Source organism: Polynucleobacter sp. MG-6-Vaara-E2, assembly GCF_018687695.1.
In the GTDB taxonomy this organism is placed as follows: domain Bacteria; phylum Pseudomonadota; class Gammaproteobacteria; order Burkholderiales; family Burkholderiaceae; genus Polynucleobacter.
In genome coordinates this window covers 1,834,025-1,887,530 of sequence record NZ_CP061303.1, presented here as the reverse complement: position 1 = coordinate 1,887,530, position 53,506 = coordinate 1,834,025, and the positions used below count along the sequence as shown (strand labels likewise).

68 protein-coding genes and 1 tRNA gene (2 of these 69 cut by a window edge) are annotated in these 53,506 nt (G+C 45.2%); 40 read left to right on the top strand and 29 right to left on the bottom strand.

The window, feature by feature from the left end; genetic code table 11:
- The 3 genes in view from ICV38_RS09770 to ICV38_RS09760 are tightly spaced (each overlapping or abutting the next) and all read right to left on the bottom strand, a layout consistent with a single transcriptional unit that may run on beyond the window.
- A protein-coding gene (locus ICV38_RS09770; RefSeq protein ID WP_215381039.1) for a DUF1365 domain-containing protein crosses the window boundary here: on the bottom strand, positions 1–196 show its 5' end (the start). Its footprint begins 590 nt before the window's first position; the window shows 196 of its 786 coding nt (coding positions 1–196); its start codon is at positions 194–196; the stop codon falls past the left edge of the window.
- Positions 197–1,585: an NAD(P)/FAD-dependent oxidoreductase gene (locus ICV38_RS09765; RefSeq protein WP_215381036.1), complete on the bottom strand. Its 1,389-nt coding sequence runs from the start codon at positions 1,583–1,585 to the stop codon at positions 197–199.
- Positions 1,582–2,163 carry a glutathione peroxidase gene (locus ICV38_RS09760; protein WP_251368148.1) on the bottom strand — a complete coding sequence of 194 codons (582 nt, stop codon included), beginning with the start codon at positions 2,161–2,163 and terminating at the stop codon, positions 1,582–1,584. The genes ICV38_RS09765 and ICV38_RS09760 overlap by 4 nt, the downstream gene beginning before the upstream one ends.
- 93 nt (positions 2,164–2,256) lie before the next feature.
- On the opposite strand from ICV38_RS09760, the gene rfaE2 reads away from it, so the two are divergent.
- A complete protein-coding gene (gene rfaE2 / locus ICV38_RS09755; protein WP_215381012.1) occupies positions 2,257–2,745 on the top strand; it encodes a D-glycero-beta-D-manno-heptose 1-phosphate adenylyltransferase in 489 nt (162 codons plus the stop codon).
- A 26-nt stretch (positions 2,746–2,771) separates the two neighbouring features.
- On the opposite strand, the gene ICV38_RS09750 is transcribed toward rfaE2, so the two are convergent.
- Both ICV38_RS09750 and ICV38_RS09745 read right to left on the bottom strand, forming a co-directional pair.
- On the bottom strand, positions 2,772–3,584 hold the full coding sequence (locus ICV38_RS09750; protein WP_215381009.1) for a type III pantothenate kinase: 813 nt from the start codon (positions 3,582–3,584) through the stop codon (positions 2,772–2,774).
- Positions 3,581–4,378, bottom strand: a complete 798-nt coding sequence (locus ICV38_RS09745) for a biotin--[acetyl-CoA-carboxylase] ligase (protein WP_215381006.1) — start codon at positions 4,376–4,378, stop codon at positions 3,581–3,583. The genes ICV38_RS09750 and ICV38_RS09745 overlap by 4 nt, the downstream gene beginning before the upstream one ends.
- Before the next feature lie 37 nt (positions 4,379–4,415).
- Between ICV38_RS09745 and ICV38_RS09740 the strand changes: the two genes are divergently transcribed.
- From ICV38_RS09740 to ICV38_RS09710, 7 genes are read left to right on the top strand one after another with little or no spacing between them, the layout of a single operon-like run.
- The gene (locus ICV38_RS09740) at positions 4,416–5,510 is read left to right on the top strand and encodes a VanZ family protein (RefSeq protein ID WP_215381003.1); all 1,095 of its coding nucleotides are present in this window, start codon (positions 4,416–4,418) and stop codon (positions 5,508–5,510) included.
- Between the two features lie 16 nt (positions 5,511–5,526).
- On the top strand, positions 5,527–5,835 hold the full coding sequence (locus ICV38_RS09735; RefSeq protein WP_215381001.1) for a ferredoxin: 309 nt from the start codon (positions 5,527–5,529) through the stop codon (positions 5,833–5,835).
- Between the two features lie 33 nt (positions 5,836–5,868).
- Positions 5,869–6,594: an alpha/beta hydrolase gene (locus ICV38_RS09730; protein WP_215380998.1), complete on the top strand. Its 726-nt coding sequence runs from the start codon at positions 5,869–5,871 to the stop codon at positions 6,592–6,594.
- Positions 6,595–6,614: 20 nt separating this feature from the next.
- Positions 6,615–6,881, top strand: coding sequence for a YbeD family protein (locus ICV38_RS09725; protein WP_215380984.1), 267 nt, complete (start codon positions 6,615–6,617; stop codon positions 6,879–6,881).
- A gap of 9 nt (positions 6,882–6,890) precedes the next feature.
- Positions 6,891–7,535 carry a lipoyl(octanoyl) transferase LipB gene (gene lipB, locus ICV38_RS09720; protein WP_215380981.1) on the top strand — a complete coding sequence of 215 codons (645 nt, stop codon included), beginning with the start codon at positions 6,891–6,893 and terminating at the stop codon, positions 7,533–7,535.
- A complete protein-coding gene (lipA, locus tag ICV38_RS09715; protein ID WP_215380978.1) occupies positions 7,532–8,542 on the top strand; it encodes a lipoyl synthase in 1,011 nt (336 codons plus the stop codon). Before lipB ends, lipA begins: the two co-directional genes overlap by 4 nt.
- Positions 8,535–9,119 (top strand): hypothetical protein, encoded by a 585-nt coding sequence (locus tag ICV38_RS09710; protein ID WP_215380976.1) that lies wholly within the window; start codon positions 8,535–8,537, stop codon positions 9,117–9,119. The genes lipA and ICV38_RS09710 overlap by 8 nt, the downstream gene beginning before the upstream one ends.
- A gap of 24 nt (positions 9,120–9,143) precedes the next feature.
- Here the strand turns inward: ICV38_RS09710 and ICV38_RS09705 are convergent, their stop codons facing one another.
- Positions 9,144–9,401, bottom strand: a complete 258-nt coding sequence (locus ICV38_RS09705) for an accessory factor UbiK family protein (protein WP_215380973.1) — start codon at positions 9,399–9,401, stop codon at positions 9,144–9,146.
- A 262-nt stretch (positions 9,402–9,663) separates the two neighbouring features.
- Here ICV38_RS09705 and ICV38_RS09700 point away from each other — a divergent pair, with 262 nt between their 5' ends.
- The 8 genes from ICV38_RS09700 to ptsP all read left to right on the top strand — a co-directional run bounded on the left by ICV38_RS09700 (position 9,664) and on the right by ptsP (position 17,279).
- On the top strand, positions 9,664–10,581 hold the full coding sequence (locus ICV38_RS09700) for a TorF family putative porin (RefSeq protein WP_215380970.1): 918 nt from the start codon (positions 9,664–9,666) through the stop codon (positions 10,579–10,581).
- Between the two features lie 24 nt (positions 10,582–10,605).
- Positions 10,606–10,944, top strand: a complete 339-nt coding sequence (locus tag ICV38_RS09695; RefSeq protein ID WP_011903792.1) for a P-II family nitrogen regulator — start codon at positions 10,606–10,608, stop codon at positions 10,942–10,944.
- A gap of 13 nt (positions 10,945–10,957) precedes the next feature.
- On the top strand, positions 10,958–12,442 hold the full coding sequence (locus tag ICV38_RS09690; protein WP_215380953.1) for an ammonium transporter: 1,485 nt from the start codon (positions 10,958–10,960) through the stop codon (positions 12,440–12,442).
- 103 nt (positions 12,443–12,545) lie between these two features.
- On the top strand, positions 12,546–13,844 hold the full coding sequence (gene gshA, locus ICV38_RS09685; protein ID WP_215380950.1) for a glutamate--cysteine ligase: 1,299 nt from the start codon (positions 12,546–12,548) through the stop codon (positions 13,842–13,844).
- Positions 13,845–13,872: 28 nt separating this feature from the next.
- The gene (gene gshB, locus ICV38_RS09680; RefSeq protein WP_215380947.1) at positions 13,873–14,814 is read left to right on the top strand and encodes a glutathione synthase; all 942 of its coding nucleotides are present in this window, start codon (positions 13,873–13,875) and stop codon (positions 14,812–14,814) included.
- A 1-nt stretch (position 14,815) separates the two neighbouring features.
- Positions 14,816–15,238 carry a PTS sugar transporter subunit IIA gene (locus tag ICV38_RS09675; protein ID WP_215380944.1) on the top strand — a complete coding sequence of 141 codons (423 nt, stop codon included), beginning with the start codon at positions 14,816–14,818 and terminating at the stop codon, positions 15,236–15,238.
- A 17-nt stretch (positions 15,239–15,255) separates the two neighbouring features.
- Complete coding sequence (locus ICV38_RS09670; protein WP_215380942.1) at positions 15,256–15,525, top strand: HPr family phosphocarrier protein; 270 nt, start codon at positions 15,256–15,258, stop codon at positions 15,523–15,525.
- A 2-nt stretch (positions 15,526–15,527) separates the two neighbouring features.
- Positions 15,528–17,279 carry a phosphoenolpyruvate--protein phosphotransferase gene (gene ptsP / locus ICV38_RS09665; protein WP_215380939.1) on the top strand — a complete coding sequence of 584 codons (1,752 nt, stop codon included), beginning with the start codon at positions 15,528–15,530 and terminating at the stop codon, positions 17,277–17,279.
- 11 nt (positions 17,280–17,290) lie between these two features.
- Here ptsP and ICV38_RS09660 read toward each other — a convergent pair whose 3' ends face one another.
- From ICV38_RS09660 to gpmA, 3 genes are read right to left on the bottom strand one after another with little or no spacing between them, the layout of a single operon-like run.
- The gene (locus ICV38_RS09660; protein ID WP_215380936.1) at positions 17,291–18,043 is read right to left on the bottom strand and encodes a HesA/MoeB/ThiF family protein; all 753 of its coding nucleotides are present in this window, start codon (positions 18,041–18,043) and stop codon (positions 17,291–17,293) included.
- Between the two features lie 17 nt (positions 18,044–18,060).
- Entirely contained in the window at positions 18,061–19,494 is a 1,434-nt protein-coding gene (locus ICV38_RS09655) for a S41 family peptidase (RefSeq protein WP_215380933.1), read from the bottom strand.
- Between the two features lie 10 nt (positions 19,495–19,504).
- The gene (gene gpmA, locus ICV38_RS09650) at positions 19,505–20,194 is read right to left on the bottom strand and encodes a 2,3-diphosphoglycerate-dependent phosphoglycerate mutase (RefSeq protein WP_215380931.1); all 690 of its coding nucleotides are present in this window, start codon (positions 20,192–20,194) and stop codon (positions 19,505–19,507) included.
- 22 nt (positions 20,195–20,216) lie between these two features.
- Between gpmA and ICV38_RS09645 the strand changes: the two genes are divergently transcribed.
- Genes ICV38_RS09645 through ICV38_RS09630 form a run of 4 tightly spaced genes read left to right on the top strand, consistent with a single transcriptional unit; the run spans position 20,217 to position 22,489 of the window.
- On the top strand, positions 20,217–20,630 hold the full coding sequence (locus ICV38_RS09645; protein WP_215380918.1) for a rhodanese-like domain-containing protein: 414 nt from the start codon (positions 20,217–20,219) through the stop codon (positions 20,628–20,630).
- Between the two features lie 4 nt (positions 20,631–20,634).
- Entirely contained in the window at positions 20,635–20,889 is a 255-nt protein-coding gene (gene grxC / locus ICV38_RS09640) for a glutaredoxin 3 (protein WP_215380916.1), read from the top strand.
- Positions 20,890–20,917: 28 nt separating this feature from the next.
- Positions 20,918–21,442: a protein-export chaperone SecB gene (gene secB, locus ICV38_RS09635; RefSeq protein WP_215380905.1), complete on the top strand. Its 525-nt coding sequence runs from the start codon at positions 20,918–20,920 to the stop codon at positions 21,440–21,442.
- Positions 21,443–21,466: 24 nt separating this feature from the next.
- A complete protein-coding gene (locus ICV38_RS09630; RefSeq protein WP_215380889.1) occupies positions 21,467–22,489 on the top strand; it encodes an NAD(P)H-dependent glycerol-3-phosphate dehydrogenase in 1,023 nt (340 codons plus the stop codon).
- 21 nt (positions 22,490–22,510) lie between these two features.
- Here the strand turns inward: ICV38_RS09630 and trmL are convergent, their stop codons facing one another.
- Positions 22,511–22,981, bottom strand: coding sequence for a tRNA (uridine(34)/cytosine(34)/5-carboxymethylaminomethyluridine(34)-2'-O)-methyltransferase TrmL (trmL, locus tag ICV38_RS09625; protein WP_215380886.1), 471 nt, complete (start codon positions 22,979–22,981; stop codon positions 22,511–22,513).
- Positions 22,982–23,008: 27 nt separating this feature from the next.
- A complete protein-coding gene (locus ICV38_RS09620; protein WP_215380872.1) occupies positions 23,009–23,752 on the bottom strand; it encodes a ComF family protein in 744 nt (247 codons plus the stop codon).
- A gap of 23 nt (positions 23,753–23,775) precedes the next feature.
- On the opposite strand from ICV38_RS09620, the gene ICV38_RS09615 reads away from it, so the two are divergent.
- The 7 genes from ICV38_RS09615 to ICV38_RS09585 all read left to right on the top strand — a co-directional run bounded on the left by ICV38_RS09615 (position 23,776) and on the right by ICV38_RS09585 (position 29,363).
- Positions 23,776–24,564: a methyltransferase domain-containing protein gene (locus tag ICV38_RS09615; RefSeq protein ID WP_251368147.1), complete on the top strand. Its 789-nt coding sequence runs from the start codon at positions 23,776–23,778 to the stop codon at positions 24,562–24,564.
- 192 nt (positions 24,565–24,756) lie between these two features.
- Positions 24,757–25,911 (top strand): cytochrome c oxidase subunit II, encoded by a 1,155-nt coding sequence (gene coxB / locus ICV38_RS09610; protein ID WP_215380859.1) that lies wholly within the window; start codon positions 24,757–24,759, stop codon positions 25,909–25,911.
- A gap of 42 nt (positions 25,912–25,953) precedes the next feature.
- A complete protein-coding gene (ctaD, locus tag ICV38_RS09605; RefSeq protein ID WP_215380856.1) occupies positions 25,954–27,573 on the top strand; it encodes a cytochrome c oxidase subunit I in 1,620 nt (539 codons plus the stop codon).
- Positions 27,473–27,688 carry a cytochrome oxidase small assembly protein gene (locus tag ICV38_RS10335; RefSeq protein WP_215380853.1) on the top strand — a complete coding sequence of 72 codons (216 nt, stop codon included), beginning with the start codon at positions 27,473–27,475 and terminating at the stop codon, positions 27,686–27,688. Before ctaD ends, ICV38_RS10335 begins: the two co-directional genes overlap by 101 nt.
- 15 nt (positions 27,689–27,703) lie before the next feature.
- On the top strand, positions 27,704–28,288 hold the full coding sequence (locus ICV38_RS09595) for a cytochrome c oxidase assembly protein (RefSeq protein ID WP_215380850.1): 585 nt from the start codon (positions 27,704–27,706) through the stop codon (positions 28,286–28,288).
- Between the two features lie 17 nt (positions 28,289–28,305).
- Positions 28,306–28,479 carry a DUF2970 domain-containing protein gene (locus ICV38_RS09590; RefSeq protein ID WP_215382870.1) on the top strand — a complete coding sequence of 58 codons (174 nt, stop codon included), beginning with the start codon at positions 28,306–28,308 and terminating at the stop codon, positions 28,477–28,479.
- A gap of 29 nt (positions 28,480–28,508) precedes the next feature.
- Positions 28,509–29,363, top strand: a complete 855-nt coding sequence (locus ICV38_RS09585; RefSeq protein WP_215380847.1) for a cytochrome c oxidase subunit 3 — start codon at positions 28,509–28,511, stop codon at positions 29,361–29,363.
- A gap of 64 nt (positions 29,364–29,427) precedes the next feature.
- On the opposite strand, the gene ICV38_RS09580 is transcribed toward ICV38_RS09585, so the two are convergent.
- Positions 29,428–29,640, bottom strand: a complete 213-nt coding sequence (locus tag ICV38_RS09580) for a twin transmembrane helix small protein (RefSeq protein WP_215380845.1) — start codon at positions 29,638–29,640, stop codon at positions 29,428–29,430.
- A 48-nt stretch (positions 29,641–29,688) separates the two neighbouring features.
- On the opposite strand from ICV38_RS09580, the gene ICV38_RS09575 reads away from it, so the two are divergent.
- The 5 genes from ICV38_RS09575 to ICV38_RS09555 are packed head-to-tail and all read left to right on the top strand — an operon-like array spanning position 29,689 to position 33,691.
- Positions 29,689–30,447 carry an SURF1 family protein gene (locus tag ICV38_RS09575; protein WP_251368146.1) on the top strand — a complete coding sequence of 253 codons (759 nt, stop codon included), beginning with the start codon at positions 29,689–29,691 and terminating at the stop codon, positions 30,445–30,447.
- A gap of 2 nt (positions 30,448–30,449) precedes the next feature.
- On the top strand, positions 30,450–31,106 hold the full coding sequence (locus ICV38_RS09570) for a hypothetical protein (protein ID WP_215380843.1): 657 nt from the start codon (positions 30,450–30,452) through the stop codon (positions 31,104–31,106).
- Positions 31,106–32,209 carry a heme A synthase gene (locus ICV38_RS09565; protein WP_215380840.1) on the top strand — a complete coding sequence of 368 codons (1,104 nt, stop codon included), beginning with the start codon at positions 31,106–31,108 and terminating at the stop codon, positions 32,207–32,209. Before ICV38_RS09570 ends, ICV38_RS09565 begins: the two co-directional genes overlap by 1 nt.
- Entirely contained in the window at positions 32,206–33,099 is an 894-nt protein-coding gene (cyoE, locus tag ICV38_RS09560) for a heme o synthase (RefSeq protein ID WP_215380837.1), read from the top strand. The genes ICV38_RS09565 and cyoE overlap by 4 nt, the downstream gene beginning before the upstream one ends.
- 1 nt (position 33,100) lies before the next feature.
- Positions 33,101–33,691: an SCO family protein gene (locus ICV38_RS09555; protein ID WP_215380834.1), complete on the top strand. Its 591-nt coding sequence runs from the start codon at positions 33,101–33,103 to the stop codon at positions 33,689–33,691.
- Positions 33,692–33,721: 30 nt separating this feature from the next.
- On the opposite strand, the gene rpoH is transcribed toward ICV38_RS09555, so the two are convergent.
- Both rpoH and ftsY read right to left on the bottom strand, forming a co-directional pair.
- A complete protein-coding gene (rpoH, locus tag ICV38_RS09550; RefSeq protein ID WP_215380821.1) occupies positions 33,722–34,651 on the bottom strand; it encodes an RNA polymerase sigma factor RpoH in 930 nt (309 codons plus the stop codon).
- A gap of 90 nt (positions 34,652–34,741) precedes the next feature.
- The gene (gene ftsY / locus ICV38_RS09545) at positions 34,742–35,632 is read right to left on the bottom strand and encodes a signal recognition particle-docking protein FtsY (protein WP_215380818.1); all 891 of its coding nucleotides are present in this window, start codon (positions 35,630–35,632) and stop codon (positions 34,742–34,744) included.
- A gap of 63 nt (positions 35,633–35,695) precedes the next feature.
- Here ftsY and ICV38_RS09540 point away from each other — a divergent pair, with 63 nt between their 5' ends.
- From ICV38_RS09540 to ICV38_RS09520, 5 genes are read left to right on the top strand one after another with little or no spacing between them, the layout of a single operon-like run.
- A complete protein-coding gene (locus tag ICV38_RS09540) occupies positions 35,696–37,063 on the top strand; it encodes a pitrilysin family protein (RefSeq protein ID WP_215380815.1) in 1,368 nt (455 codons plus the stop codon).
- On the top strand, positions 37,060–38,397 hold the full coding sequence (locus tag ICV38_RS09535) for a pitrilysin family protein (RefSeq protein WP_215380801.1): 1,338 nt from the start codon (positions 37,060–37,062) through the stop codon (positions 38,395–38,397). Before ICV38_RS09540 ends, ICV38_RS09535 begins: the two co-directional genes overlap by 4 nt.
- A 7-nt stretch (positions 38,398–38,404) precedes the next feature.
- Positions 38,405–39,004: a 16S rRNA (guanine(966)-N(2))-methyltransferase RsmD gene (gene rsmD, locus ICV38_RS09530; RefSeq protein ID WP_215380799.1), complete on the top strand. Its 600-nt coding sequence runs from the start codon at positions 38,405–38,407 to the stop codon at positions 39,002–39,004.
- 36 nt (positions 39,005–39,040) lie between these two features.
- Entirely contained in the window at positions 39,041–39,532 is a 492-nt protein-coding gene (gene coaD / locus ICV38_RS09525; RefSeq protein ID WP_215380796.1) for a pantetheine-phosphate adenylyltransferase, read from the top strand.
- A gap of 16 nt (positions 39,533–39,548) precedes the next feature.
- Complete coding sequence (locus ICV38_RS09520; protein WP_215380793.1) at positions 39,549–39,815, top strand: YfhL family 4Fe-4S dicluster ferredoxin; 267 nt, start codon at positions 39,549–39,551, stop codon at positions 39,813–39,815.
- A gap of 9 nt (positions 39,816–39,824) precedes the next feature.
- Here ICV38_RS09520 and pth read toward each other — a convergent pair whose 3' ends face one another.
- The 6 genes from pth to ICV38_RS09490 all read right to left on the bottom strand — a co-directional run bounded on the left by pth (position 39,825) and on the right by ICV38_RS09490 (position 44,761).
- Positions 39,825–40,415, bottom strand: coding sequence for an aminoacyl-tRNA hydrolase (pth, locus tag ICV38_RS09515; protein ID WP_215380771.1), 591 nt, complete (start codon positions 40,413–40,415; stop codon positions 39,825–39,827).
- 96 nt (positions 40,416–40,511) lie between these two features.
- The gene (locus ICV38_RS09510; protein WP_215380755.1) at positions 40,512–41,159 is read right to left on the bottom strand and encodes a 50S ribosomal protein L25/general stress protein Ctc; all 648 of its coding nucleotides are present in this window, start codon (positions 41,157–41,159) and stop codon (positions 40,512–40,514) included.
- Between the two features lie 135 nt (positions 41,160–41,294).
- Entirely contained in the window at positions 41,295–42,260 is a 966-nt protein-coding gene (locus ICV38_RS09505; RefSeq protein WP_215380752.1) for a ribose-phosphate pyrophosphokinase, read from the bottom strand.
- A 54-nt stretch (positions 42,261–42,314) separates the two neighbouring features.
- Positions 42,315–42,391: transfer RNA gene (locus ICV38_RS09500), tRNA-Gln, on the bottom strand.
- A 5-nt stretch (positions 42,392–42,396) separates the two neighbouring features.
- A complete protein-coding gene (ispE, locus tag ICV38_RS09495) occupies positions 42,397–43,281 on the bottom strand; it encodes a 4-(cytidine 5'-diphospho)-2-C-methyl-D-erythritol kinase (RefSeq protein ID WP_215380750.1) in 885 nt (294 codons plus the stop codon).
- Positions 43,274–44,761 carry a lipoprotein insertase outer membrane protein LolB gene (locus ICV38_RS09490; RefSeq protein WP_215380747.1) on the bottom strand — a complete coding sequence of 496 codons (1,488 nt, stop codon included), beginning with the start codon at positions 44,759–44,761 and terminating at the stop codon, positions 43,274–43,276. The genes ispE and ICV38_RS09490 overlap by 8 nt, the downstream gene beginning before the upstream one ends.
- Positions 44,762–44,796: 35 nt before the next feature.
- Here ICV38_RS09490 and mutM point away from each other — a divergent pair, with 35 nt between their 5' ends.
- Positions 44,797–45,633, top strand: coding sequence for a bifunctional DNA-formamidopyrimidine glycosylase/DNA-(apurinic or apyrimidinic site) lyase (gene mutM / locus ICV38_RS09485; protein ID WP_215380744.1), 837 nt, complete (start codon positions 44,797–44,799; stop codon positions 45,631–45,633).
- Positions 45,618–46,760, top strand: a complete 1,143-nt coding sequence (gene mutY / locus ICV38_RS09480; protein WP_215380730.1) for an A/G-specific adenine glycosylase — start codon at positions 45,618–45,620, stop codon at positions 46,758–46,760. The genes mutM and mutY overlap by 16 nt, the downstream gene beginning before the upstream one ends.
- Here mutY and rapZ read toward each other — a convergent pair.
- The 9 genes from rapZ to ICV38_RS09435 all read right to left on the bottom strand — a co-directional run bounded on the left by rapZ (position 46,705) and on the right by ICV38_RS09435 (position 53,140).
- Positions 46,705–47,595, bottom strand: a complete 891-nt coding sequence (gene rapZ / locus ICV38_RS09475) for an RNase adapter RapZ (RefSeq protein ID WP_215380727.1) — start codon at positions 47,593–47,595, stop codon at positions 46,705–46,707. The genes mutY and rapZ overlap by 56 nt on opposite strands.
- Before the next feature lie 2 nt (positions 47,596–47,597).
- Entirely contained in the window at positions 47,598–48,584 is a 987-nt protein-coding gene (hprK, locus tag ICV38_RS09470) for an HPr(Ser) kinase/phosphatase (protein ID WP_215380723.1), read from the bottom strand.
- Positions 48,581–49,042 (bottom strand): PTS sugar transporter subunit IIA, encoded by a 462-nt coding sequence (locus ICV38_RS09465; protein ID WP_215380720.1) that lies wholly within the window; start codon positions 49,040–49,042, stop codon positions 48,581–48,583. The genes hprK and ICV38_RS09465 overlap by 4 nt, the downstream gene beginning before the upstream one ends.
- A 33-nt stretch (positions 49,043–49,075) precedes the next feature.
- On the bottom strand, positions 49,076–49,399 hold the full coding sequence (gene hpf, locus ICV38_RS09460) for a ribosome hibernation-promoting factor, HPF/YfiA family (RefSeq protein ID WP_215380707.1): 324 nt from the start codon (positions 49,397–49,399) through the stop codon (positions 49,076–49,078).
- A gap of 183 nt (positions 49,400–49,582) precedes the next feature.
- Positions 49,583–50,350 carry an LPS export ABC transporter ATP-binding protein gene (lptB, locus tag ICV38_RS09455; RefSeq protein WP_215380704.1) on the bottom strand — a complete coding sequence of 256 codons (768 nt, stop codon included), beginning with the start codon at positions 50,348–50,350 and terminating at the stop codon, positions 49,583–49,585.
- On the bottom strand, positions 50,347–50,898 hold the full coding sequence (locus ICV38_RS09450; RefSeq protein WP_251368145.1) for an LptA/OstA family protein: 552 nt from the start codon (positions 50,896–50,898) through the stop codon (positions 50,347–50,349). Before ICV38_RS09450 ends, lptB begins: the two co-directional genes overlap by 4 nt.
- A gap of 10 nt (positions 50,899–50,908) precedes the next feature.
- A complete protein-coding gene (gene lptC, locus ICV38_RS09445; RefSeq protein ID WP_215380701.1) occupies positions 50,909–51,550 on the bottom strand; it encodes an LPS export ABC transporter periplasmic protein LptC in 642 nt (213 codons plus the stop codon).
- 3 nt (positions 51,551–51,553) lie between these two features.
- Positions 51,554–52,126, bottom strand: a complete 573-nt coding sequence (locus tag ICV38_RS09440) for an HAD family hydrolase (RefSeq protein WP_215380698.1) — start codon at positions 52,124–52,126, stop codon at positions 51,554–51,556.
- Between the two features lie 21 nt (positions 52,127–52,147).
- Positions 52,148–53,140 carry an SIS domain-containing protein gene (locus ICV38_RS09435; protein ID WP_215380684.1) on the bottom strand — a complete coding sequence of 331 codons (993 nt, stop codon included), beginning with the start codon at positions 53,138–53,140 and terminating at the stop codon, positions 52,148–52,150.
- A gap of 11 nt (positions 53,141–53,151) precedes the next feature.
- Between ICV38_RS09435 and ICV38_RS09430 the strand changes: the two genes are divergently transcribed.
- Positions 53,152–53,506 carry the start of a monovalent cation:proton antiporter family protein gene (locus ICV38_RS09430; protein WP_215380681.1) on the top strand. 1,628 nt of this gene lie beyond the right edge of the window, so the window shows 355 of its 1,983 coding nt (coding positions 1–355); the start codon lies at positions 53,152–53,154; the stop codon falls past the right edge of the window.

The following is a 53,506-nucleotide window of genomic DNA, read 5'->3' as shown; positions in this document are numbered from 1 at the left end:
GACCATGATCTTTATCGTAAAAAGAACAAATCCCAGAGCGATTGTCATTTACACCACAACTACTTAGTAGTTCGCTACGATGTCTTCTTGATCGCATGGGTATAGATAGGGTGAAAACACCGTAGCCAAATACATTTTGAGCAGGCCGAAGACGACGATGCTTTACTACTCCAAAGTTAATCTTTGGTTGGTTCATTTAGCGAGCATCTTGCTTTGGGATTTGGCTAAGTGGCGATCGAATATTTTCAATTAAAGCCTCAGCCACTAATTCGCCTGAGCGTAGCCCATCCTCATGAAAGCCAAACCCAGTCCAAGCGCCGCAATACCAGATTGAGGAAGAGCCCTGAATTAATGGCAATTCTTTTTGGGCCTGAATGGCGCCCATGTCAAATACTGGATGTGAATAGTGAATTTCTTGATGCACAAGTTTAGGATCAGGCTCAGTCGACGGATTGAGGCTCACAATAATTTGAGTGTTCTGTAATTTTTCTGGCAATGGTTGTAAGCGATTAATCAAATAGTTCACGCTGACATGTTGCTTGGATGATGGCTTTGCACCAGATTTGGCAGTGTAATTCCAAGCGGCCCAACAACGTTTTTCTTCTGGCAAAAAATGCGTGTCCGTATGCAAAATGGCGCGATTCTTTTGATAGGGAATGGCTGCCAAAATATCTCTGGCTTGCTGATTGATACCATGAACTAGATCTAGTGTTTGGTCGCTATGACAGGCCATTACTACTTCATCGAACATGGATGCGCCGGATGGCGTGATAACTTCCACTTGATTTGAGTCGTTTCGGTTTGTATTTACGCGAATGGCAGCCTCGCGCTCAATCCTGATACCGGATTGCTCAAGGGCGCTCACTATGCGTTTGACATATTCTCGTGAGCCGCCTTTGATGGTCAGCCACTGAGGACGATTCTGGATTTGTAGGAGCCCGTGGTTATGACAGAAGCGCACCATTGTTTGAATCGGGAACTCCAGCATTTGTTCAACAGAGCAAGACCAGATTGCACCAATCATTGGGAGAAAATAATTTTCTCTAAAGCTTTGACTAAAGCGATTTCGATCTAAAAAATGAGAGATCGTTTCATCGGGTTCGGCATAGTGATGGCCACTAGCGATCTGTTCCTGAGCTAGCTTGGTCGCCAAGCGATTAAAGCGAAGGATGTCATAAGCCATTCTCCAAAAAGAAGGCGATAACAAGTTAGAGCGTTGCCCAAAAAAAGAATTAATGTCGTTGCCTGCCCATTCAATCTTTGGATGCGCTGGATTCTTTTCAGACACATCAATCGAAACTGAAAAGGACATTTCGGAGGGAGCAACTGGAGCTTGAATTTCTTCAAATAATCTAACGAGTCTTGGGTAGGTCTTGCGGTTAAAGACCAGAAAGCCCGTATCTACTCCGTGCGTTAAGCGCTCACCATCAAGCTCATATGTGAAATCCACAGTATTGCTATGACCACCAATATGATCCCCACCCTCGTAGACAGTGAGCTCAATTTCAGAGTTTTGTCTTAATGCATAGGCGCAGCCTAATCCAGAAATCCCGGCGCCAATGATGGCAATTCTTTTTTTGCTCACTGAGCTTTTTCCTCTAGAAGTTTTTCAATTTCACTGGTGATACTACTGCTTGTCGGTTTAGTGACGCTCCCAAAGGAATCAACCACATTACCATTTCGATCGATTAAGTACTTATAAAAATTCCATTTAGGAGTTGTACCTGTTTTGGTAATTAACATCTTAAACAGCGGATTGGGATTGCTACCTGATACAACGCTTTTAGCAAACATTGGGAATTTGACGTCATAGGTATTTTTACAAAACTCCGCAATTTCTTTATTGCTACCAGGCTCTTGCTGACCAAAGTCATTGGAGGGGAAGCCCAAAACAACAAAGCCCCGATCTTTATATTTGGCATAAATTTTTTCTAAGCCTTCATATTGACTTGTAAACCCACAATAGCTTGCTGTATTGACCACTAGGATGACCTTGCCCTGATACTGACAAAGATTCTGGGGTGCCTCGTCTTGCAGGCGTAAAAAGGTGTGGGAGAGCAATGGACTGCAGGTTGGGGCGGCATTGACTACCCCAGTTCCCAATAAGAGGGGGAGTAGGGTAAAAAGCTGGCCAAGCACTTTATGGTATGTCTTGCGGGTCATGTTGCCTCTTTATTTATCTGCTGATGAGAGCCCAAGTCTAAGACATTCTGGGTAATATCGCAGGGCGATCCACAATACTATTAATATTGCGTTATGAGCTCTCTGCCGCCACCTTCTTTTGAATCTAAAGTCTGCCCTTCTGAGCAACTAGAGGCTCGAATTTCTCAGTTGCCTAGACCGCTGGTGTTTACCAACGGCGTATTCGATATTTTGCATCGTGGACATGCAACTTATTTAGCGCAAGCTCGCGCTTTAGGTGCCAGTCTTGTCGTTGGGGTAAATTCAGATGCTTCAGTCAGGATGCTAGGGAAAGGTGATGATAGGCCCATCAACTCGGAGGCCGATCGTCAGGCTTTATTGTCTGCGCTAGAAAGTGTTGATATGACGGTTTTATTTACTGAACAAACCCCAGTTAATCTGATTGAGAAAATTCGTCCAGATATTTACGTTAAGGGCGGTGATTATGAAATCGATGCCTTGGCTGAAACACATCTAGTGAAAAGCTGGGGAGGAAAAGCAATTGCGATTCCATTTTTGTATGAGCGTTCTACAACCAGCTTGCTAGGCAAAATTCGTTCCTAAAAGAGACTGCAGAAAAAATTCTTTTCTTATAGATTTTTTAAGAGCCAAGCCCATAAGCCTCGTAGCACCAAGCCTTCACTCACTTCAATTTTGAGCTTATTGAGTTTGCTGATCTGACTGATTTCCCCTGCCAAGATTTTGGCATTGCCGCCATCAATCCAAATTCTTTCGACGGCTTGATTCATTTCTTTTGCAACATCGATTGCATATTGAATGGCTCCAATTTGCGCGGCATCGCAGCCTCCAATAATTGCGTCATTTGTCGAAGTTCCAAAACCTTGATGAGCATCACCTCGAGTTGCAAGTGGTAACTGCGCAGTATTCATGGCCAAGCTCTTTTGCATTAACTCAAGGCCTGGAAGAATCCAGCCGCCATAGTGCACACCATTTGAGCCAAGTAAGTCAATGGTTGTGGCAGTACCAGCATTAATAATTAAAGAGTTTGTTAAGGATAATGTTCGCGCTGCAATGACTGCAGCCCAGCGATCTGCTCCTAATTTGGCTGACTCTTGATACAGCGTACGGATGCCTGCAAAAGAGCTGTCTCCGCTTAACTGCTTCCATTCCACATCTGCCCATTTTGGAAAAATTGACTTTAGATTATTGATGGCTTCAGGTCCAGCAACACAGCTAAATCCAATGATGCTGGGTTTAGGTAGAGTCTTTGCAATGTAATCAGCAAGTTCTGCACGGTGTTCTGCGGATTGCAAAGACTTACTGCTAATTGATCCCGAATAAGCCCATAATTTTTTCTGTTGATCTGAGGGATGTTGAGTGGACTCAACAGCAGCCCATTTCAGCCGAGTATTTCCGACATCGAATAATAGATATAAACTCATGATTGAACTCTGAGAGAGACATCACCAGCATAAATAGTCAACGTTTTATCTTGCTGTTGTAGAAGTAGTGCACCGTTTATATCAACACCTACATCAAAGCCATACAAAGGCTCTTGACTACCGCCTGATACACATACCTTTTGGTTCATAAAGGCGTCCCATTTCAGCCATTCATCTTGATAGACAGAAAATCCTTGTTGATCAAATTTTTGAAAATGCCGCTCGAATGATTGTATTAATGCAAGCCATAGAAATTCTGCATCAGGCATTCTCATATTGACTGGAAGTAATTGCTCTAAAGAGCTGACCTTAAGTTCGTTCTGACCAAGATTTTTTTCAATTTTGCTAGCGTTGCGTAAATTGATGCCCACCCCAACAATCATCCAGGTTGGATCACCAGTTTTTGCTTGGCCTCCTTCAATCAGAATACCGGCCAGCTTTGCATTATTTAGTAGTAAATCATTGGGCCATTTCAGACGGAGACCAGCTTGATAAAGCTCTGATTGATCAACATTACATGCTTGTGCGATACCTTCAATGACAGCAAAACCAACTAATAGGCTAAGACCAGTTAATTGTGCAGGGCTTCTCTTGAATGGAAAGGCCATCGAGAAACAGATGGAGTCATTAGGATTTGCCAGCCAAGCTCGTCCTGCCCTACCTTTGCCTGCGGTTTGCTTAAAGGCAATACGAGCCACAGGATCAATAAGTGTTCCAGCACGCCAACGCTCCAATAAATCATCATTTGTTGATCTGGTCTCGATAACGCGTTCAAGGATGCAATTGGCAGTCATTTCGCCATTGTAGAAAGGTCTGACCTAGAATTGTGAAATGTCGACAAAAGATCACCGACCCCACAAGCTGGCATGGCCATTACAGGCTATGCCTCTCGCGCGCGCAATGAGTCTTGCTTATGCCTTGCTGATCCTTTATGTGAGTCTCAATCCATTTGATTTTGATTTTCAGAATGGAATTGCTGCTTGGGCCTGGATTGATGCCCCTTTGCCCCGATTTATTACCTTATTTGATGTTTCGGTAAATATCTTGGCGTATGTTCCATATGGATTTTTGTTGGTTTTTGCTTGCTACCCGCGTTGGCGCAATTACGTCGCCTTAGGTATTGCAATTACTTTAAGCGCTGCCTTAGCTTTTAGTGTGGAAACTTTGCAGACCTGGGTTCCATCACGCATTCCCAGTTTGATGGACTGGTGGGCGAATGTGTTTGGTGGCTTGCTTGGTGCTTTGTTGGCTACTCCACTGGGGCCTGAGTGGCTATCTGGAACAGCTATACGCCGCAGATTTGATCAATGGTTTGGTTTGAATTGGACTATCTGCGCTCTTTTTCTTCTATTTCCATGGTCACAAATTTATCCCCAAAGCTCATGGCTTGGAGTTGGGGTTTGGGGTCATGTCATTTTTGGGTCGATTGATTGGGGGACAACAGTTATTAATCAAGTGATTCAAGAAACGCTGATTACTGGTTTTTGTTGGTTAGGTGTTGCGCTTTTGCTTTCGCTTGGGATGCGTACAAAGGCGCCGCAATGGCAGATTCTCAATGGCTTACTTGGTATCACTGTGCTGTTGAAGATTTTATTTACAGCACTTCAATTTGGCTGGGAGTTTAGTTTTATTTGGCTTACGGCAGGTGCTTTTTGGGGAATGCTCTTGGCCACGATTGTATTGCGATGGACTTTACGATTACAGGCGCAGACCAAACAGTTCTTGGCGGTATCTTGTTTAATTGGAGCCACTATCGCAATTAATGTAATGCCCGATAATCCTTATTTCATACTCACCCTTAGGCATTGGCATCAAGGACGTCTATTGCATTTCAATGATTTGATGCAGTGGGTTTCAGTTATTTGGTTGCCACTAGCTACCATTTGGATGATCCGCAACATAACAGGCCTGAAATCTGGCCATTGATGAATATAATTTTCTTATGAGCTTCTCACACCATTTATTTTTCTGTCTGAATCAACGCAGCAATGGCGAAGATTGTTGCGATCGTCACAACGCTTTCGCTCTATTTGAGTATGCCAAGAATCGTGTGAAAGAGCTTGGTTTGGCGGGGCCTGGAAAAATTCGGGTGAACAAAGCGGGATGCTTAGATCATTGCGCTGATGGACCGGTGATGGTGGTCTATCCCGCAGGAGTTTGGTATACCCTGGTGGATCAAGAGGATGTTGAAGAAATCATTCAATCTCACTTGATCAATGGTCGTCCCGTTGCACGTTTGCAATTAATGTAGTTTTCTTATTCGTTATTGTTGAAAGTTTGATTCATGAATAGCCGCACAAAAGTCATTCAGATTGATGGCATTGTTGGATCAATGGAAATGTCCATTGATCTTCCTGACGAATTAAAAAATGACCCTCATTTTCCTGTGCGTGGTTTAGCTCTAGTGGCTCATCCCCACCCATTAATGGGTGGTACGATGGATAACAAGGTTGCGCAAACAATGGCAAGGGCATTTAATCAATTAGGCTATGTGAGTGTTCGGCCAAACTTTCGTGGGGTAGGTGGTACAGCCGGAGTTCATGATGATGGTGTTGGTGAGCTAGAAGATTTGTTACATGTCACTGAATGGATGCAAACCCCTTCAAGCTGGAGTCAGTTCGAAGCTACTGCACATCAGCCATGGGTGAGCTCCGTAAATACTCTGTCTCTCGTTGTTTCAGGTTTTTCATTTGGCAGTTTTGTGGGCAGTCATTTAGTGCAAAGATTGGCTGAGCTTGGTCGTCCTGCGCAGCGTCTAGTGATGGTGGGCAGCGCTGCTGGTAAATGGACATTGGCACCAGTCCCTGCAGATACCATCTTGATTCATGGAGAGTTGGATGAGACTATTCCATTGATTGATGTCTTGGATTGGGCGCGCCCACAGGAGTTAACCGTTCAAGTAGTTCCAGGTGCCGACCATTTTTTCCATCGCCGATTACATTGCATACGTAACATCATTGCTGGCGCTTGGTTAGGCATGCCTGATCATCGAAAGAATGAATCAAACTAGGAAATCGAGTTTCTAAAATTATGGCTGAAGAAAAATCATTAATTGAGTACCCCTCTCTTTTCCCGATCAAGGTGATGGGGAAAAATAATCCCGAGTATTTGCCTGCCATCATTCATATTGCAAAACAGTTTGATCCAACTCTTGATGAAAGTAAGGTAGAGCAAAGGCCATCCAAGGACGGGAACTATCTTGGTATTACTTTGCCTATTACGGCAACGAGTCGTGAACAACTCGACGAGCTTTATCGCACCCTCTCGACCCACCCATTAGTGAGCATTGTTCTCTAACGAGACTTCATGATGGCTTTAGTAAAACATCTGGGTTTTGCAGATTATGCTGTCACCTATGAAGCCATGCGTGCGTTCACAAAAGAACGTAATAGCGATACTCCAGATGAGATATGGGTCTTGGAGCATCCACCGGTTTTTACTTTGGGCCTGGCTGGGGATGCTGGTAATTTACATTCCCCAACCAATCAAATTCCAATGGTACAGGTTGATCGCGGTGGTGAAATCACCTATCACGGACCAGGGCAGATCGTTGTTTACTTATTGCTGGATTTAAAGCGCCTTGGAATCTTTGTAAAGGAGTTGGTATCGCGCATTGAGCAAGCTTTAATTGATACCTTGGCAGATTTTGGAATACGCGCCGAAAGAAAGCCTGGGGCCCCAGGAATTTATATTTCCAAGCAGGCTGGTATCCCAGCCGAATGGATTGGGGCAAAGGTGGCTGCCCTTGGTTTAAAAGTCTCTAAAAGCTGCTCCTATCATGGTTTGGCGCTGAATGTGGCAACCGACTTAGACGCTTTTGGACGCATCCACCCCTGTGGTTATGAGGGCTTAAAGACAGTGGATATGCAAACCCTTGGGATCAAGGACAATATAGGTTTAATTAGCCAAAAGCTTTTGGGGCACTTACAAAAGCAACTATCACTATCATGACCGTAAACAAGACCGATACCAAGCAGTCCGTTGAAGAGCGTCAAGATCTTCAATATGACGCAACTCGCAAGCAAAAATCGAGCGAGAAGACTGCGCGTATTCCAATCAAAATTGTGCCCCTTGAAGAGGTGCTAAAAAAACCAGATTGGATTCGAGTAAAGGCCGCTTCAGGTAATTCACGTTTTGCTGAAATCAAAAAGATTCTGCGTGAAAACGAACTAGTCACTGTTTGCGAAGAAGCAAGCTGCCCCAATATTGGAGAATGTTTTGGTAAGGGCACTGCAACTTTTATGATTATGGGCGATAAATGTACTCGTCGTTGCCCTTTCTGTGATGTGGGTCACGGTAGACCAGATCCTTTGGATGTAAAAGAGCCCGCTAACTTAGCTCGTACGATTGCAGCCCTCAAATTAAATTATGTTGTGATTACTAGTGTTGATCGTGACGATTTGCGTGATGGCGGCGCAATGCATTATGTGGATTGCATTTCTCTATCACGCGAGCAGTCGCCAAATACTCGCATTGAGGTGTTGGTGCCAGATTTTCGGGGGCGCCTTGATAAGGCGCTTGATATCTTTGCAGAGCATGCGCCTCAAGGTTTACCAGATGTGATGAACCACAATCTTGAAACTGTGCCCCGTTTATATAAACAAGCACGGCCAGGTGCAGATTATCTGCATTCTCTGAAGTTATTAAAAGACTTTAAAGAGCGCTTTCCTCACATTCCAACCAAGAGTGGTTTGATGGTTGGACTTGGTGAGACCGATGAAGAGATTCTTGAGGTCATGAAAGACATGCGTGAGCACAATATTGACATGCTGACTATTGGTCAGTATCTTGCGCCGTCTGGGCATCACTTGCCGGTTCGGCGTTATGTTCATCCCGATGTGTTCAAAATGTTTGAAGAGCGTGCTTATGAAATGGGCTTCTCGCATGCAGCAGTAGGGGCGATGGTCCGCTCAAGTTATCACGCAGACCAACAGGCGCACGGAGCAGGCGTTGTTTAAAAGTGCTTTAAAAGTTTGTGTATTTCTAGCAGTATTTAGCTTCCTAGTTGCATGCAGCCCCAAGCTGAACTGGCGCACAGTTCAATCTCCCGAACAGCGATATAGCGCACTTTTTCCAGGTAAGCCCGATAAGTTAGATCGACTGATTCCATATCAAGCTCAAGAGCTAAAACAAACACTCGAAGCTGTAAAGATTGATGACGATATTTACTCTATTAGCTCAATTCAATTACCAGTCAATCAATCTGGTATGACTAAAAAAATGATTGAGCAATTGCAAGGTAATTTATTGGATCGAGCAAAAGTATCTGGCGGCAATGTTCTTATTGAAGAGGGCGCCTATCAAGCTAGTGACTCTCGCCGTATACCAGTCAAAGACTATTTCATTACATTAAGCTCAAATGGAAAGACTAAGCAGTCTATGCGAGTTCGATGGATTGTGCGTCTAGATAAAGATGGTGGTAACTGGATTTATCAAGTTTCTATCTTGCATGTAAATGCAGAAACTGGCGATGCAAAAACACTCTTATCTAAAGAAGAGTTTGCGAACTTTTTTAATGAGTTTCGGCCGGAGTAGAGGCGAAACACTCCAGTGAAAAAATCACTGAGATTTTTCTAGGGCAACTACTTTTGCTTCAAGTAGCTCAAGTTTTTCTCTAGTTTTGGCAAGCACTTTGCTCTGCAACTCAAATTCTTCACGAGTAACAAGATCCATTTTCTGAAAACCTTGGTTCATCATGGCGCGCACATTTTTTTCAATCTCTTGCGCTGGTGAATTGCGGATCGCATCACCAACTTTGTTTTGCATATCGTTAGCGATACGTTGGATTTGTTCGAGGATTTCGCCAGGTTTTTGCATGATGGAGATTCGCAGTTCTATTTAAAGTTGCATAAAAGATACACATGGCTATTTTAAGTTCAGCCGCTAAAAGCCATCAAAATAGCCCCAAAAGGGTAAAAGCGGTCTTTTTTCCCGAAACTGGTGCAATATTAAGCACCAAATAAGTGCATTGGCATTAATTCGGGGAATGCGCCCCAATCGCATTTCGGTGCCGCCCTCAATATCACTCCATGCAATAAGCATTCAACCCATTTTTTATTACAACCGTAAGGAGTTAAGTATGAAAACTTTACATAAGACAGCGATCTCTGCAGCAGCAGTTGCATTGTTGACCGGCTTATCTACAGTAGCGTTTGCGGCTGATGAGCCAGCAGCAGAAGTAGAAGTTAGCCCAATTACAGCAAACGTAACCGTTGTAAATGACTACCGCTATCGTGGTATCAGCCAATCTAACTTCAAGCCAGCAATTCAAGGTGGCTTTGACTATGCTCATGAGAGCGGTTTCTATATTGGTAACTGGAACAGCTCAATTAGCTGGATTAGTGATGCGTATGGCCCAGCTGGTGGTGTTGGTGGAAAAACTAGCGCTGGCTCTAAGGTCTCTGCACCTATTGAAATGGATTTCTATGCAGGTTTTAAGAAAGAGTTTATTGGAGAAGGTTTTGCAACTGATCTAGGTGTATTGCAGTACTACTACCCTAGCTCTGGAATTCCTAATTCTGGCGGTGCATTTGCAAATCCAAATACAACCGAAATCTACGCTGCACAAAACTTTACTTTCGGCCCCTTGTCAGGTTTTGCAAAAGTTTCATACGCTGTCTCTACTTTATTTGGTACTGTAAATTCAACTGGATCATACTATCCGGATCTTACAGTGAACTACGATACTGGCGTTTGGGGGTTGGCGCTAAACGGACACATAGGGTATCAATATGTAGCAGGCAATCAACCAGGGGCTTCTGTCGCTCCAACAAACTATGTTGGTCAATCAATCGCCAATGTTAGCAATAGCACTCTTTCCTCTTACACCGATTGGAAGTTGGGCGTAACGAAAGACTTTGGAGGCGGCTTGTCTGGCGCAATTGCCTATGTAGGAACAAATGCCGCAACATACAAGGGCGCTTATTCATATGTTAGTCCAAGTGGGAACAATCTGGGTAAGTCCACAGGCTTGATTTCCTTAACAAAGACTTTCTAATTTCCACTCTGAACGGAGAAACACATGAAATTAATTACCGCAATCATCAAGCCCTTCAAGCTTGACGAAGTGCGTGAAGCTCTCTCGGAAGTGGGAGTTTCGGGCATCACTGTCACTGAAGTTAAAGGCTTTGGTCGTCAAAAGGGTCACACCGAGTTGTATCGCGGTGCTGAGTATGTTGTCGACTTTTTACCTAAGGTAAAAATTGAAGCTGCTGTTGAAGATGGCATCTTGGAGCGTGCGATTGAAGCAATTGAAAAATCCGCACGTACAGGCAAAATTGGTGATGGCAAGATTTTTGTCTCCCCAGTTGAGCACGTCATTCGTATTCGTACCGGTGAAACCGGCGCGTCAGCACTTTAAAGAGAGGTTCAAAATGTTAACTTGGATGAAACGACTCGTTGCTGGTGGTGCGATGGCTTTGGCTATTGGTGCTACTGGTGTAATAGTTACTTCGCCAGCACATGCTGATGAAGTAAAAAAACCAGCAGTGACTGCTCCGGCTGCAACCCCAGCCGCTGCAGAGCCTGCACCCGTTCTTTGTTCCGAAAAGTGCAACAAAGCTGATACCGCTTGGATGATGGTTTGTACAGCACTGGTGCTGTTGATGACTCTTCCTGGTTTGGCATTGTTCTACGGTGGTTTAACACGTAGCAAGAACATCTTGTCTATTTGTATGCAATGTTTCATGGTGTTTTCTTTGATTACAGTGCTTTGGTCAATTTATGGCTACAGCCTTGCATTCACAGAAGGTGGAGCATTTGTGGGTGGCCTTGATCGCCTCTTCTTGGGTGGAATGAATCCAGACTCTGTCGCAGCAACCTTTAGTAAGGGTGTTGTAATTCCTGAGTATGTATTTATGGCCTTCCAAGCAGTATTTGCAACGATTACTTGCTGCTTGATCATCGGCTCTTTTGCTGAGCGCGCTAAGTTCTCTGCAATTTTGGTGTTCATGGTTATTTGGTTCACATTGAGCTACTTGCCAATCGCACACATGGTTTGGTTCTGGCCTGGTCCTGATGACATCAAAGATGCTGCATCACTTGAGGCGATTACTGCACGTGCTGGTTGGTTATGGCAAAAGGGTGTTCTTGACTTTGCTGGTGGTACGGTTGTTCACATCAACGCTGCGATCGCTGGTTTGGTTGGTTCCTTTGTAATCGGCAAGCGCATTGGTTACGGCAAAGAAGCAATGAAGCCACATAACTTAGTTTATGTGATGACTGGTGCTGCTCTCTTGTGGTTCGGTTGGTTTGGTTTCAACGCCGGCTCAGCTCTCGAAGCAAACGGTAGCGCAGCGTTAGCTTTCGTGAATACATACTTAGCTACTGCTGCTGCTGTTTTGGGCTGGTCTGTTGCTGAGTGGGTTCTCAAAGGCAAGCCTTCCATGTTGGGTGCTGCTTCTGGTTGCGTGGCTGGTTTAGTTGCGATTACTCCTGCAGCTGGTTTTGCTGGTCCAATGGGTTCCATCATCATTGGTTTGATCGCTGGCGTTGTTTGCCTCTGGGGTGTTACCGGTCTCAAGAAAATATTGGGTTCAGATGACAGCTTGGATGTATTCGGTGTTCACGGCGTAGGCGGTATTACTGGCGCATTGTTGACTGGTGTATTTGCTGATCCAGCACTTGGCGGCTCTGGTATTTGGGATTATGTAGCGAACGCAGTTGCTCCTGATTACTCAATTGCTAGCCAATTATGGATCCAAGCGCAAGGTGTGATTACCACCATAATCTGGTCTGGCGTAGTTTCTTTCATTGCCTTCAAATTGATCGATATCGTGATCGGTTTGCGGGTCAAGGAAGAAGAAGAGCGCGAAGGCTTGGATATCAGCTCACATGGTGAGTCTGCCTACGAGTCTTAATCTGTAGATTTACCCCTCACTGGGCGGCCCTCTTGGCTGCCTAGTTTTAAGCGCGGGATCCTAGGATCCCGCGTCTTTCTTTTAATAATCTTACAATGGTGGAATGGTTCCACATCTCATTACTGCCCTTAGCGGTCCTTTGCTCGAACTGGAGTCAAAGGTCCTTGAAGCCACCCCAACCATTGAGCGCTGGTTCAGGCTTGAATGGCAAGAACATACGCCACCTTTTTATTGCTCAGTAGATTTACGTAATTCAGGGTTTAAGCTGGCCCCAGTTGATACCAACCTTTTTCCAGGTGGCTTTAATAATCTGTCGCCTCAAATGTTGCCTTTGGCTGTGCAAGCAGCAATGGCTGCAATTGAGAAGATCTGCCCAGAAGCCAAAAATTTATTGCTGATTCCTGAGCGACATACTCGCAATACGTTTTACCTGCAAAATATTGCACGTCTATCATCAATCTTGCGTCAGGCTGGACTAAATGTTCGCCTGGGTACATTCTCTGAAGAAATTAAAAAGCCAACCTGGATTGAGCTGCCTGATGGCAATCGCTTGCTAATGGAGCCTCTGTCGCGCTTAGGCTTGAAGAAGCAGCGCTTGGGCTTAAAGGATTTTGATCCTTGTTCAATTTTGCTCAACAACGATTTATCTGCTGGCATTCCTCCGATTTTGGAAAATATCCATGAGCAGTATCTATTGCCTGGGCTGCATGCTGGTTGGCATGTCCGTCGCAAGTCTAATCACTTCGCTGCTTATGAAGAAGTGGCTAAGAAATTTGCCAAGGTGGTTGATATTGATCAGTGGATGATTAATCCTTATTTCACGAGTTGCTCGAATATTAATTTTCATGAGCGCAAAGGTGAGGATGAGTTACAAACTGCTGTTGAGCAGGTTCTCAAAAAGACTGCTAAAAAATATCGTGAGTACGGTATCAAAGAAAAGCCTTATGTCGTAGTAAAAGCAGATGCGGGTACCTATGGCATGGGCGTGATGGTAGTGAATGATCCGGCGCAACTCAAAGGCTTAAACCGTAAAGACCGCAATAAGATGAGTGTTGTGAAAGAAGGTCTTGAGGTTAGCGATGTCTTGATTCAAGAGGGTGTTTATACCTTCGAGAAAGTGAACGAGGCTGTAGCCGAACCAGTGGTGTACATGATCGATCGGTATGTGATTGGCGGGTTCTATCGCGTTCATACTGATCGTGGCCCAGATGAGAACTTGAATGCCCCAGGAATGCATTTTGTTCCTCTGGCATTTGAGCAAAACTCTATGCCAGATCTCAGTGCCAAGCCTGGTAGTGCAGCGCCAAATCGCTTTTATCTCTATGGTGTTGTAGCTCGTCTCGCTTTGTTGGCAGCCTCGCTTGAGCTTGAGAGAACAGACCCTGATATGGAAGTTGCTTAGAGCAATGCAAAAAGCCCAGTAGAAGAACATGGATCTTTTATTTATTGCTGACCCTTTAGAGTCTTTCAAGATAGAGAAAGATTCCACTTTGGCGATGATGCGGGTTGCTCAAGAGGTAGGACATCATCTGTGGTTTTGCCAGAGTCGTAATGTTTTGTGGAAAGATAATCTAGTGGTCGCCGACTGTCAATCGCTTCTCATAAAACCAAGTTCCACTTCTTGGTTTGAGTTGGGCGATGTTCAATCGAAAGCTCTTAATACATTTTCTGCAGTGCAGATGAGAACAGACCCACCTTTTGATATTGAGTATCTCAATACAACATGGCTCCTATCTGCTGCAACAAGACAGGGTGCGAAGGTATTTAATGATCCTGCCGCAGTTCGTGATCATTCTGAAAAACTTTCTATCACCGAATTTCCTGATCTTATTCCGCCAACATTAGTTACACGAGAGCTGAGTGCGGTTGAAGCTTTTCATAAGACGTATGGAGATATTGTTATCAAGCCGCTCGATGGTATGGGTGGTATGGGCGTTTTCCGGGTTGGGCCAGACGGCTTGAATCTCGCAAGTATTGTTGAGACTTTGGGTGAGAATGGTTCGAGAACTCTGATGGTGCAACGATTTTTGCCTGAGATTGCAGATGGCGATAAGCGGGTTTTATTAATTGGTGGCGAAGTAGTGCCATATGCGTTGGCTCGCATTCCCCAGGGAACAGAGATTCGCGGTAATTTAGCCGCAGGTGGTAAAGGCGTAGCAATGCCTTTGAGTACAAACGAGCAAAGAATTGCTGAAAAATTAGCCCCCATTCTTAATCAGCGCGGGTTATTCTTGGTTGGATTAGATTTGATTGGTGGTTATTTAACTGAAATCAATGTTACTAGTCCAACCTGTTTTGTTGAAATTACTAATCAAAGTCATTTTGATGTACCGCATTTTTGGTTAAAGGCCCTTGAAAGGACAATTTCATAATATGGCTGGAATCATAATCGTTGCACATACTCCCATTGCAAGCGCAATGCTGAGTTTTGCTGAACACACATTTGGCGTGGTGCCGGAGCGAGTAAGGGCAGTTGATATTCCTCCGCATGAAGACATCAAAGCCAGTTTTGATCGCGTACTCAAAGCGGCATATGGCGTGAATACCGGTAACGGCGTCCTCATATTGACGGATGTGATGGGCGCGACTCCTGCGAACGTAGCGTCTAAGCTTGAAAGCTTAGGTCCATTGTCTGGACTCAATGCGCCGGTGATTGTTTTAGCGGGTTTGAATTTGCCGATGTTGATGCGTTGCATCTCTCATCGTGGCGAAGGTTTAGAAGAGTTATCTAAAAAAGCACTTGCTGGTGGACAGCATGGAATTTTGCGTCTTGGCGCAAAAGTAGATCAAGTGTAAGAGGAGCGGAGCACACAATGCCTGTAGTTGAAATCGAGATTATCAATAAATTAGGACTTCACGCTAGAGCATCCGCTAAGTTATCTCAATTAGCTGCTCAGTTTCCGTGTGAAATATTGTTGTCACGCAATGGGCGTCAAATTAACGCAAAAAGTATTATGGGCGTGATGATGCTGGCTGCTGGTATTGGCAGTACTGTAACTTTGGAAACTGTGGGTGACAAAGCTAATGAGGCTATGGAAGCCCTCACAGCATTAATAAATGATCGCTTTGGAGAAGGCGAGTAGAAATGACGTTTGCTCTACACGGAATACCGGTATCGAAAGGAATTGCCATTGGCAAAGCGGTACTGATTTCGCGTGCAGCTTTGGAGGTCAGTCATTATTTGGTCGAGCCCGGTAAAGAAGAGGCAGAGGCTCAAAAATTATTAGATGCATTCAATCAAGTTCGACTAGAGCTTGATCAATTACGCTCAGGTTTGCCTAAAGATGCTCCGCAAGAAATGGCCGCTTTTTTAGATGTGCACGGCATGATTCTTGCTGACCCAGCGCTTGCAGAAAAACCAATCAAGCTCATTCGCACTCAGCGATTAAATGCAGCTTGGGCTCTAACTACTGAGCTTAACGATCTATTAGAGCAGTTTGCTGAAATTGAGGATCCTTATTTAAAAGAGCGCGCAAATGATATTCGTCAGGTAGCAGAGCGGGTAATTAAAGCCCTCAATGCCCAGAAGGATGCACTTAAGGATTCTGATTTTTTACCCTCTAGCGACGTTGGTGTGGAGTCTATTATTGTTGCTCACGATATTGCGCCCCATGACATGCTACGCTTTAAGGAGCATGCCTTTACTGGTTTTGTGACCGATCTTGGCGGTAAAACATCGCACACTGCTATTGTGGCGCGCAGCATGGAAATTCCAGCGGTAGTCGGTGTGCGGCATGCTAGTGAAATGATTCGTCATGGTGATTGGCTTATCTTGAATGGCGAGCAGGGCATTGTGGTGGTTGCCCCTGATGAGCAATTATTAGCGGAGTATCGAAAGCAACAGACTCAAGCAGCAAAAGAAGCGCGCAAGCTTCAACAGTTAAAGCATGCCAAGACAGAAACTTTGGACCGAGTTGATATTGAGCTTTTTGCCAATATCGAGTTACCGGAGGATGCGGTACAGGCAGTAAAGCTTGGTGCGGTTGGTGTAGGTTTATTCCGATCTGAATTTTTATTTATGGATCGCAAGCAAGCTTTACCAGATGAAGAGCAACAATATCAAGAATATCGTTGTGTAGTCGATTTAATGCATGGCTTACCTGTCAACATTAGAACAATTGATGTGGGGGCTGATAAGGCTTTGGGTGCTGGCGGCGGTGATGTTTCTCAAACTGGCACATCACCATTAGGTTTGCGGGCGATTCGTTGGTCTTTAACTGAGCCAGAAATCTTTTTGACACAACTAAGAGCGATTCTGCGAGCATCTGCCCATGGTCAAGCGCGCATCATGATTCCTATGTTGGCGCATGCCAAAGAAATCGATGAAACTTTCCGTCTGATTGAAAAAGCAAAGCAACAGCTATTACACAGGGGTCAATCTTTTAATCCGAATATTCAAGTTGGCGCCATGATTGAAATACCTGCCGCCGCTTTAGTCTTACCCTTGTTTATTAATCGCTTTGATTTTCTGTCCATTGGAACGAATGATTTAATTCAGTACACCTTAGCGATTGATCGCGCAGATCATGCGGTAGCTCATTTATATGATCCTTTGCATCCAGCCATCTTAAATTTGATCGCCAGTATTATTGATCAAGCGAAGCGCGCCAATGTTCCAGTTGCCGTATGTGGTGAGATGGCAGGGGATCCTGCATTAACCAAGTTGTTACTTGCTATGGGGTTAACGGATTTCTCAATGCATTTCAGTCAGCTATTGCTGGTGAAACGAGAGATTCTGCAAGCCAATGTAGGTATGTTGAAAGCCCGCTTCCCTAGAGTGCTGAAGGCTTATGAGCCTGAGGCTCAGGCCAAGGCCTTAGAACGCTTGCTAGCGTAAATCGCTAGCCCCTAGTGGTGCTCGCCACAGACTGGACAGTCTGGGTTTCTTGCAATGCGAATTTGATCAACCTGAGTGGTGCGCGCATTCCAAAGCAGCATACGCCCTACCAAAGGCTCCCCAAATCCAATCAATACTTGTAGCGCCTGCGCTGCTTGTATGGCGCCGATAATGCCAACAAGCGGAGAAAAAATTCCCATACTGGCACAGCTCACCTCTTCAAATGTTTCTGCTGGTGAAAAAATACAGCCATAGCAAGGTGAAATTGCATTGCGGTGGTCGAATACGGAAACTTGACCATCAAAGCGTAATGCGGATCCTGATACCAGAGGTTTTAGATGTTTAACGCAACTGGCATTGATGAGTTGTCTCGTAGAGAAATTATCCGTGCAATCTAAAACAATATCTAGGCTTGGCAGTAATTCATCTAATAGAGCTTCATTTGCCTTTGATTGAATGGTTTCGATCTCAATACCGGAGTTCAATTGTTGTAAAAATTGTTTGCCAGATGTAACCTTACTTTTACCAATCGTAGATTCGGTGTGCATGATTTGGCGTTGCAGATTGGTGAGCTCTACATCATCATGATCAACTAGAGTAATGTGCCCGACCCCAGCTGCTGCAAGGTATGGGGCTACAGCACTACCTAGACCACCAGCCCCAATAATCAAAGCATGAGTTTTTAGTAACTTCTCTTGACCTTCAACATCAATATCCTCAAGCAGTAAATGCCTTGAGTAGCGAAGTAACTGCTCATCATTCATTTGCAGCCCAAGAAAAATTATTCAAGCTTAGAAGAGGAGCGTTTCACCGGTTGGCCGTTGATAAAGGCTACCGCTTGAGAAAGCATGAAATCATCTGAGCTACCAAGCTCAGGCGGCTTCTTATTTTTATCCTTCCCTTTTTCCTCTGGAGTCTTCTTTGCATTCTTTTCTTCAATGCGTTGTAACTCTTCGAGGCGGCGTTGCTCGCGGTCCTTAATTAATTTATCTTCAGCAGATTGTTTATTGCGAAGATGTTTCTCGCTATCAATTTCACGCGTGATCAAGACATCATCAGGGTCGCCATCCTTATTTTGATCAACTGGAATATCGGGTTTGACGCCAAATGCTTGAATCGATTTGCCGCTAGGTGTGTAGTAATAGGCGGTAGTAATCTTGAGGGCAGAGTCATTGGAAAGTGGGCGGACAGTTTGGACCGAGCCTTTACCAAAAGTGGTTTTACCAATAATGGTGGCGCGCTTGTAATCTTGCAAGGCGCCTGCAACGATTTCAGAAGCGGATGCAGAATAGGCATTTACCAAAACGACCATTGGAAGTTTTTTATAGATTTCAGGTACACCTGCCAAAGGATCCCCTGGTTCATTGAGACGATACATCGCTGGCGTGGCATTAAATACTTGCTTGGAATCTGGTGCCTGACCCTTGGTTGAAACAATCACAGCATCTGCAGGTAAGAAGGCTGCCGCGACGCCAACTGCTCCCTGTAATAGGCCACCACCATTGTTGCGCAGATCCAAAATAATGCCTTTCATCTTTGGATCTTGATTAGAAAGCTCGATTAATTTTTTGGCTAAGTCCGGGACGGTGCGCTCTTGAAAGCTAGTAACTCGTACCCAAGCAATATCGTTATCTAGGATCTTAGCTTTTACAGACTGAACTTTGATTTCTGCGCGAGTAATGGTTACTGGGAAACTACGTTCCTCACTTTTGCGATAAACAGTCAAAGTAATTTTGGTGCCAGGCGTACCGCGCATAGTGCGCACAGCTTTATCAAGCGACATTCCACGAACAGGTTTGTCATCAAGCCGAGTAATTAGGTCACCTGCTTGCAATCCGGCGCGCGCAGCAGGACTATCTTCAATGGGATTTAACACCTTGACAACACCATCTTCGGAGGTAATCTCAATTCCAAGGCCAGCAAACTTTCCTGAAGTTTGCTCCTGCATTTCTGAAAAATCTTTTTTATCTAAAAAAGTCGAGTGAGGGTCAAGACTACTCACCATGCCCTTAACTGCATCGGTTAAGAGCTGTTTATCTTCAATGGGCTCTACGTACTCACGTTTGATTTGGGCGAACACATTGGAGAGGGTGCGCAGTTCGTCTAAGGGGAGCTGCGCTCCTTGTTGTGCGGTAGCTGAGAGCTGGATAGTGGCTGCCACACCAGCAATGAGGCCAACTGCAATGAGGGCAAAGTTCTTCAGAAATTGACGCATGTTATATGTATTAATCCAAATAGAAATGTTGAATTGGCTTGAGGTTATCGTCCAGCTCATAAACGAGTGGAACGCCATTAGGAACATTGACTTCCATAATGGCCTCATCGGACATTTGGTCTAAATATTTAATTAAAGACCGGATACTATTGCCATGAGCTACTAGTAATACGCGCTTGTTTGCTTTGAGCGCGGGCGCAATCGATTCATTCCATAGCGGAAGAACGCGTTCAACGTTATCTTTTAGGCATTCTCCAAGTGGAATGTCAGAAGGATTGAGTTTTGAGTAGCGACTATCATTCTTTGGATTACGCTCATCATCCATTTCAAGTAATGGGGGGCGAACGTCATACGAACGGCGCCAAATATGCACTTGCTCATCCCCATACTTAGAAGCAGTCTCTGCTTTGTTAAGGCCCGTAAGCGCACCATAGTGACGCTCATTTAAGCGCCAGCTGTGAACTACTGGTATCCACATGAGGTCCATTGTGTCTTGAACATGCCAAAGCGTACGAATAGCCCGTCTCAGAACAGAGGTGTAGGCGATATCAAATTCATAACCTGCTTTCTTGAGGTTTTGGCCGGCAGAAAGTGCTTGTTCAGTACCTTTAGGGGTTAAGTCAACATCCGCCCAGCCCGTGAAGCGGTTTTCGAGGTTCCAGGCAGATTCGCCATGACGAATAAGAACAAGTTGTTTCATAGAGCCATTCTATAATCAGGTGATGAACTTTCTCACCCAAATTGATAATTTAGCGCTAATTGCCCTATTGCTAGTTTCAGGCGCAGCGCTTTTCCTACCTACATTATCTACGCTTATTAGCGGAAAAGGCTTGTCGCCCACTGAAGCGACTATTTGGATAAACCGTCGTAAAGCCCATGTTTTAGATTTGCGCTCGGAAGACGTATTTAAAGCTGGGCATTTGCCAGGCGCAAAGCAGGCTAATGCTGCCAGCCTAGATAGCGCCATTGAGGCCTTGAAGCTGGATCGAAAGCGCCCACTAGTATTGGTGTGTGATACGGGCGCTCAATCCCGTAAGGCTTTGGCACAGGTACAAAAGCTTGGATTTATAGAGGTAGGCGTTTTAGAGGGCGGCGTTCAGTCCTGGAAAGCTGCTGCCTTGCCATTGGTGACGTGAAGATATGCCACAAGTAACGATGTACAGCACGCAAGTTTGTCCATACTGCGTTATGGCAGAAAAGCTATTAATCAAAAAAGGTGTGAGTAATTTAGAGAAGATTTTGATTGATCGTGACCCCTCCCAGCGTGAAGTGATGATGACCCGTACTGGTCGTCGCACTGTTCCACAGATTTATATTGGTGAAACTCATGTGGGTGGTTACGATGATTTAGTTGCCTTAGATCGCGCTGGCAAGCTTGATCCCTTATTAGCTTGATTGATTAAAAACCTATAGAAAGTTTGTGATGACCGAACATTCATCTGCTCATAGCGCAGCAAATACAGAATCCAAAGATCCTTCATTTCGCATTCAGCGAATTTATCTGAAGGACTTATCCCTAGAGCAGCCAAATGCTCCTGAAATTTTCTTGGTGGTTGCAGAGCCGCAGGTCCAAATTGAGGTTGATGTTGCTGTTAAGCCGATCAGTGGTGAACTTTTTGAAGTTGCCCTCAGCTCCACTATGACAGCTCGCGTTGAAGGTAAGGTGCTCTTCTTAGTGGAAGCTAACCAAGCAGGTATTTTTGAATTTCAAAATATTCCCGTCGAACAAATTGATCCAATGTTAGGCATTACTTGCCCAACAATTTTGTACCCATACCTGCGTTCAAATATAGCTGATGTCATCAGTCGCGCAGGTTTCCAGCCTATTCATCTTAATGAAATCAATTTCCATGGAATGTACGAGCACCGTTTGATGCAAGCTCATCAAGCTGCAGGCGACAGTACTGGCGATAATGCGGATGAAAGCAAAATCATTCTTCCGAATTAAATATCTAAAACTAGGTCACAGATAATGAAAGTGACGCTGCTCGGAGCAGGCGCTTGGGGGACCGCAATGGCCTCTCAAGCAGCGCGTCAGCTTCAAGCAGAAGACGTATGCTTATGGTCTCGTAGTACAAAGCAACTTGAAGCGATTGCCCAAAATGGTGAGAACCAAGACTATCTCCCAGGTATTTCGTTACCTAAGAATCTAAAGTTAGAAAGTAATTTTGCTACTGCAGTAAAAAGACTGGGGCCAGAAGATCTTTTGGTGATTGCAACTCCTATGTCTGGCCTCTCAGAGACGATTGCTAAGGCGCTGGAGATTGCTGATCATCCACTCAATATCATTTGGTTGTGTAAAGGCTTGGAGCCTTCCACCACGCTTTTGCCGCATCAAGTTGTAGAGCGCGAAGATCGAGTTCATAGTCGCGGCCTAAAGCATTCTTATGGTGCTTTATCTGGCCCGAGTTTTGCTCATGAGGTGGGTGCGGGTATGCCTTGCGCATTAACGGTTGCGAGTACTTCTGAGCAACTGTGCAAAATTGTTCAGTCAGCTTTTCATCATGGCAATATGCGCGTGTATGCGAGCGATGATTTGATTGGTGTTGAACTGGGTGGTGCAGTAAAAAATGTTTTAGCAATCGCAGCAGGCATTGGCGACGGATTAAATCTAGGATTGAATGCTCGTGCCGCAGTGCTTACTCGTGGGTTGGCAGAGATGATGCGACTCGTAAAAGCTGCTGGCGGAAAATCAGAAACCTGCATGGGTCTTACTGGTGTTGGAGATTTAATTTTGACGGCCACAGGAGATCTGTCGCGCAATCGTCGTGTAGGTCTCGAGCTAGCAGCCGGTAAATCTCTGGATCAGATCTTGGCTAGCTTAGGTCATGTCGCTGAAGGCGTACTGTGTGCAGCTGCTGTAGGTGATCTAGCAAAGCGCTTAAATATTGAGATGCCGATTACGGCAATGATGGGTGAAGTGTTATCAAGCAATCTCACGCCCAAAGAGGCGCTTAAAAAACTCATGGGTCGCGATCCAAAAATAGAGACTTAAAACCCCTTTAGTCTTTGAGCTTTACTTGCCGCCTATAAGACCATTCTGACGCCAAGCTTCGTAAACCACAATTGCCACAGTATTAGATAAGTTTAAGCTGCGACTATTGTCTTGCATCGCAAGACGCATTTGATTTGAAGCGGGGATAGAGTTGCGCACTTCATCTGTGATGCCTTTAGTTTCCGATCCAAAAACAAAGTAGTCATTCGGCTTGTACTTGCCTGCATGAAACTGACCACTACCTTTAGTCGTTAATGCAAAGAGATGTTGAAGCTCAGGCTTTTCGCTCTGCATAAATTGCGCCCAATTCGCATGAACTTTGATACTGGCAAACTCGTGATAGTCCAAGCCGGCGCGACGCAATTTAGCATCCTCCATTGGGAAGCCTAATGGTTCAATGAGGTGAAGTTTTGCGCCCGTATTCGCGCACAGGCGAATGATATTGCCAGTATTGGGTGGTATTTCGGGTTCGAATAAAACAATATTAAACATACTGCATTCTAATTTGATAACTAGTTATTAAGCCAGTCTTGTGGTTCTGAGTAGAGCCCAGTTAATTACGCGTACTACTCCATTAGCTTTGAGTATCCGCGCAATTTCATTGAGCGTAGCTCCGCTAGTCATGACATCATCAAACACAATGACCGTTTTACCCGCCAAACGATTCACGTATTGAGAGTCAATATAAAACATCTCTTGAACAGCATCTTGTCTTACGCTCAGAGTGTTACCTGCTTGGTGATGTGAGTGATGATGACGCTTAATGGCATGGGGTAGCTTTTTTGCAGGGCGCCCATATTGAATTCTTCTTACCAATTCCCAGCTTTGATTAAATCCCCGTGACAGTAATTTCTCGGTACTCAGTGGCACAGGGAGCAAGTAGTCAGCCTGGCATTGCTCTTGTAAGTGAAATTGAATGTGATCCCAGGCTTTTGCAAGACCATATGCAAAGACAATTCTTTTTTGGTACTTCAGTTGATGAAGGGCATCTTGCAAAATCCCTTCATAGCGATCAAGGCAATAGGTCTCATCAAAAAATGGTGGATGCTTTACGCAGCAGCTACAACGTTTTTTATTGAGCTCTCGAACTTGAAGCGGGATGCCGCACTGGTGGCAACATTCATAGTGAATCAGGCTCTTATTTTCTAATGTACTAAGACAAGTAGCGCAAATCGATTCAGTTTGAAACTGCTGACAAATAATGCATGCAGTTGGTAATAGATGTGTACTAATTGATGCAAGAAGATTCACTAGAAATTGCATGGGGCGCTGAGTATACTGAGCCAATGACCCAGCCGATCAGATGGTTACAAGATGAAATTGCAGACCGTATGCTGCAAAAACTCGATATTGTTAAATTAGATGTCAGAGATGTTTTAGTGGTGCCAGATTTTCCTGGAATGCATTTGGCTACTTTTGCCAAACGTTTTCCTCATGCGCGTATTCACAGCATTGCAGAAGAGGGTTCATCTACCTCTCAGTTATGGCTTGCAAAGATCTTGGCAAATTGGCGCTCTTTATTTCGCTCCGCTCATTCAAACCTAATTTCTAGTTATCTCAGTACAGGTAAATTTGATCTTCCTGATAATTCTGTTGATTTGGTATTGAGCGATCTCTTGTTGCATGATCTTGCTGACCCAAAGCATTTTTTGCAGGAGTGTTGGCGCGTACTGCGAGAGGGTGGTTTGATTGCATTTAGCTATCTAGGGCCAGATACCGGGAAAGAGTTACGCTCAGTCGGACCACTCCCCTTTCAGATCAAAAACTTATTGAGCCCTTGGGATATGCATGATATGGGCGATGTTTTGATGGCTGAGCGCTTTTCAGATCCCGTGATGGATATGGAATATCTGACATTAGATTATGAAAACTCAGCGCTACTAATAGCTGATGTACAGACTTTGAAGTTAGGAGATTCAGCCTCGAATTCAAGCAATGAAATGACTGATTTACCTCCAAAACTCACTCTGGAAGTGGTTTATGGACACGCTTGGGCTATTGGCAAGCATCTTGCAAAAGCGCAGGATAGCGTTGCTTATATTGATATAAATCAAATTGGGCGCAAGACTAGGTAATATTCTGCTTAAGTGTAAGTGCTTACTATCATTTTAACCTTGACCAAGATTGGATGGAGGTGGGTTATCCCTGTTTGTTGTTGAGCTTAATTAACCCTATAATCACCGCTGGAAGTATTGGCTTGAGACCGCATTTTGAGCATTTTGTGGCATTTTTTGCTGCTGTGCTCATGACAATCAACAGAGAATAAGATGAATTTATTTGGAAAAGTCACTAGGGCATCGCTCTATTTAGTAGCAGCCTTCGGCACTGCTTTAGCACACGCCACAGAAAACATGCCTGGAGGTCCAGCTGTAAACCAGCTGAATTTCGCTGCTCCAGCAACCAAAATCATGCAAGAGATCCACTGGCTTCACTGGATGATGTTGGTGATCTGTGCGCTTATTTTCGTGGGCGTATTTGGTGTCATGTTCTATTCGATTTTGAAACATCGTAAATCTTTGGGTCATAAATCAGCCTCTTTCCATGAGAGCACAACTGTTGAAATTATTTGGACAGTCATTCCTTTGCTCATCGTGATTGGTATGGCACTGCCTGCAACTAAAACAGTTGTAGCTATGAAAGATACAACTAACTCTGACATCACTATTAAGACCACTGGTTATCAGTGGAAATGGGGTTATGACTACATTAAAGGCGAAGGCGAAGGCATTAGCTTCTTGTCTACCTTGTCTACTTCACGTGAAGCGATTAACAACCTAGCGCCAAAATCAAATACCTATTTGATGGAAGTGGATAACGAAATGGTTGTCCCTGTTGGTAAGAAGGTTCGCTTGATTACAACGGCGAACGACGTTATTCACGCATGGACGATCCCGGCATTTGGCGTTAAGCAAGATGCGATCCCAGGATTTGTTCGTGATACCTGGTTTAGGGCTGACAAGATTGGTACATTCCGCGGTCAGTGTTCTGAGCTTTGCGGTGCTGAGCATGCTTTCATGCCGATTGTTGTGAAAGTAGTTTCACAAGAGGATTACAGTGCTTGGGTTGCACAGAAGAAGAAAGAAATGGGCGCTGGCGGTGATGATCCTTCAAAGGTTTATACCTTGGATGAGCAAAAAGAGCGCGGTGCAAAAGTTTACGCAGCAAACTGTGCTGCATGTCATCAGCCAAATGGCAAAGGTGCGGGCGCGTTCCCAGCATTGGATGGCAGCAAAGTGGTGAATGGTCCTAAAGCTGGTCAATTCAACATTTTGTTAAACGGTAAAAATGCAATGCCGAAATGGGCAGGCGTACTTTCTGATGGCGATATTGCCGCAGTCATTACCTATACTCGTAATTCATGGGGTAATAAGACGGGTGAAGTGATTCAGACCCAAGAAATTATTACCGCACGCGGCCAGTAATTCAGATTAACTAATACAGATAAAACGAAACCGGAGTAATTCATGAGCACAGTCTCTACTACCCACGATCACGCACACGATCACGCACATGAAGATCACACGCCACATGGTTGGCGTCGTTGGTTGTTCGCAACCAACCACAAAGACATCGGCACGATGTACCTGATCTTCTCGTTTATTAGCTTATTAGCTGGCGGCGTGATGGCCTTGGGAATTCGTTTGGAATTGTTCCAGCCTGGTTTGCAATTCTTCCGTCCGGAGTTCTTCAATCAATTAACAACCATGCACGGCTTGGTGATGGTGTTCGGTGCAATCATGCCGGCATTCGTTGGTTTTGCTAACTGGATGGTGCCTTTGCAAATCGGCGCATCTGATATGGCATTTGCTCGCATGAACAACTTTAGCTTCTGGATTCTTCCAGTGGCCGCAACCTTGTTGTTGAGTTCATTCTTGGTCCCTGGCGGTGCTCCTGCTGGTGGTTGGACTATCTATGCTCCATTGACCTCGCAAATGGGCCCTGGCATGGACATGGCAATTTTCTCTCTCCACTTGTTGGGTGCATCTTCCATCATGGGTTCGATCAATATCATCGTCACCATCTTGAATATGCGCGCTCCTGGTCTGACATTGATGAAGATGCCAATGTTCTGTTGGACTTGGTTGATCACTGCGTACTTATTGATTGCTGTAATGCCTGTATTGGCTGGTGCAATCACGATGGTTTTGACTGATCGCCATTTCGGTACTTCATTCTTCTCTGCTGTTGGCGGTGGTGACCCAATCATGTTCCAGCATATTTTCTGGTTCTTTGGTCATCCAGAGGTTTACATCATGATTCTTCCAGCTTTCGGAATCATCAGTGAAATCGTTCCTGCTTTCTCCAGAAAGACATTGTTTGGTTATAGCTCAATGGTTTATGCAACGGCATCGATTGCGATCTTGTCATTCATTGTTTGGGCTCACCATATGTTTGCCACTGGTATGCCGGTAACCGGTCAGTTGTTCTTCATGTACGCAACAATGTTGATTGCTGTTCCAACTGGCGTGAAGATTTTTAACTGGGTTGCAACAATGTGGAAAGGTTCAATGACTTTTGAAACTCCAATGTTGTGGGCTATCGGCTTCATCTTCGTATTTACGATGGGCGGTTTCACCGGTTTGATCTTGGCAATGGCGCCAATCGATATCGGCGTACAAGATACTTACTACGTAGTTGCTCACTTCCACTATGTATTGGTAGCAGGCTCATTGTTTGCAATGTTTGCTGGCTTCTACTACTGGTGCCCTAAGTGGACTGGTTACATGGCGAATGAAACTCGCGGCAAGATCCACTTCTGGGCTTCCATGATTTTCTTTAACATCACCTTCTTCCCAATGCACTTCTTGGGCTTAGCTGGTATGCCACGTCGTTATGCTGACTATCCAACTCAGTTCGCTGACTTCAACATGATCGCTTCTATCGGTGCTTTGGGTTTCGGTCTGGCACAGGTTTACTTCTTGTTATTCGTGGTGTTGCCTGCGTATAGCGGTAAAGGTGAAAAAGCACCAATGAAGCCATGGGATGGCGCCAAAGGTCTTGAGTGGACAGTACCTTCACCAGCACCTCACCACACTTTTGAAACTCCGCCTAGTGCAGAGCAGATGCGTGAAGCAGGAATTTAATTCTTCAAATAAACAAGCCCTAGCTGCAAATAATCGCAGGCTGGGGTTTGTACTTTTGAGTATCGTCTTGACCTTTTTTATTGGTATTGTGATTAAACGGAGTTTTTTAGGTTAACGCCTGCTGCTTGCAATGGTTTCTACTCAGTCGCTCAATCGTCAAATCCTAATTAAGCTCTTAATTGCTGCAGTGATGATGTTTGGTTTTGGGTATGCCTTAGTTCCAATGTACAAGGCTCTATGTGAAGTGACAGGTATCAATGTTGTAACGAACAAGAATGATTATGGCGTTAGAGCATTCAGTCCCAACAAGGTTGGCAACACCCAAGTTAACTATGCTCGTACAGTAACCATTGAGTTTGACTCCAATAGTCGCGGCCCGTTTACCTTTAAGCCAGTGAAGAATTTTTTAGAAGTGCATCCTGGTGAGATGACGGAGATTGTTTATGAAGTCACTAACAATCAAAATCGCTCAGTGAGGGCTCAAGCAATACCGAGTTACGCACCTAAAAGCGCGACAGAGTTTTTTACGAAGTTGGAATGTTTTTGTTTTCAAGAACAAACCTTGGCAGCTAATGAAACTAAGAAGATGCCAGTGGTCTTTGTCATTGATGCAGGTTTACCGGATGATGTGAAAACAATCACCTTGTCCTATACATTCTTTGAGTTGGGATTGGGTGGTACTCCGCCCGCTCCAAAGTCAAAGGTAGTTTCGTGAAGAAGAATAGTAGTTTTATGCAGTCTATGAAAGCCGTCATGTGGGGCTTTTTAGGAGTGCGTAAGAAGTCAGGTTTGCAGGAAGATGTAGCATCATTAAGTTTTGTACACATTATTATTGCGGGTGTTGTTGGAGCCTTAATTTTTATGGCCGTCCTGCTCTTAATAGTGAAAGCAGTTGTGTCCCATTGATTATTTTTTGATTGAATAGAGAGAATAAGATGTCATCCAATTCAACCCCACACTATTTCGTCCCTGGACTATCTAGGCATCCAGCTATGGCTGCGTTTGGCCTGATTGGTTTTGCCTTTGGTATATCTGGCTGGGTAAACCACGCCTCTTGGGGTGGACCGCTTACCTTGACTGGAGTCGCATTTGTTCTCTACGTGCTCTATAACTGGTTTGGTGACACGATTGCAGAGTCAAATGCTGGTAAGAATGGCGTTAACGTCGACATCTCCTATCGTTGGTCAATGGCATGGTTCATCTTCTCTGAGATCATGTTCTTCGGCGCATTCTTTGCGGCTTTGTTCTACGCTCGCAATATCGCGATGCCTTGGATGGGTGATGTTGAAAGCAAGCTCATATGGCCTGATTTCCAAGCGGTTTGGCCTAACGATGGTCCTGCTGGTTTGGTTGAGAAATTCACCACCATGGGTCCCTGGCCCGTTCCAACCATCAACACATTGTTGTTGTTGAGCTCTGGTGTGACGATTACGATTGCTCACCATGCATTAGTTGAGAATCACATGAAGAAGGCCATCATTGGCTTGGCTGCAACGGTTGGTTTAGGAGCAATCTTTTTAGGCTTTCAAATGTATGAGTACTACCATGCTTACCATGCATTGAACTTGAAATTGACTTCAGGTATCTATGGCTCAACTTTCTTTATGTTGACTGGCTTCCACGGCTTCCACGTCTTCCTTGGCGGCACAATGTTAGCGATTGTTTTGCGTCGCATGATTCGTGGCGACTTCACAGCTAAACACCACTTTGCCTTTGAGGGTGCCGCTTGGTACTGGCACTTTGTTGATGTTGTTTGGCTTGGTTTGTACATCGCTGTTTACTGGATGTAAGTAGAATAAAAATCGGGGCTTGAAGCCCCGATTTGTTTTATAGCCTCAGCCTGTTTTGTATTCTTTAGTGTGTTCCAACCTTAATGCCAGTTGCCTCAATAAAGCCAAAGTAGTGGGCTAGAAGAATGCCTAGGAATAGTGCAACCGATAAGCCAATGCGTAGCATCAGGGAGTGAACCATTCTGGCGCTATTACCCCTATCTTTCATCATGTAATAAAGTGCTGAGCCCAAGCTAGCAACGATCATTAGTAGGACAATCGGAATAATCCACTTCATCTCAAAATCCTTATCTTGAAACCTTTAAATAGCCTCTTTCACAGTCTTGTGACAAAGCGCATAGTTGCTACTGTATCAGCCTTGCTGATCATTGCGCTTGGGTGTGGGGCAGGTTTTTGGCAGTTGACTAGGGCTCATACTAAAATTGCTTTGGCAGCCAATTTATTGGCCAGACAACAGATGCCGATATTGAGTGCTAATGCAAAAACTTGGGCTCTTGAAGAGGCTAGTGAGCGCCGCATGGTCGCTCGGGGCCAATACATTCCAGAAGCTGCCATTTGGTTGGATAACCGCCCAAGACCAATTCCGGCTGCTGGCACCACTTCTTCACAGTCTGGCTTTTATCTAATGATGCCATTACGTTTAACGGATCGCGATGAGGTGCTTTGGGTGAATCGGGGCTGGGCTCCGCGAAATAATGAAAATCGAGAAACTTTGCCACCAATCAAAACTCCCACTGGGATTGTCAATGTTGAAGGAATCGTCTTTGCTCATCCGGGCAAGGTGTATGAGTTAGGTGATGGCAGGCCTATGGCCAGTCTTGACAAGCCAAAAATTGAACAAAACTTTAACTTAGTGGCCGAAGGCGATCTACGTGGCTGGACTCAAGCCCCATTTATTTTGCGTGAAGAAAAGGTTGGCATGGAAGACGGCCTATTGAGAGAGTGGGCACCCCTGACAAGTGGGGTCGATCGCCATTATGCTTATGCATTTCAGTGGTTTGCCTTGGCAGTTTGCGGATTTTTATTTTGGCTGATTACTGGCCTGCGTCAATATAGGCGTCAGGGAACGGGGAATAGGATTTAGGTGTGAGTGATCAAGAGTTATTAATTCCGGCTTCTCAGATGGATTCATCGGCAATCAATGCTCGGACTCGCCGAGGGCGCATTCAGATGCTCTTGCTATTACTTGCATGTGCAAGTCCTGTGATTGCATCCTATTTTGCGTACTACGTGATTAAGCCTGAGGGTGGAAAAACCAATTTCGGCACCCTGGTGTATCCAGCCCAAGAATTCAATAGCGCTTGGCTTGATGTGCCATTGGAAGGTAAATGGACTTTATTGGTTGCGCGGCCTGCAAGTGAATGTCAGTTGAAAGATAAGCAATGCGTAGAAGCGCTATTTCTCATGCGTCAAACAAGAGTGGCGATGGGAAGAGAAAGCGGGCGCGTTCAGCTCGTTTGGGTCAACACCGATGGCAAGTCAGTAGATCCTGAATTAGCAAAGGCTTATGACGAGAAGACGGCAGGGCTTAAGGTGGTGTCATTACCTGCGGATCCGAAGTCTCGTGCGGAGTTTGATGCCTGGCTTAATAAAGAGGGCGCTGGAAAAGAGATTCAGTTGATTGATCCAAGTCCGGCAAAGATGATGTACTTTCCGATTACCACCTCTCCAAAAGAATTTTCTAGCATGAAGAAGGATTTGGAAAAGCTCTTGAAGTTAAATCATAAGGGTGAGAGATTGTAATGCCCAGTATTGTTTTATTCCTAGAGCTTGCCGCTATCGCAGTTGTCTTTGCAGGCCTACCATTGGCTTATCTTTGGACCAGGCCTGGCTATAGTTTTTTTCAGAAACTCAATTGGGTCTTGGTATTTATGACCTTTGACTTAATTGTGTTTGGTGCCTTCACTCGATTGACTGACTCTGGTCTCGGCTGTCCTGATTGGCCTGGTTGTTATGGTACATCCAATCCATTTCATGCCTTGAGTGATATACAGCAAGCTGAGAGCGCCTTGCCAAGCGGCCCTGTAACCGTTATGAAAGCCTGGATCGAAATGATTCACCGTTATTTAGCGATGACTGTAGGCACCCTGATTTTGGTGCAAGTGGCCTTGGCATTTAATAAAGTGAAAACCTTAGGCAAAGCCCCCCTATTTGGAAGTATGGGTTTGCTCATATTGGTTTGCCTTCAAGGGGCATTTGGTGCATGGACTGTCACATTGAAGTTGCAGCCCATTATTGTGACGATTCATCTGATGTTGGCTCTTGTGCTATTCGCTTGCTTAACCGCATATGCCCAACAGGCTTGGGAAGAAAAAATTTCTGCAGTACGTACGCTAGGTGTCAAACCATTACCAGCTGCTTTGTTGTTGATCGCTTTTATAGCTCTTGGCATTCAGATCTTCTTGGGTGCTTGGGTTAGCACTAATTACGCTGTATTAGCTTGTCCAGATTTCCCGACTTGTCTAGGTGCGGCATGGCCTAAAACCAATTACTCGGAGGGCTTTACCTTGTGGCGCCAGTTAGGCCTAAACGCTCAGGGTGATTTTATTTCTCCAGTTGCTCTTCAGACCATTCATTGGACGCATCGTTTATTTGCAGTGTTGGTATTGGTCGTATTTTCATTCTTTGGCTGGCGAGCTTTGAACCTATCTACATCAGCAACCCCCGGCCTCAAACGCTTTGCCAAACTCTTATTTACATTACTTGCTTTGCAGATTCTGACTGGTATTTCAAACGTGGTATTTCAGTGGCCCCTGCTAGCAGCTTTGCTCCATACTGCTGGTTCTGCTGCTTTGGTATTCTGTTTGGTCAGAATGGGTTATTGGGCTTCTTGGAAGTCATTATGAATGCAGCAAATACATCCGAAGCAGTAGTAATGCCACGTTGGCGCCAATACTGGGTTTTAACCAAACCCAGGGTGACTCAACTCGCGGTCTTCTGTGCAGTAATTGGTATGTTCTTGGCAACCCCAGGCATGGTTCCTTACCCAGTTTTATTTGGCGGCATTATTGGGATATGGTTATTGGCAGGCGCTGCATTCGCAGTGAACTGTTTAATTGAGCAGGCAGTTGATGCCAAGATGAAGCGCACCTCATGGCGCCCCTCAGCTACTGGTGAAGTGACGCCGTTTCATATTATTGTTTTCTCGATCATTCTGGGTTCACTGGGGATGATCATTCTGTGGAATTTCTGTAACCCATTGACGATGTGGCTTACGTTGGCAACTTTTGTTGGTTACGCAGTGATCTATACCTGGCTGCTGAAGCCTGCTACTCCACAGAATATTGTGATTGGCGGTTTATCTGGCGCAATGCCTCCAGCACTTGGTTGGGCGGCAGTAACCAATACCCTCTCGGCTGAAGCCTGGCTTTTGGTACTCATTATTTTTGTTTGGACGCCCCCACATTTTTGGGCTCTGGCTTTATATCGTCGCGATGACTATGTGCAGTCGGGATTACCAATGCTTCCAGTGACTCATGGTGAGCGTTTTACATTGCTCAATATCGTGCTTTATACCTTGATTTTGGTTGCTGCGACTTTACTACCTTACATCTATGGAATGAGTGGCATGGTGTATTTGATTTCAGCCATCATTCTAGGGTTGATGTTCTTGGCTTATGTGGTTGCGCTGTTTATTTCTTATAGTGATGCTTTGGCTAAGAAGACCTTTCGCTTTTCAATTACCTATTTGTCTTTGCTCTTTGCAGCATTGCTAATAGATCACTACTTCCTTTGAGATGAATATCCATTTTTTGCGAAATATTTGTATTGCACTCTGCATCTTGTTGTTGGGGGCTTGTAGTCCAAAGCCTGAATTTAAAAATATTGATATCACAGGTAGCACAGCTTTCGGCAAAGACTTTAGTTTGCTAGATCCTGATGGCGCTGTGAAAACGCTTGCTGACTTTAAGGGTAAGGTTGTTGTGATGTTCTTTGGGTACACCCAGTGCCCTGATGTTTGCCCAACTACTTTGACGGAGATGCAGCAGACGATGACGCTGTTGGGCACCCAGTCAGATAAAGTACAGGTGTTATTTGTAACAGTTGATCCTGAGCGTGATACTGCAGCAATCTTGAAACAGTATGTTCCATCGTTTGATGCACGTTTTCTAGGTTTGCGTCCTGCAGATGAAGCAGCATTAGAAAAAGTTACCAAGGACTTCAAGATTTACTATAAGAAGGTGCCGGGAAATAGCCCAAGCTCATACACCATGGACCACGCTGCAGGTAGTTATGCTTTTGACCCTGAGGGGCGACTGCGCCTGTATATCAAGCATGCTCAAGGCCCAGAAACCTTGGCGCATGACTTGAAAGAGCTTCTAAAATAAAGAAATATAACTGCAGCGGCGAATGAATTTTTAGGCTGCTTCAGATTGCAACATGCCGCGCATTTTTTTGAGTGCAGCAGTTTCAATTTGGCGAACACGTTCTGCAGAGATGCCATATTCAGCGGCAAGATCATGCAAAGTTTTAGTGCCATTGCCATCAGCATCCATGGCCAACCAGCGTGATTGCACGATATTGCGACTACGCTCATCTAAGGCCATTAATGCTTGATCTAATTTAGGGCCTTGTAATGCATTAGACTCCGCAAGGGCAATCCGCTCTGTAGGCTCTTGACTGTTGTCAGCAAGCCATTGTATCGGTGCATATGCAGCGTCTTCGTCACCATCATCGCCTTCAAGCGCAACGTCACCGCCCGCAAGGCGCATTTCCATTTCCTTAACATCCGAGCCCTTTACATCTAGGGCTTTAGCTAAGGCGTCTACTTCGCCCGGAGTGAGCGCGCTCAAAGTAGGTTTATTGCTGCGTAAGTTAAAAAACAATTTGCGTTGTGCTTTAGTTGTTGCCATTTTAACCAAGCGCCAATTTTTGAGAATGTACTCATGGATTTCAGCTTTGATCCAATGGATCGCATAAGACACTAAACGAGCACCGTTGTTTGGGTCATAACGTTTTACTGCCTTCATTAAGCCAATGTTGCCTTCTTGAATAAGATCGGCATGTGGAATGCCATAACCAAGATATTGGCGCGCAACAGAAACAACTAGACGCAAGTGTGAGAGCACTAAAGTTTTAGCAGCCTCAACATTTTCAGTGCGACGAAACTCCTGCGCTAGATGTAACTCTTCTGCAGCACTGAGCATGGGCACGCGATTAACGTACGCAATATAGGAATCAAGTGTGCCAACCCCAAGGGATGGCAACATTGGAAATGCGGACGCCGCTGCAGCCTGCGCTACAGGCAGCCTTTGCAAATTCGGTTTGTCAGATTTCTTTTGAACCATTTTTTATAAATATGAGGTGTTAATAAGGGTCTATTTTAGCACTCCTGTCAAGAGAGTGCTAATGCTTTATTAATCTTGTAACTTATTGAATTAATTGAATAATTCGGAAGAATATTGCCTGGCTGTGAATGGGGCTAAATCTTCAATTCCCTCACCTTTTCCTAGGGCTAGGATGGCTGGTTTAGAGTCATCTTTGAGGGTATGAGCCAAGGCGCAGATAACACCGCCTTTAGCGGTCCCATCAAGTTTAGTAACGATAATTCCGGTCAGGCCCAAGGCTGCATGAAAGGCCTTTACTTGGCTTAATCCATTTTGGCCCGTATTGCCATCCAAAACCAAGAGAGTCTGGTGGGGAGCTCCAGGGAGCGCCTTACCAATGACGCGTTTCACTTTCTTGAGTTCTTCCATCAGATGTTCCTGGGTAGCAAGACGGCCTGCAGTATCAATGATCAAAATATCGCTTTTACGGGAAATGGCTGAGTGAATTGCATCATGGGCTACTGCCGCTGCATCGCCATCTTCTTGAGAGATGACATCGACTTGGTTACGTTCGCCCCATTCTTGCAATTGATTGCGTGCCGCTGCTCTAAAGGTGTCGCCCGCTGCGAGAAGCACTGATTTACCTTGGGATTGATATAGTCTGCAAAGCTTCCCAATCGTGGTTGTTTTGCCTGCGCCATTGACCCCAACGACCAACCAAACTTCAGGAATAGTGTCTTTGTGGCTTGTAAATAGTGGGTTTGGGAATGGTTCTAATGCCAGCAATAACGAGCCAACCTCTTTAATCAGAAGCGCCTGTAACTCTTCAGTACTGGAAGCCTTTTCAGATTTTGCAGCCTTACGAAGTTTGTCGATTAATTGCTCAGTCGTGGGTAATCCCACATCACTCTGAATCAGTGATTCTTCTAAGGTGTCAAACCAAGCTTCATCTATCACGCTAGATTTGAATAGGGATCCGAGGGTTTTACGTAAGCCGAACATAATCGATACAATTTAATCCTTGCATCTTATCAATTAAATTCTTGGGATATGGTGATTTAGCAGATGCGCTTCAATTTACTCCGAATTACCTTCTTATTTTTGCTCTTAATCCAATTGTCTTGGGCGACGGCTAAAGATCAATCCGATACCCATGAATTCCAGCTCAGTAATGGACTCAAACTAATCATTCGGGAAGATCATCGCTCTCCAACTGTGGCTCACATGGTCTGGTACCGCGCAGGCTCAATGGATGAGGTCAATGGTAAGACAGGCGTGGCACATGTCCTTGAGCACATGATGTTTAAGGGAACTGACAAAGTGAAAGCTGGAGAGTTTTCACGTTTAGTGGCTGCGGTAGGTGGGCGCGAGAATGCATTCACTTCTCGTGACTACACAGCCTATTTTCAACAAGTAGAGAAATCAAAGTTAGATGAAGTGATCAAGCTTGAAGCTGATCGTATGTCTAATTTGAATTTTGATGATGCTGAGTTCCTCAAAGAAATTCAGGTAGTGATGGAGGAGCGCCGTTTGCGCACCGAAGATAGCCCTAGCAGCCTACTCAATGAATCACTCATGGCAACTGCTTACATGAGTTCACCCTATCGTCATCCGGTCGTAGGCTGGATGAATGATTTACAAAACATGACTGCTGCTGATGCTAGGGAGTGGTATCGCAGTTGGTATAAGCCAAACAATGCAACAATAGTGATTGCTGGTGACGTAGATGCAAAGCAAGTATTGGCAACAATAGAAAAATACTATGGTGCTGTGAGCGCACAAGTGCTACCAGTACGTAAGCCACAGATTGAGCCGCAGCAAAAAGGGATCAAACAGGTGCAGGTAAAAGCACCAGCTGATAGTGCGCAACTGGCCATGGCTTGGAAGGTCCCCCGTCTTGAGCCTGGCAAGCTAGATGATCCAGAGCCATACGCGCTTGAGCTTCTGACAGCCGTACTTGATGGCTATGACAATGCGCGCTTGAATCGCACATTAGTTAAGCAAGAGAAGGTTGTGAATGATGTAGGCGTTGGCTATGACATGGTCTCGCGTGGACCTGAGTTATTCCAAATTAACGCCACTATGGCTAAAGGTAAATCGGTTGCACAAGCGCAAGCTAGTATTCGTAAGGCGATTGATGAAATCAAGCAAAAAGGCGTATTGGAGTCTGAGCTAAAGCGCATCAAGGTGCGCATTCTTTCAGAGCAAATTTATAAGCGTGATTCTATTTTTGGCCAAGCAATGGAAATTGGTAGTACTGAGATGGCTGGATTCTCTTGGAAAGACATAGACTATATGTTGGAGAAAATGCAAACCATTACTCCAGAGCAAGTGCAAGCTGTTACCAAAAGATATTTAGTGGATGAGGGTTTAACTATTGCGGTTCTAGATCCTCAGGCGCGTAAGACTATCGGTCAGGAGGGCAAGCAATGAGAGTCCCTTATAAAGTCTTCCTGATTTATCTTCTGGGATTCGGTTTACTGGATAGCGCTCAGGCCATCCTACCGATCGAAAAATTAGATACTTACAAAGGCGCTAAAGCTTATTTAGTGCAAACCAAGACATTACCAATGGTCGATATAGAGGTCAGTATTGATGCTGGTGATCGCTATGATCCAGCTGGCAAGAGCGGTTTAGCGGATATGACTGCAGGCCTCATGAACTATGGGGTTCGTGGCGAAGGGGGTTTGCTAAGCGAAGCGCAAATTGCCGATGAGATTGCGGATTTAGGTGCAAATATTGTTTTATCAGTGGGCGGTGAGCGTGCCATCTTGCGTATTCGCACATTAAGTAGAAAAGACTTGCGAGATAGGGCAGTACAGCTAGCTTCCGCCATGTTGAGTATACCCACATACGATTCAAATATCTTAGCGCGAGAAAAGCAAAGAACGATCACCAGCTTGTTGGAAGCAGAAACAAAGCCAGATTATGTTTTAGAACGCCGTTTTAAAAAAATGATCTACGGTACTTATCCTTTGGCTGAATCTCCATCAGTTAAATCAGTTGGCGCCATCACTGTTTCAGACTTGCAGAAATTTCATCAGCAGTTCTACCGTGGTGATCGCATGATAGTCAGCATTGTGGGTGATGTAGATCAAGCGCAGGCAAATGAAATTGTGCAAACTCTATTAAAAAGAATCCCGCAGTCAGGACCTGCGATTGCACCATTACCGCAATTGGAACGTTCGCCCATCGAACCTTTAGCGCAACGTGAAGTGCAGATTCCCTTTGATTCTCAGCAAGCGCATGTCGCCATGGGTATGACAGCTGTAGCCCGTAACAATCCTGACTATTTCCCCTTATTGGTTGGTAACTATGTCTTGGGTGGCGGTGGATTCGTATCACGCTTGATGTCTGAGGTGCGTGAGAAGCGGGGACTTGCCTATAGCGTCTTTAGTTATTTCGCACCAGGCAAAGACACTGGCACTTTTCAGGCTGGCTTGCAAACTAAGAGTGATCAGGGTTCTCTGGCGCTTGAGGTGATGAGCGACACCGTTGCAAAATTTATTGCCGATGGCCCCACCCCATCTGAGCTCGCTGCTGCAAAAGCAAATTTGGTAAATGGCTATCCATTGCGGATCGATAACAATCGTAAGTTATTAGATAACGTTTCATCGATCGTGTGGAATGATTTACCGCTGGACACAATGGAGGTTTGGGCTAAGCAAGTGGATGCGGTTACATTGAATCAAGTTAGTGCTGCATTCCAAAAATATCTCGCAATGGATCGCATGAAGATTGTTGTTCTAGGGGCTCAAAATAAATAAACCCAAATTGTTCAAGGTTGAGCCGCCTAAGAAAGTGCGCATTATTGGTGGCACTTGGAGAAGTCGTTTGTTACCTGTTTTGGATTTGCCTGGTCTGCGACCAACGACTGATCGCATTCGGGAAACATTGTTTAATTGGCTCGGCCAAGATTTAGGGGGTTTGCGCTGTATAGATCTCTTTGCTGGTACGGGCGCTCTCGGTTTTGAGGCAGCTTCACGCGGTGCAGAACTGGTTGTACTTCTTGAAAAAGATAAAAAAGCTTATGCAAATTTAGTTGCTAATTTTTCTCGATTGCAATCTTCGCCGGTTCTTGGGGCGGTAGAAATTTTGCAGCGCGATAGTGTGGAGTTTTTAAAGCAACAAGCAGAACGCTCAAGCAATCTCATTTTTATTGACCCCCCATTTGCTGATAATGCCCTACTTGATAAAGCGGTGATGGAGGCAGGCAGAATTTGTGATGATTCTGGTGGCGGTGGCATTTATGTGGAATTTTCCGCAAATCGTCTTCTTGAAGAGGTGGAAGCCCTATTACCAGCTTGGCATTGTGGAAAATACTTAGAGGCTGGACAGGTAAAAGCTTGTCTATTTCGGAGCGGAAGAGGCTAAACTCTTGCATATAGCTGTTAAAGCCTTAGGAGAGTTATGACTGTCGCTGTATATCCAGGAACATTTGATCCTTTTACTCGTGGCCACGAGGATTTGGTTCGTCGTGCATCTAGTATTTTTGACGTATTAATCGTGGGAGTTGCTTCCAGTCGTAGCAAGCATCCTTTTTTCTCCTTAGATGAGCGTATTGCGATTGCTAAAGAAGTGCTGGGGCACTACTCCAACGTGAAGGTGGTCGGCTTTGATGGGTTGCTAAAAGATTTTGCTCGAGAGCACAATGCACGCGTCATTGTGCGAGGCTTACGCGCAGTATCAGACTTTGAGTATGAATTTCAGATGGCAGGTATGAACCGTTATCTCTTGCCTGATGTTGAAACATTATTCTTAACCCCGTCTGATCAGTATCAATTTATCTCCGGCACCTTTGTGCGTGAGATTGCCTCTATGGGTGGCGATGTTAGTAAGTTTGTATTTCCATCTGTAGAAAAATGGCTTGTGAATAAGATTGCTAATCAAAACACTAAGTAAGGCCGCTGAGTAAATAATGGCTTTAATGATTACTGACGAATGCATCAATTGCGATGTCTGTGAGCCAGAATGCCCTAACGATGCGATTTATATGGGACTGGAGATTTATGAGATTGACCCAAGTAAATGCACCGAGTGCGTTGGTCATTATGATGCGCCCCAGTGTCGTCAAGTGTGCCCTGTAGATTGCATTCCTTTCAATCCTAACCACACTGAAACCCAAGAACAACTAATGGTGAAGTTCAAGCTGCTTACTGCCGCTAAAAAAGCGAGTGCAGCTTAACTGGATGATCTAGCCCTTAGAGTGCAATTCCAGCATTGCCGTTTGGGTGTCTGCCTTCAAAAATAGCGGCAAAATTTGTAAGCCGTTTTCAATGCTGATGTCGATCAGTTTTTGTTCAGCCAATTGCGGTCTACGTAAAACATAATCCGCTACATCCATTGGTCGACCATCGCCTGCGAGATCTCTTGGATGCCCAATACCCAATCGCAGACGCCAGTATTCAGGCGTTCCTAAGTGCGCCTGAATATCTTTTAAGCCATTATGACCGCCAGTGCCGCCGCCTAGTTTGAGTCGAGCGGTTCCTGGCTTGAGATCGAGCTCATCTTGCACCACCAAAATATCCGCAGGCGTCATTTTATGAAAACGACAAAGCGCCCCAACTGCTTGGCCACTCAGGTTCATAAAAGTACTTGGCTTTAGAAGGTAGAGATCTTCGCCTTCCCATTTTGCTTTTGCTACTTGACCGTGAAAACGTTTTTCTGATTCAAAGCGAGTGTTTAATTGTTTTGCAAGGGCGTCAACAAACCAGAAGCCAGCGTTGTGCCGATCTTCCTCATGTTCATCGCCTGGATTACCCAGGCCAACAATTAATTTTGTCATGATGTGAGTTTAAAGATATAAATTGATTTCTACAAAAAGAGATAAAAGAAAAGCCCGCTTGCGCGGGCTTTCTTCGCAAACAGCGGACTTAAGGTATTAAGCCTTGTCCTTTGCGTCAGCAGCAGGAGCAGCAGGAGCTGCGGCAGCTGCTGGAGCAGCCTCCTCAGTCTCAGCAGCTTTAACGGCTGGAATACGTGCGTTTGCAATAACGGGATTCTCTTGCTCAACGTGTAATACCAAGCTAACACCTTTTGGTAATGCAACATCTTTAGCGTGGATAGAGTGACCCACTTCGATTTTGCCCAAGTCCACTTCAAGGAACTCTGGCAAGTCTGCTGGTAAGCAAGAAACTTCGAGATCATTGAGGATGTGGCTAATGACTGCGCCTTGCAATTTCACAGCAGCTGAAGTATCAGCATTGGTGAAATGCAATGGAACGCGCATATGGACTTTTTCAGTCGCGGATACGCGCTGGAAGTCAATGTGCAAAACTAATGGCTTAAATGGATGCATTTGGTAATCGCGCAACAACACTTTTTGTGTTTTGCCGCCAATTTCCAAATCCAAGATAGAGGAGTGAAATGCTTCTTTACGGAGAGCATGGAATAACGCGTTATGGTCCAACTCGATAACCAAGGCTGGATCTTTACTACCGTAAACGATTCCCGGAGTTTTTCCGGAATTGCGCAGACGGCGGCTCGCACCCGTTCCCTGTACGCTTCTTTCAAAGGCTACAACTTTCATATTAAATTCCCTTTTAAGGTTAATTTCCGTTCGCGACCAAACAGAAAAGCTTTCAATTATATCGTGGGAATGGAGTTTTTTGCCCACATATGAGCTAAAACTGCCAAAAAACAGGGTAAAACAGCGTTTTTTGGCTTATTCAGCAAACATGGACATGACTGAATCACCCTTACTGATGCGCGAGAGAGTCTCGGCCAACAAAGGGGCTACAGTTAATTGACGGATCTTACTGACTTTTGAAGCTTCAGCAGTCAATGGAATGGTGTCTGTGACAACTAACTCATCTAATTCAGAGGCCGCAATACGAGCCACAGCTCCGCCTGATAGGACAGCATGGGTACAGTAAGCAGTAACGCCTTTCGCACCACGCTCTTTAAGTGCTTCAGCGGCCTTACAGAGGGTTCCGCCAGTATCAATAATGTCATCCATGATGACGCAGTGACGACCCTCTACCTCGCCAATGAGGTGCATTACTTCCGATACGTTAGCTTTGGGACGGCGTTTATCAATAATTGCTAAATCAGTACCCAATTGTTTTGCCATTGCACGAGCGCGAACAACACCGCCGATATCTGGAGAAACAATGATGAGATCTTTTTTGGTCTTCTGAGCCTCTAAATCGGCCAATAGAACTGGTGAGGCATAAATGTTGTCTACGGGGATATCAAAAAAGCCCTGAATTTGGTCGGCGTGAAGGTCCATAGTAAGTACGCGCTCAATACCGGCAACCGATTGCAGCATGTTTGCCACGATACGCGCAGAGATGGCAACTCGCGCTGAGCGTGGGCGTCGATCTTGACGGGCATAGCCAAAGTAAGGAATTACTGCGGTAATGCGACTAGCAGAGGCGCGCTTGAGAGCATCAATCATGATCATGAGCTCCATCAAGCTGTCGTTTGTAGGTGCACAGGTTGATTGAATCACCACGACATTTTTGCCGCGTACGTTTTCTTGAATTTCTACTTGAATTTCACCGTCTGAGAATCGACCTACAAAGGCTTTTCCCATTGGTAACTTCAGTTCTTTGGCTACAGCCTCAGCCAAAACCGGATTTGCGTTGCCTGTAAATAAAGTCAATAAATCTGAGTTTGTCTGGGACATAGTCTTAGGGATTTTGATGGGTCAAAAAGGTGTCTTTGTCATTTCTGCAGTATTTGGCAGGGGAAGAAGGATTCGAACCTTCGCATGCTGGAATCAAAATCCAGTGCCTTAACCAGCTTGGCGATTCCCCTACGGATCAATCTGAAGAAATCAAATTGTAAGCGGGATTTTTATTTAGCCCCCGAACAACCCGACCCATCCACCCTTTAGGAAGATTTTGTAGAAGATTTTCCAGTTTTGCGACATCAATCTTAGGGTCTAAGACTGTAAAAACGCTACTTCCAGAGCCTGACATACGGGGCTCAGAGCCCGGTACCGCCTGACCAATCCAATCCAAAGCTTGCTTCACTTCAGGACATAACCGCATCGCTACTGCCTGGCAATCGTTTGATAGATCCGTCCATGGCGATGCAAGAAAGCCATCTATTGTAATCTGACCGTGATCTCGGGTCAATTCAGGGTCTTGAAAAATCCTTTTAGTCTCGACTCCTTGCCTAGGAAAAATAACCAAAAAATCATGACTACCTAAGTTGATTTCTTTGATTTTCTCGCCAATTCCCTCAACAAAGGCATTTTTGCCGAAAATGAAAAAAGGTACATCTGCTCCAAGCTGGAGACCAAGCTCACAGAGCGCCTTTTGGTCTAGCTTCAGGTTCCAGAGAGCATTTAGTCCAATTAAGGTGGATGCAGCATCAGATGAGCCACCCCCTAAGCCAGCGCCCATGGGGATCACTTTTCTAAGACTTATCTCAACACCGAAATCTATTTGGCAAAAATCCTTTAATAACTTAGCGGCTCTAACAACTAAATCGTTTTCAGGATTCACGCCGGGGATTGGGTTGATACGACGAATGTCATTTTCTGGAATTCTTTTTAGACTGACAATGTCACACCAGTCAATCAATTGAAATACAGATTGCAGTAAGTGATAGCCATCCGCTCTACGGCCAACAATATGTAGAAATAAATTGAGCTTTGCTGGTGAATGCAGCGTTAGAGTTTGATTGCTTGCTTCACTCATTTGGGTTATCGAACACCAGGCGAATATCAATAGAACCAATATTCGAGCTACGAGTCATCATTAATTTTTCAAGACGATTTTTATTGCTCCAGGTATAAATTAAGTCCCAACCATCTTGATTAATTTTGCTTACTTGCCCTTTAGTATTTCGCTCTACGCTTGCTTCACCACCAGGCCTGACTTCTCCTCTGAGCCAGTTTGAGAGCCCGCGTGCGGGCAGTGGCAGTCCTAATGTATTTTGAATTAAGGTATCCGCATCGATGGCAGCAACTACTTGACCATCTCGCTCAAGGGTGGCTTCACCAGGAGTGATAGTAATTTTCGCAATCGATCCACCAACAGGATTGCGTATTTCTAAAACATCTTTGAGTTGCTCTTGAGTCAGCGTGAAACCACCAGAACCCCCTTGGTTTTGGGCATCTGTAAGACCTGTGACCTTCACCGCAAAACGACCGTCCCATGAGCCTGAGGCGGCTTGATCTGCACTTGACCAGTCTGGCTTTAGGCGCTTTAGGGTTTCTTTCAATGTGGGATTATTGGCGTCTAATTTTTGACCTTGTTGCCACATCTCTTCAGCCTCAGTACGTCGACCCATTGCCCACAAGACTTCACCAGTGTGTGCTGCAATATCTGCTTCAGGTTTCATGCGAAAAGCTTGTTGAAGTTGCTCAAGCGCCAGTTCATTTTTGCCAAGACGAAAATTGACCCAGCCTAAGCTATCTAAGATAAAGCTGTCTTTAGGTGATAGTTGATGAGCCTTGCTGATGAGTGCAAATGCTTCTGGTAATTTGATATTTCTATCTGCTAGAGAGTATCCCAGGGCGTTTAAAGAATTGGCATCATTTGGGGTCTTGCGCAATATTTCACGCAAGGTCTTTTCCATGACATCTAAGCGCCCCATCTTTTCTGCAGACATTGCGTAGGTATAAAGCAAAGCTGGATCTTTAATAGCTGGTCTTACCGTTGAGGCAATTTCATAAAAAGCACGCAAAGCTTCAGATTCATCTTTTGCCTTGCTGAGCAAGGCTTGTAGTTGCAATAGCGTATTTTCTTGTTGTGCTGGAGTTTGTTGTCGCAACAAGGCAATTGCAGGTTTGACTGCATCTGACCAGCGATTACTTAAGACGAGCAAGGTAACCAGAACTTCTTTGGGTTTAGTTTGAGAGGGGGGTGACAAACTATCCCAAGTTTTAGCTGCATTTAGTGCCAACTCTGGGGAACCACCTGAAATCCCAATTTCCATTGCCCTTTGAGCAAGACGAGGATCTTTGTACTGGCGTGCCATTTCCATGTAGGTCCCATAAGCCAGTCCCGCTTCACCTCTTTGCAGGGCAATTTCTGAGGCCAGCACTTCAAAAATAGCTTGCCCAGTTTGATTCTCAACTGCTTGTGCGTGTGCCGAACCAAATAAGGCGCTTACGCAAGCGATTGAGAGGAGTAATAAACCCTTGAAATAGGATTTGAGTAAAAATTTGCTCATAAGCACATTCTAATCTGCGAATCTACAATTGATTCATGCCTGAACTGCCTGAAGTAGAAGTCACCCGATTAGGAATTGCCCCTCACCTTCAGGGGCGCTCTGTAAGTGCTATCAACATCATCGATGGGCGCTTACGCTGGCCTGTCCCCAAAACCTTGCTAAAGATCTTGCCAGGGCAAAAGGTACGAGGGGTAGAAAGACGCGGAAAGTATCTGCTAATCGAGTTAGATACTGGCCATGTAATGGTTCATTTGGGGATGACAGGAACCTTGCGAGTCTTGCCGAGTACTGATCCTCTAAAGTTGCATGACCGCGTCACTTTAGAGTTTGGAAAGTTAAGTTTGCGATTGCACGACCCCAGAAAATTTGGAGCAGTCCTATGGCATCCAAAAACAAAAGGTCCAATAGAGGATAACCTTTTATTGCAAAAATTGGGCGTTGAACCTTTCTCCCCAGAGTTTGCTGGAGAGCTTGGCGCAGAAATTCTGTATCAAGCTTCACGCAAACGAAGCATTGCTGTTAAACAATTTCTTTTGGCTGGCCAAGCGGTTGTCGGCGTTGGCAATATTTATTGCTCAGAAAGTTTATTTGAGGCGGGTATTCATCCCGTTAAGGCTGCAGGCAAGCTGACCCGTCCGCAATGTTCTCGCCTAGCAGAAGCAGTGAGACTCACTCTGAAAAAAGCCATTGCCGCAGGTGGCAGTACCTTAAAAGATTTTGTGAACAGCGATGGTGATCCAGGGCATTTCATGGTGCAAACCAAAGTGTACGATCGCAAAGATCAGCCGTGCAAAGTTTGTAAAACACCGATCAAGCAGATTGTCCAGGGCCAGCGCTCTACTTATTTTTGTCCTACATGTCAAAAGCGTTAATCAGTACTTTTTCTGAAAAGCTGATTGCTTGGCATGCTCGCAGTGGCCGCTCTGGGCTACCTTGGCAAGGCAATCGAGATCCTTATGCGGTATGGGCTTCAGAGATCATGTTGCAACAAACTCAGGTAGCTACTGTTTTAGAGCGTTACCCCCGCTTTATGAAGCGCTTTCCAACGGTAAAAAAATTAGCCGCTGCCGATATCGATGACGTTCTAGCAGAGTGGGCTGGCCTTGGCTATTATTCGCGCGCTAGAAACTTGCATGCCTGTGCGAAGCAAGTAATGGACGAGTTTGCTGGACACTTTCCAAATGACCCTCTGTTACTTGAACAGCTCAAAGGAATCGGGCGATCAACCGCTGGTGCAATCGCGGCGTTTGCGTTTCATGAAAGAGCGCCCATCCTGGATGCAAATGTCAAACGAATTTTGGCTCGCTTATTTGCTGTAGAGGGCGCATTGCAAGATAAGACGGTGAATGATGATCTGTGGCAGTTAGCCATTCAGTTATTGCCGACTAAGCCTCAAGATATGCCAGTATATACCCAGGCATTGATGGATTTTGGCGCTACTTGGTGTACTGCTCGCAAGCCTGTTTGTTTAAGTACTGAGAAAAAGTGCCCTTTTGAAAAACAGTGCCAAGCTAACTTAAGTGATCAAGTTTTGCTGTTGCCAAAAAAAGTAGTTAAGGCAAAGTCCCCCGAGTTTGATTGCGATATGCTTTTAATTAGAGCGGGCAATTCTATTTTGCTGCAAAAGCGTCCGAGCAGGGCGATTTGGGGTGGCTTATGGTCTTTGCCAGAATCGGCTTGGGTGGCTAAAGCTAGTTCGAAAAAAGTAATCCCAAGCCTGGCAATTTTAATGAAGACGGCTTTACCAAAAGAGCCTAGTGCTCCATGGCTTAAGGCTTGTAAAGCAGTAAAGGCAGGCCCTCAAATTAAGCATGTTTTTACCCACAGACGTTTGTGGATGCAGATTTGGGAAACAAGTGCCAAGACAAGGCTAGAGCCTGATAGTGAAAATCTAAAGTGGATATCCTTAACCCAGCTAGGGCGCTATGGCTTGCCACAGCCGATTAAGATTTTGTTGCAGGGATTGAGTCTAGTTCACGATGGCGATCTAAAAAATTAAGCTGGAGATCGCTGAATGCTTTTTGAGCACGGAAGTGCTCGCTAATTCGATTGACTAAATAAACCGAACGATGTTGCCCGCCAGTGCAACCAATAGCAACCGTTAAATAGCTGCGTCCATCAGCAATGTAGTGCGGTAACCATTTATCAAGGAATTGAGTGATGTCGCGTTCCATGCTAATTACTTCTGGAATCTTCTCTAAAAACTCTTTAACCGGTTTGTCATTGCCTGTGAGAGGTCTTAAGACTTTGTCATAGTGAGGATTGGGGAGGCAGCGCACATCAAAGACCAGATCCGCTTCACTGGGCACTCCTTTTTTGAACCCAAAGGATTCAAAAATCACTGTTAGGCCAACAGGTTTATCTTTCAGGAGGTCCTGAATCCAAGAACGCAGTGCATGAGCTGGCAGGTTACTGGTATCAATGCTATGTGCTTGTGCACGCAGAGGCTCAAGCAGATTACGTTCTTTATCAATGGCTTCAATCAAAGTTGCTGATTGGGATTGCTTTGCATTACTGGATAGCGGGTGTCTGCGCCGCGTTTCTGAAAAGCGCTGAACTAATGTGCTGGTATCTGCATTTAAGAAAACAATGCGCACCTGATGGACACGTTTCAGATTTTCAAGAATGGAGGGAAGTTGCGCAATGGATTGGCCACGCCTGGCATCGATTGCCACAGCCACTCGCTCACTCTTTTCGTTTACCAGGGTGCTAATAAGATTTTCTAGGAGCGAGACTGGTAGATTGTCAACACAGTCATAACCTGCATCTTCAAAAGCTCTCAAGGCCACTGATTTACCTGAGCCTGAGATTCCGGTAATCAGATTGATTTGCATGGTTAGAGCAGGCGCCCTTGGGATTTAAGCGAGTCTGCTTCCACATTCATTTGTACACGCTGGCGTTCGATAAATTCTTTTAGGGTATCAATACCACGCAATTGCAAAATTGTATTGCGGACTGCAGCTTCAACTAGAACTGCCAAGTTACGACCTGCAGCCACCTGAATTTTTACTGTCCGAATAGGCATGCCCAAAACATCAATATGCTGAGCTTCTAGAGGTAGCCTCTCAAACTCGCCATCGGTGCGGCGAACCAGCTGAACAATCAGGCGCAGTTTCAATTTACGACGGACTGCAGTTTCACCAAAGATAGTGCGTATATCTAACAAACCCAGACCGCGAACCTCTAGAAGGTTGCGAAGGATTATGGGGCAACGTCCTTCAATGTAATCTGGGCCCAGGCGAGCAAAATCAACCGCATCATCCGCAACTAATCCATGTCCGCGCGAAATGAGCTCTAAGCCTAGTTCACTTTTACCAAGGCCAGATTCACCAGTCAGCAAAACACCCAGGCCTAGGATATCCATGAATACCCCGTGCATCGTAACTTGTGGCGCACCAATCTTGGTGAGATAGGTGCGCAGATGGTCAATCACTTCCGCAGCTGAGATGTGCGTAGTAAAAAGTGGTGTAGACGAGCGCTGACAGAAGAGCTGCAAATCCGGATCTACAGCCTTACCGTCTGCCACGATGACGCAGGGAGGTGTTTTAGAAATGAGGCTGGCGATCTGATCTTGTTTTAGTTTTGGTTCAAGCGCTGCGTGATAGTCAACTTCTTGCTCACCAAAGATTTGGATGCGACTTGGATGTATAAGATTTAAGTGACCTACTAGGTCTGAGCTTGCTGCAGCTGCTTTAACTGCTTCGGGTGGAAAGGTACGATCTGCACCTTCGAGACCACTAATCCAGGAAAGTTTCAGATCAGAAACGTTATCGTCAAAAATCTGCTGAGCAGTTACTCCATCTAGAAGTAATGGTTGAGTCATTTTGGGTGACCCCATTGCTGTAACAGTTCACAGACTTTGATAGGGTCGATAGCGGAGGTTAATTTCTCTCTAGAGTCAGAGTCTGATAAAAGTTGCGCAATAGAGGAAAGAATTTCCAAATGCTGTTGGGTCGCTTTTTCTGGCACCAACAAGAAAATCAGAACTGAAACAGGTTCGTTATCTGGCGCAGCAAACTCGATTGGCTCTTTCAGTCTCATGAAGGCTGCAGATGGCTGTTTTAGACCTTTGACACGACCATGAGGGATGGCGACACCGGCGCCTAGAGCGGTTGAGCCTAGATCTTCACGAGCATTCAGGAATTGAACGACAGATGTTGCATCGATGCCAACTTGCTTGGCAAATAGCTCCCCGGCGGCTGCAAATGCATCGGCTCTGTTTTTGGCAGAACTATCTAATGCAATGCAGTCAGGGGTAAAAAGATTAGTCAGGGCATTCATTGCAATTGATTATAGGTGTCCTGACAACAAGTATTACTCAAAATGCTTTTCGTGGTGATGATCTTGAATCTTTTCTTTGTGCTTGACGACTTGGCGCTCAAGTTTATCGACCACTGCATCCATAGCGTGATAGAGGTCAGCATTATGGGCTTCGGCAAAAAGTTCTTTGCCTTTAAGGTGAATCGTGATCTCGGCGCTTTGACGAAGATCTTTCTCCTTTGCGTTGTCGACTACTAAAAAGGCTGATGCATCAATCACGTGGTCGAAGTGCTTACGAATTTTGGCTAAACCAGCCTCAAGGTGTGTGCGCATCGCAGGGGTAACTTCTACATGACGGCTATTGATTTTTAAATTCATGAGCAACTCCTTTTATCAACGCATGCGCATAGATATAGCCGGGGTGCGCAGCAAGCCCCTGTAATTTTTGAGCTGTTTTTTTTGGAAAATGAACCATGAACCTCCAGCGTATCAGCGATTTTGCTGAAAACCAAGAGGGAAAACCACTTTTTATGACTTATACGGACAGATGCATTGTCCGGCTTACATGCGGAAGTTTTCGCCTAGGTAGACTCTGCGGACGGCATCGTTTTGAATAATCTCATCAGGCTTACCTTCGGCCAGAACGCTACCCTCGCTGATGATGTAAGCGTGATCGCAAATGCCCAGGGTTTCACGAACATTATGGTCAGTAATCAAAACCCCAATTTGGCGGTCGCGCAAGAAGCGAACAATCCGTTGAATTTCCCCTACTGCAATAGGGTCAACACCGGCAAATGGTTCGTCGAGCAAAATAAATTTTGGTTGAGATGCCAGGGCTCTGGCAATTTCTACACGACGTCTTTCTCCTCCTGATAGCGAGAGTGCGGGATTGTTGCGGAGATGGCCAATTTGTAGCTCACCCAACAATTCATCTAGGCGAGTTGCGATCTCCGCTTTGCTTAAGGGCTTTCCACCTTGGACCTGAAGCTCGAGAACAGCCTGAATATTTTCCGCAACATTCAACTTTCTGAAAACCGAAGCTTCTTGGGGTAGGTAGGACAGTCCCATACGGGCTCGTTCGTGAATTGGCAAATGGGTAATATCTGCACCATCCAAAATAATGCGACCAGCATCAAGGGGAACAAGTCCAACAATCATGTAGAAGGATGTTGTTTTACCAGCCCCGTTAGGGCCTAATAGCCCAACTACTTCACCACATTTCACTTCAACGGAAACATCGCGAACCACTGTTCTAGAGCCATAACGCTTCTGGAGATTGTGGGCGCTCAGTGTTGGCGTGGAATTATTTTGGGCTAAATCCGTTGTCATTTCTCTAGTGTAGCTTTTCGTCTTGGTGAAAGGATTGCGCGTGCTAAGGGTAGATCTTCTGGTTTTGCGTCTGCAGGGGGCGTTACACGATATCGCTCTTTAATGTCATCGTACTCAATTTTCCAGCCTTGCAGTTGATCGAGCATCTGCATATTGAGTGAGCGCTTCAAGCTAGCATCGCCTGTGATCGTAAGTACCTCTGTTTTGGCATTGTAGGTAACTTGCGTGCCACGTCCTTGCATGTACTCATCTGCAGGACCTTCTCTACGTTGTCTGAAGCTTGCTGTTGTGTCTGAAGATCCTTTGACATCCACAAATTCATAACCTTCTGGATCCACTTGAATATGGCCATCTTCACCCGTTACAACAATACTGCCTTTAATTAGCAGGATTTGGCCTTGTAAGTCATAAGTTTGCTGCACATCATTCACTGAAACTTTTTCAGCCTCAAGAATGATGGGCTTGTCTTGATCTGCCTTTTCAGCGTGAGCTATGTTGCATGCGAGTAGCGCACTTAAAGTAAGGCAAAGAAGAATCTGTCGGTTCATCAAGATCATTTTATTGAGAACTCCGAGGCGCGCGTTCAATACGCCCCTTAACCTGACCAGAAAGGGTCATGCTTTGTTGAATATTGTTGAAAGTTCCGCCATCGCTTGAGTGCATGATGGACATGCCTTGCTCAAGCCTAATTGGCCGATCAGTTTCAACGATATCGTCGTTGATTAAGACCTTGTAATAGCTTGATGAAGCGAGCATGCGCAGAGTTGCTGGTTCAGTTGCTGTCGCTGCTTGTGCAGGGCGAAAGATTGATGCATTGTCAATCAGTTCCAGAGTGGTGAGATCGCCATCTAAATGCCCAGTATCAGACTTTACTGTTACAGGCGGCTTATCTGGTTGGAAGAGACGCATGCGGGGCGCATCGATATCAATCGATGCGTCATCATCGTAGTGTGTCACTTTATTGCCCAAAATTCTGTACTTAGTATTGCCTTGCTCATTGAGGGCTGAGAGGGTGCCATCTTTAATAATGTAGTCAGGCTCATGAAGACGAACGCGCTCGAGCATTGAGCTTTCTGGAGGCGTATTTTTTTGTACCAGCCAAAACGTCGTCAAGGTTAAGGCGCCCATTAATATTAATGGCATGAGACGTAATAATGTGCGCCCAATACTGACTTTGATTCGCTGAGGATTCAATTGCATTGCTTACAGCCGAGCCTTGTTGAGTAATTCATCGTAGCGATTTTGTGCTTTCAGAATCAGATCGCAGACTTCACGAACGGCGCTATGACCTCCAGTATGCGTAGTGACTAAGTGAGCAAACTCTTTAACCGCTTCATGTGCTTGTGCGGGTGCAATACGTAGACCGGCATTTTTCATCATGGCTAGATCTGGCCAATCATCGCCCATCACAGCGCAATCGCTACTTTTTAGTCCTAGCGACTTCAAGACTTCTTCTAGAGCTAGGGCTTTATTCTCAACACCCATGTGAACATGTTTGATGCCAAGCTCATCGCAACGTGCCAAGACCATCTTGGAATTTCGGCCAGTAATAATTGCAGTTGGAATATTGCACTGCTCGAGAAGCTTAATTCCGAGACCATCTTGAATATCAAATGCCTTCAAAGACTCTTTGCCATCAGCACCAATCCAAACCTGGCCATTGGTGAGCACTCCGTCGACATCTAAAATGAGTAACTTTACTTTGCCAGCCCGTTCCCAAGCTTGTGGGAACTGAGTGAGTGGGTTGGTATTGTGAGTGTTAAAAGCGCTGGGCATGAGGATCAATCAATGACTGGATTAAATAACTTTGGCTGCAAAGAGATCATGGAGATTCAATGCACCTAGCAAAGACCCGTCTTTGTCAGTAACTACTAAATGATTGATGCGATGTTTCTCCATCATTTCGATTGCTTCTTCTGCTAATAGTTCAGGCGGAATAGTGCGAGGACTAGCAGTTGTTGCATTCTTTAGAGTAATGCTGTCAAGATTGGTATTTTTTTCTAAGAGGCGACGTAAATCACCATCTGTCAAAATCCCAAACACTTTGTGTTTGTCATCCAATGTCACGACCATGCCCATGCGCTTGGCAGTCATTTCCAGTAAAGCATCCTGTAGTGAAGCCTGAATAGAAATTTTGGGTGTGTCATCGAAGCTGCGCATGACTTCACTAACATGCATTAATTGTTTGCGACCCAATCTGCCGCCCGGGTGGGAGCGCTGAAAGTCTTCTGCCTTAAAGCCGCGCGCATCAAGCAGGGCCACAGCCAAAGCATCGCCCATCGCTAATGCAGCAGTAGTACTGGTAGTTGGTGCAAGATTTAGTGGGCATGCTTCTTTTTCAACGCTGGTATCCAAATGGGCATCTGCTAATTTGGAGAGTGATGAATTCGGTGCACCAGTAAGTGCAATGAGTTTTGCGCCAGTGCGTTTGACAATGGGTACGATTGTCAGTAACTCCTCGGTCTCGCCAGAATTTGAAAGCGCCACAAAAACATCATCCCGGGTGACCATTCCGAGGTCGCCATGGCTGGCTTCTGCTGGATGTACAAAAAAAGCAGGTGAGCCGGTGGATGCAAAGGTGGCCGCAATTTTGCGGGCAATATGCCCCGACTTACCAATTCCGGAGACCACAATTCTGCCTTTGCAGTCATGCAGTAGTTGTACAGCGTTTACTAGGGCGTCGGCATTGATGCCTTCTAGGCGATCACGCATGGTTTGCAGTGCAACAGCCTCAATTGTGAGGGTGTCACGCGCAAGCTTTAGGGTACGTTCACGAGTCTTAGCTATCATCAAGTAAGTATATGCCGTCAGTCCTTCAATTAACCCTCATTCTCCTGGCCTCGGGTGTTGCCGGAGTGCTTATTTTCCGCTATTTTGGCCTACCCCCTATTTTGGGCTATTTGGCTATTGGCGTATTAATTGGTCCTCATGCCTTTGGTTTGGCTAATGACTCAGCCACAGTCAAGTATTTGGCTGAATTCGGGGTGGTTTTCTTAATGTTCTCGATCGGGCTGGAATTTAATCTCCACAAGCTGCGATCCATGCGAAACATCGTATTCGGCCTTGGTGGCAGTCAGGTTGTTCTAACAATACTGCTAGCAGTTCCGGCCAGTCTTTTGATGAACTGGATTTATCCCATCTCTTGGCAAGCTGCCA

Excerpts from the sequence above, each read along its gene's own strand:
- ICV38_RS09760 (WP_251368148.1), bottom strand. The coding sequence starts at position 2,163 with ATGACCCGCAAGACATACCATAAAGTGCTTGGCCAGCTTTTTACCCTA.
- rfaE2 (WP_215381012.1), top strand. The coding sequence starts at position 2,257 with ATGAGCTCTCTGCCGCCACCTTCTTTTGAATCTAAAGTCTGCCCTTCT.
- ICV38_RS09750 (WP_215381009.1), bottom strand. The coding sequence starts at position 3,584 with ATGAGTTTATATCTATTATTCGATGTCGGAAATACTCGGCTGAAATGG.
- ICV38_RS09745 (WP_215381006.1), bottom strand. The coding sequence starts at position 4,378 with ATGACTGCCAATTGCATCCTTGAACGCGTTATCGAGACCAGATCAACA.
- ICV38_RS09740 (WP_215381003.1), top strand. The coding sequence starts at position 4,416 with ATGTCGACAAAAGATCACCGACCCCACAAGCTGGCATGGCCATTACAG.
- ICV38_RS09735 (WP_215381001.1), top strand. The coding sequence starts at position 5,527 with ATGAGCTTCTCACACCATTTATTTTTCTGTCTGAATCAACGCAGCAAT.
- ICV38_RS09730 (WP_215380998.1), top strand. The coding sequence starts at position 5,869 with ATGAATAGCCGCACAAAAGTCATTCAGATTGATGGCATTGTTGGATCA.
- ICV38_RS09725 (WP_215380984.1), top strand. The coding sequence starts at position 6,615 with ATGGCTGAAGAAAAATCATTAATTGAGTACCCCTCTCTTTTCCCGATC.
- lipB (WP_215380981.1), top strand. The coding sequence starts at position 6,891 with ATGATGGCTTTAGTAAAACATCTGGGTTTTGCAGATTATGCTGTCACC.
- lipA (WP_215380978.1), top strand. The coding sequence starts at position 7,532 with ATGACCGTAAACAAGACCGATACCAAGCAGTCCGTTGAAGAGCGTCAA.
- ICV38_RS09705 (WP_215380973.1), bottom strand. The coding sequence starts at position 9,401 with ATGCAAAAACCTGGCGAAATCCTCGAACAAATCCAACGTATCGCTAAC.
- ICV38_RS09700 (WP_215380970.1), top strand. The coding sequence starts at position 9,664 with ATGAAAACTTTACATAAGACAGCGATCTCTGCAGCAGCAGTTGCATTG.
- ICV38_RS09695 (WP_011903792.1), top strand. The coding sequence starts at position 10,606 with ATGAAATTAATTACCGCAATCATCAAGCCCTTCAAGCTTGACGAAGTG.
- ICV38_RS09690 (WP_215380953.1), top strand. The coding sequence starts at position 10,958 with ATGTTAACTTGGATGAAACGACTCGTTGCTGGTGGTGCGATGGCTTTG.
- gshA (WP_215380950.1), top strand. The coding sequence starts at position 12,546 with ATGGTTCCACATCTCATTACTGCCCTTAGCGGTCCTTTGCTCGAACTG.
- gshB (WP_215380947.1), top strand. The coding sequence starts at position 13,873 with ATGGATCTTTTATTTATTGCTGACCCTTTAGAGTCTTTCAAGATAGAG.
- ICV38_RS09675 (WP_215380944.1), top strand. The coding sequence starts at position 14,816 with ATGGCTGGAATCATAATCGTTGCACATACTCCCATTGCAAGCGCAATG.
- ICV38_RS09670 (WP_215380942.1), top strand. The coding sequence starts at position 15,256 with ATGCCTGTAGTTGAAATCGAGATTATCAATAAATTAGGACTTCACGCT.
- ptsP (WP_215380939.1), top strand. The coding sequence starts at position 15,528 with ATGACGTTTGCTCTACACGGAATACCGGTATCGAAAGGAATTGCCATT.
- ICV38_RS09660 (WP_215380936.1), bottom strand. The coding sequence starts at position 18,043 with ATGAATGATGAGCAGTTACTTCGCTACTCAAGGCATTTACTGCTTGAG.
- ICV38_RS09655 (WP_215380933.1), bottom strand. The coding sequence starts at position 19,494 with ATGCGTCAATTTCTGAAGAACTTTGCCCTCATTGCAGTTGGCCTCATT.
- gpmA (WP_215380931.1), bottom strand. The coding sequence starts at position 20,194 with ATGAAACAACTTGTTCTTATTCGTCATGGCGAATCTGCCTGGAACCTC.
- ICV38_RS09645 (WP_215380918.1), top strand. The coding sequence starts at position 20,217 with ATGAACTTTCTCACCCAAATTGATAATTTAGCGCTAATTGCCCTATTG.
- grxC (WP_215380916.1), top strand. The coding sequence starts at position 20,635 with ATGCCACAAGTAACGATGTACAGCACGCAAGTTTGTCCATACTGCGTT.
- secB (WP_215380905.1), top strand. The coding sequence starts at position 20,918 with ATGACCGAACATTCATCTGCTCATAGCGCAGCAAATACAGAATCCAAA.
- ICV38_RS09630 (WP_215380889.1), top strand. The coding sequence starts at position 21,467 with ATGAAAGTGACGCTGCTCGGAGCAGGCGCTTGGGGGACCGCAATGGCC.
- trmL (WP_215380886.1), bottom strand. The coding sequence starts at position 22,981 with ATGTTTAATATTGTTTTATTCGAACCCGAAATACCACCCAATACTGGC.
- ICV38_RS09620 (WP_215380872.1), bottom strand. The coding sequence starts at position 23,752 with ATGCAATTTCTAGTGAATCTTCTTGCATCAATTAGTACACATCTATTA.
- ICV38_RS09615 (WP_251368147.1), top strand. The coding sequence starts at position 23,776 with ATGACCCAGCCGATCAGATGGTTACAAGATGAAATTGCAGACCGTATG.
- coxB (WP_215380859.1), top strand. The coding sequence starts at position 24,757 with ATGAATTTATTTGGAAAAGTCACTAGGGCATCGCTCTATTTAGTAGCA.
- ctaD (WP_215380856.1), top strand. The coding sequence starts at position 25,954 with ATGAGCACAGTCTCTACTACCCACGATCACGCACACGATCACGCACAT.
- ICV38_RS10335 (WP_215380853.1), top strand. The coding sequence starts at position 27,473 with ATGGCGCCAAAGGTCTTGAGTGGACAGTACCTTCACCAGCACCTCACC.
- ICV38_RS09595 (WP_215380850.1), top strand. The coding sequence starts at position 27,704 with ATGGTTTCTACTCAGTCGCTCAATCGTCAAATCCTAATTAAGCTCTTA.
- ICV38_RS09590 (WP_215382870.1), top strand. The coding sequence starts at position 28,306 with ATGCAGTCTATGAAAGCCGTCATGTGGGGCTTTTTAGGAGTGCGTAAG.
- ICV38_RS09585 (WP_215380847.1), top strand. The coding sequence starts at position 28,509 with ATGTCATCCAATTCAACCCCACACTATTTCGTCCCTGGACTATCTAGG.
- ICV38_RS09580 (WP_215380845.1), bottom strand. The coding sequence starts at position 29,640 with ATGAAGTGGATTATTCCGATTGTCCTACTAATGATCGTTGCTAGCTTG.
- ICV38_RS09565 (WP_215380840.1), top strand. The coding sequence starts at position 31,106 with ATGCCCAGTATTGTTTTATTCCTAGAGCTTGCCGCTATCGCAGTTGTC.
- cyoE (WP_215380837.1), top strand. The coding sequence starts at position 32,206 with ATGAATGCAGCAAATACATCCGAAGCAGTAGTAATGCCACGTTGGCGC.
- ICV38_RS09555 (WP_215380834.1), top strand. The coding sequence starts at position 33,101 with ATGAATATCCATTTTTTGCGAAATATTTGTATTGCACTCTGCATCTTG.
- rpoH (WP_215380821.1), bottom strand. The coding sequence starts at position 34,651 with ATGGTTCAAAAGAAATCTGACAAACCGAATTTGCAAAGGCTGCCTGTA.
- ftsY (WP_215380818.1), bottom strand. The coding sequence starts at position 35,632 with ATGTTCGGCTTACGTAAAACCCTCGGATCCCTATTCAAATCTAGCGTG.
- ICV38_RS09540 (WP_215380815.1), top strand. The coding sequence starts at position 35,696 with ATGCGCTTCAATTTACTCCGAATTACCTTCTTATTTTTGCTCTTAATC.
- ICV38_RS09535 (WP_215380801.1), top strand. The coding sequence starts at position 37,060 with ATGAGAGTCCCTTATAAAGTCTTCCTGATTTATCTTCTGGGATTCGGT.
- coaD (WP_215380796.1), top strand. The coding sequence starts at position 39,041 with ATGACTGTCGCTGTATATCCAGGAACATTTGATCCTTTTACTCGTGGC.
- ICV38_RS09520 (WP_215380793.1), top strand. The coding sequence starts at position 39,549 with ATGGCTTTAATGATTACTGACGAATGCATCAATTGCGATGTCTGTGAG.
- pth (WP_215380771.1), bottom strand. The coding sequence starts at position 40,415 with ATGACAAAATTAATTGTTGGCCTGGGTAATCCAGGCGATGAACATGAG.
- ICV38_RS09510 (WP_215380755.1), bottom strand. The coding sequence starts at position 41,159 with ATGAAAGTTGTAGCCTTTGAAAGAAGCGTACAGGGAACGGGTGCGAGC.
- ICV38_RS09505 (WP_215380752.1), bottom strand. The coding sequence starts at position 42,260 with ATGTCCCAGACAAACTCAGATTTATTGACTTTATTTACAGGCAACGCA.
- ispE (WP_215380750.1), bottom strand. The coding sequence starts at position 43,281 with ATGAGTGAAGCAAGCAATCAAACTCTAACGCTGCATTCACCAGCAAAG.
- ICV38_RS09490 (WP_215380747.1), bottom strand. The coding sequence starts at position 44,761 with ATGAGCAAATTTTTACTCAAATCCTATTTCAAGGGTTTATTACTCCTC.
- mutM (WP_215380744.1), top strand. The coding sequence starts at position 44,797 with ATGCCTGAACTGCCTGAAGTAGAAGTCACCCGATTAGGAATTGCCCCT.
- mutY (WP_215380730.1), top strand. The coding sequence starts at position 45,618 with ATGTCAAAAGCGTTAATCAGTACTTTTTCTGAAAAGCTGATTGCTTGG.
- rapZ (WP_215380727.1), bottom strand. The coding sequence starts at position 47,595 with ATGCAAATCAATCTGATTACCGGAATCTCAGGCTCAGGTAAATCAGTG.
- hprK (WP_215380723.1), bottom strand. The coding sequence starts at position 48,584 with ATGACTCAACCATTACTTCTAGATGGAGTAACTGCTCAGCAGATTTTT.
- ICV38_RS09465 (WP_215380720.1), bottom strand. The coding sequence starts at position 49,042 with ATGAATGCCCTGACTAATCTTTTTACCCCTGACTGCATTGCATTAGAT.
- hpf (WP_215380707.1), bottom strand. The coding sequence starts at position 49,399 with ATGAATTTAAAAATCAATAGCCGTCATGTAGAAGTTACCCCTGCGATG.
- lptB (WP_215380704.1), bottom strand. The coding sequence starts at position 50,350 with ATGACAACGGATTTAGCCCAAAATAATTCCACGCCAACACTGAGCGCC.
- ICV38_RS09450 (WP_251368145.1), bottom strand. The coding sequence starts at position 50,898 with ATGAACCGACAGATTCTTCTTTGCCTTACTTTAAGTGCGCTACTCGCA.
- lptC (WP_215380701.1), bottom strand. The coding sequence starts at position 51,550 with ATGCAATTGAATCCTCAGCGAATCAAAGTCAGTATTGGGCGCACATTA.
- ICV38_RS09440 (WP_215380698.1), bottom strand. The coding sequence starts at position 52,126 with ATGCCCAGCGCTTTTAACACTCACAATACCAACCCACTCACTCAGTTC.
- ICV38_RS09435 (WP_215380684.1), bottom strand. The coding sequence starts at position 53,140 with ATGATAGCTAAGACTCGTGAACGTACCCTAAAGCTTGCGCGTGACACC.